Below are 55051 nucleotides of genomic sequence, written 5' to 3'. Positions count from 1 at the left end.
TCAGACCGGCAGTCATTTCCACCACGAACAGAAGTGCATTGATGCCGAGCAACCAGCGCAGGGTCCCGGATTCTTGCTTAGCAGAAGCTGCCGAAAACTCGGCGGCCTTGATGGTCTCCGGATTTGCAGCGACGGTTTCCTGAAGCGAGGCGCCTAGCCCCAAGGTCTTCAGTTTCGAGGTGACGGGCTCGACCTCGCCGTCATGCACGACCTTCAGCCGGCGGTTCGACAAGTCGAAGGACAGCGCCCGAATCTCCTCAAAGCCGTTCAGGGCTAGGCGAATCATTCGTTCTTCTGATGGACAGTCCATCTTCGGCACGGCATAAACACTGACCCATCTCCCTGGCGCCTCGGAGGAGGCCTGTATATCGGTATCCGCTGCGGACGTTGCATCACCGCCACAGGCGCCACCACAGGATTTGCTCATGATACGACTCCACTTGAACAATGTTGTGGTACCATTTAAAACTATAAAGCTACTATAAGGTCAATAGAGTAAAGAATCCGTTGGGGAGGAGGCTGATGCGCATTGGTCAGTTGGCGCAGTTGGTAGGGGTCGAAACACAGACGATCCGCTTCTATGAACAGCAGGGCTTGTTGCCGCCGCCTGATCGGCAGGACAACGGTTACCGTGTCTATACCGAGAAGCATGGTGAGGGGCTGGCCTTCATCCGTCGCTGCAGAATCCTGGGCCTGTCACTGGCTGAGATTCACGAACTACAGAGCTATCAGGACGACCCTCATCAGCCTTGTACCGCCGTCAACGCCTTGCTCGATGATCACATCTCTCATGTGCGGTCGCAGATAACCGCTCTGCAAGCGCTTGAGAAACAACTCGTTTCACTGAGAGCGAGTTGCAACGATGACCGGGAGGTTGAGGCGTGTGGGATTCTTGCTGGAATTAGCGAAGGAAACATGCACCAGCAGTAGGTGAAGCATCAACCAGATAATCCGATGAGATGCCGGTCTGTCTCACTCTCATGCAAAGGTAAGATCAACCATTTAATCCGCTTACCCGATTTTTTATCACTCAGCGAGCCTGGCCCATGATGGAACTCAATCTTATTGATGCGCAGTTTATCCCTTTCGTTGTGGCAATTACGCTGCTATCGATAAGCCCAGGGGTAGACACGCTCTTGGTGATCCGTAATACAGCGCGAGGCGGGATTCGGGATGGGGTGGCCACTAGCGTAGCGATTTGCTGCGGCTTGTTTGTGCATGCCACCGTTTCTGCGTTAGGGATTTCGTTCATTCTGCTGCAGTCGGCTTGGGCGTTTAATATGCTGAAGCTGGCAGGGGCGGCATATCTGATTTGGCTGGGTATCACTAGTCTGCTGGCAGCTCGCCAGGGAACACCGCTGCCGGTGAAAGGTGTTATGAAAGAGTCCACGCCAGTGCCGTTTTGGCAGCCGATCAAAGAGGGGCTTCTTTCGAATGTGCTGAATCCTAAAACCGTGATTTTCTATATGGCGTTTTTGCCGCAATTTATCGCACCCACCGACCCCGCGCTGCTGAAATCACTCTGGCTGGCAGGCGTACATTTTGTCATTGCTAATATCTGGCAGATCAGCGTGGTGCTGATGGTGGGAGGCGCCAGCAAATGGCTGGCCAGCGCGCGCTTTGCACAAACCCTGAATGCGGCCACGGGGGCGGTGCTGGTCATGTTCGGGCTGCGGCTGGCGCTGGAGCAGCGCCCGGTGTGACCGGGCGCGGGAGGGGAGCGGAGACAGGCTTAGCGTTGAACCAGCGCGCGGTCGTAGCGAACGCTCTGCTCGCTGTCGTTCAATAGCGAAACGCCTTCACTGCTACCGCCGTTGGCCAGGCTCTCGAAGATGACCCGATAGCTCAGTACGGCCTGCACGTAATCGCGGGTTTCGCGGAAGGGGATGCTCTCCACGAACAGGTCGAACGACTCCATGCTGTTGCTGCCCAGCCACTGGTCTACGCGACCAGGGCCTGCGTTATAAGCGGCAGTCGCCGCTAAGCGGTTGCCCTGATAGCGTTCTAACTTGTCGCGAAGGTAAGTGCTACCCAGGCGAATATTCAGTTCAGGCTCCAGTACGCCATAAGGCCCGGGGTCGTTAAGCCCCAACTGGCGGCTCACCTGCGCGGCAGTGCCCGGCATTAACTGCATTAAGCCACGTGCACCTGCAGGAGAGAGGGCAACCGGGTTATAGGCGCTTTCTCGGCGAGTGATTGCCATCAGCAGATAAGGGTCAACGCCGGTTTGATGACCCCAAGCCAAAAAGTCATCGCGGTAAGCGGGTGGAAAGCGCCACTCCAACGCATCCCACATCTCGCCAGCAATAGTGGTTTGTACCAGCCGGGCATGCCACTGCTGCTGGGCAGCGTAGTCGGCGAGGGCACGAGCCTGGTAAGGCGATGCTTCGCGCACGGCATGCAGCCACTCGCTGTTGGCCAGGCCCTCTTCGCCAATACGCAGCAGCGCTTGCGTTCGCTGTACGGCGGGCAGTCGCGCGATATCCTCGCGGGTGGCTTCGTCGAAGTGGTGGCGCTCGTGGTTGAGTCGGTACGGTTGGCCGATTTTCTCAGCGGCGGCAAAGCCATAGAAACTACGGTCCTGGGCAGCCTGCTGGTAGCGCGCCTGAGCAGCTTCCTGATTACCCAGCTGTTCGTTGGCACGCCCCAGCCAGTACTGCCAGCGGCTGCTCTCTTGCTGGCTGGAAGGCATTTCAGCAATCCAGTGCATCACCTCTGTCCACTGGCGGTCTGCCAAGGCGCGACGTACGCGCAGCTCCAGCACGCGTTCGCTCTCTAGAGAGGGCAGCACACTATCGACCCAGCCCAGAGTGCCAGGTACATTGCGTACAAGGGCATAGAACGCCAGTTCCTCATCGATCACTTGGCGCTCTAGCGACGTTAAGTTCAAGCGCGGCGAGAGCTGCTGCCAAGCGGCGAAAGCGGTAGGCGTGTCGTCTCGGGTCAGGCGCTGCATGGCGGCTTGGTAGAAAGCCGCCGTGGCTCTGCACTCCGGGCCTAGGCAGGTGGGGGCGCTGGTGATAGCCCTGGTGTTGTTGCTGACCGCGTCCACTGTGTCGAGGGCCGTTTGCCACTCGCTGCTCAGTAGTCCGCCTAGGTAGTTACTCAGGCGCGATTCGCCCGCTTGCCAAGCTAGCATCTTGCGTTCCCAGATGGCGGTCGCATCGATAGTGCCATCGGCCCGTAGGCGGTTGAAAAGGGGGTCACAGGCATCGGGCTGTGAGCTGCCTACTCGCCAAAGCGCCAAGCCCGCGCGGCGCGACTCTTCTGGGGCACGGTCGATGAGCGCCATGTAGTAGTAACACTGACGTGCCGTTCCAGCAGGCTCGCCATCGGCGACGGTGAGTAGATCGCCGTAACGTCCTGCATGACCATATTTGGCAATGGCTTGGCCGCGCATCCATTCCGATAGCGGAGAGTCGGCATGCTGTTCGATGAACTGCAGCACTTGACTGGCGGCCACGTTGGGCAACTGGTTGCGTAAGCGGTGATAGGTGACATAACCGCTGAGTATGTGTCCTTCGATGGCGCGCTCATCGATGTGTTGCCACTGCTGCTGGCGTGCGGCGTTGAGCGCATCACGCATAGCGTCATCAGTGGCTGCCCAACTCCCCGTCGGTAGGCCGATGATGGCTGCTGCGCATAGAGTGCGAAGGGTAGAACGTAATGGCGTAGCCGGCATGGCACTCCCTCTTGCTCGCTGGTAGGGTCAAAGGCGCAATAGTGAACTATACGGACAAGTGAACTATACGCACAGATAAGGTTCTGACAATCGTGACACTAAGAGGATTCGATAACGATGGCACGATTATCCGTTTGGGGATTGTTTCGTCGATTGAAAACACGCGTATGGGCCGTTAAACGTATCGCCCGTGCGCTCAAGCTATTTTTACCCATGACCCGCGATGTGCTGAAAGGAGATTTCAGGCCGATTCCCTGGTCTGCGTTTGGCACCATGGCGCTGGCGTTGGCCTACCTGGTCATGCCATTCGACCTGATCCCCGACTTTTTGGTGCTGCTAGGAGTGGTCGATGACGTATTGATCGTAGGCTGGTTACTAAACCGCGTCGATACGCAGTTGGCCGACTATCGCGCTTGGAAATCGGCTACTGAGGCAGCCACCGCTTCTTCACGCACACCTTCTTGAAATCCCTTCACTTATCCCCATATTGAGTTCACTACCTTTTCCGCCTCTGCCTGTGGGCAGAGGCGTCAAGCAACACGTGATCAATGAGGGCTAAGCGCATGACGACTGCGACCCATGAAGAAACTCTTGGCTTTCAGACGGAAGTCAAACAGCTCCTGAATCTAATGATCCACTCCCTGTACTCGAATCGGGAGATTTTTCTACGCGAGCTGATTTCCAACGCCGCTGATGCCTGTGACAAGTTACGCTATGCCGCACTCGATAACGACGCTCTATACGAAGGCGATAGCGAGCTGCGTATCGAGATCGAGCACGACCGCGACGCCAACACCATCACGCTGCGCGATAATGGTATCGGCATGAACCGCGAAGATGTGATTGCCAACTTGGGCACCATCGCGCGTTCCGGTACGGCAGAGTTTTTGAAGCAGCTCTCCGGCGAGCAGCAAAAAGACGCCAAGCTGATCGGTCAGTTCGGGGTTGGTTTCTATTCGGCCTTCATCGTGGCCGACGAAGTGGTCGTACGTACTCGTAAAGCGGGCACCGCCGCATCTGAAGGCGTCGAGTGGCGCTCCAAAGGCGAAGGCGAGTTTACTGTTGCCGACATCGAGCGTGACGCTCACGGCACGGAAATCACCCTGCATTTAAAAGACGATGCAAAAGAGTTCGCCGACGACTACCGCCTGCAAAGCTTGGTGCGCAAGTACTCTGACCACATCGAAGTGCCGGTGCGTATGCCCAAGGTCGAAACCGCCAAGGATGACGACGGTAACGAGATCGAAGGTAGCGAAGTGACGACGTGGGAAACTGTCAACGAAGCTACCGCGCTGTGGGCGCGCCCGAAGAGCGAGATCAGCGACGACGAGTATAAGGCGTTCTACAAGCACGTTGCCCACGACTTCAGTGACCCGCTTACCTGGAGTCACAACAAAGTCGAGGGTAAGCTCGAGTACACCAGCCTGCTCTACGTGCCGGGCCGCGCACCGTTCGACATGTTCGACCGTGATGGCTCGCGCGGTGTGAAGCTTTACGTGCAACGTGTCTTCATCATGGATGATGCCGAGCAGTTCCTGCCCCTCTACCTGCGTTTCATCAAGGGTGTGCTGGATACGCGCGATCTCTCATTGAACGTCTCCCGTGAGTTGCTGCAGCAAGATCCCAAGGTCGACAAGATCAAAGGGGCGCTCACCAAGCGTGCGCTGGACATGCTCAAGAAACTGTCCAAAGATAGCGAGCAGTATCAAACGTTCTGGAACACCTTTGGCAGTGTGCTGAAAGAGGGCCCAGGTGAAGACTTCGCTAACCGCGAAAAAATCGCCGGTCTGCTGCGCTTTGCTTCCACGCATACCGACACGTCCGCCCAGGAGCATTCTCTGGCCGAATACGTCGAGCGCATGAAGGAAGGTCAGAAGAAGATCTACTACGTGGTGGCGGATAGCTTCAATGCCGCGAAGAACAGCCCGCACCTGGAGATTTTCCGCAAGAAAGGTATCGAGGTGCTGCTCCTCTCCGATCGTATCGATGAGTGGCTGATGAGCCACCTGACCGAGTTCGATGGCAAGCCTTTCGCCGACGTGGCCAAAGGCGAGCTGGACCTGGGCGATGTCGAAGACGAAGCCGAGAAAAAAGCCCAGGAAGAGACGGCCAAGGCGAAGGAAGATCTCGTAAAGCGCGTCAAAGAAGCGCTGAGCGATGGCGTTCAAGAGGTGAAAATCACCCACCGCCTGACCGATTCACCCGCCTGTGTGGTACTGCCCGAGCACGAGATGGGCTACCAAATGCGCCGCATTATGGAAGCCGCAGGCCAGAAGCTGCCGGAGGTGAAGCCCATTCTGGAGCTCAACCCCAACCATGCCCTAGTGGCCCGTTTGGAAAATGCAGAGGGTGATCTATTTGGCCAGTTAGCCCACATCCTTCTGGATCAGGCGATCATTGCCGAGGGCGGCCATCTGGACGACCCGGCTGCCTACGTGAAGCGCCTCAATAGTGTGTTGACGGCTTAATGCCCTAAGCTCGCTAGTCGCGGCCCGCTTGGTTGACCAAGCGGCCCGCTTGTTTTGTTAAGATAGTGCTTATCAAAATGGGGGTTGAGGCCCACCGTTACGTAAAAGAACTCAGGACATGGCTATGGCAGAGCAGCAAAGTAACGTCGCGGTGCTGGGGGGCGGGAGTTTTGGTACCGCGCTGGCCAGTATCGCCGCCGACAATGGCGCTAACGTGCGTCAATGGTTGCGCGACGAGGCGCTGGTCGCGCAGATCAACCGAGAGCACCGCAACGGCCGCTATCTTCCCGACTATGCGATCAACCCTGCCGTCACCGCATCGACCGACTTGAAATCGGTGCTGACGGGTGCCGAACTGGTGCTGATTGCCATCCCGTCGAAAGCGTTTCGCAGCGTGGTGCAAGCGGCCAAGCCCTGGCTCTCGCCCGAACAAATCCTGGTCAGCACCACCAAAGGGATTGAGCAAGATGGCTTTTTACTGATGAGCCAAGTGCTGGAGCAGGAGACCGGCTTCCCCCATATTGGCGTCATTGCAGGGCCTAATTTGGCCTCCGAGATTGCTGACAAGCAGTTGACCGCCACGGTGATCGCCAGTGCGGATGCGCTAACGCGCACTCGAGTACAGCAAGTGCTGGGCTGTCGCTATTTCCGCGTATACGCCAGTAATGATCGTCACGGCGTGGAGCTGGGGGGCGCATTAAAGAATATTTACGCCATTGCAGCGGGCATGGCCGCGGCGCTGGGGATGGGGGAGAACACCCGCAGCATGCTGATGACCCGAGCGCTGGCCGAGATGAGCCGTTTCGCCGTTGCCCAGGGGGCCAACCCCATGACGTTTCTTGGTTTGGCAGGCGTGGGCGACCTGATCGTCACTTGCTCGTCTAACTTGTCGCGCAATTACCGCGTGGGCCATGCACTGGGTACGGGGCTGTCGTTAGAGGAAGCGGTGGCTGCGCTTGGCCAAGTGGCGGAAGGCGTCAATACCGTCAAGCTGGTCTGCGCAAAAGCGCGCGAGATGGGGGTTTATATGCCGTTGGCCGAAGGGTTGAATCGTGTGCTCTTCGATGGGGTGCCCGCACAAGAAATGGCGAGTACGCTCATGATGGGAGAGCAGAGCAGCGATGTGGAATTTATCCTGCCCCGGGAAGCGGTTCAGCAGGCGCATCGCGAGCAGGCCCACCAGGGCCAACACAACAGCGGAGGTTGCGATGAATAGCGGTATGAATAGCGTATTGATTATGCGCCATGGCGAAGCCGCCCCAGGTTTTCCAGACCACGCCCGACTGCTGACGCCCAGAGGGGAGCGCGAGGCCGAGACCATGGCCCGCTGGCTGGCATCGCGCGTTGAGCAGGGCGAGCTGACGCTGCCAATGCTCTACGCAAGCCCCTATGTGCGCGCTCAGCAAACCGCCCAGCGGATTAGCGATGCCTTGGGCGTGCCGCTTAACACGCTGTCATTTATTACCCCGGAAGACCCGCCGAGCGATGTGAGCGAGTGGTTGCTCACTCATCGTGATGACGCGCCGATTATGCTGGTCAGCCACATGCCCTTGGTGGGCGACTTGGCTGGGTTGTTGGTCGAAGGCACGCCAAGCCAGGGCGTTGGCTTCCCCACGGCGGCCATTGTCGAGCTAGAGGCTGACGTCTGGGCGGCGGGCTGCGCGCAGCTTAAGCGCTTTACCCAGCCTAGCCAGCTGTCCTAATCATAAAAATCAGCCATAAAAAAAAGCGGCTGCCGAAGCAGCCGCTTGTGGTCTATCACCGCACCTATGCGCGTTTTCTATAGCAGCGCATCCAGCTTCTCTTTCAGCAAGCCGTTGACCTGCTGCGGGTTAGCCGTGCCGCGTGATGCCTTCATCACCTGACCCACAAAGTAGCCAATCATCTTGCCACGCTTCTCGGGCTCGGAATCACGGTACTGCGCCACCTGCGCCGGACTTTCGGCAATGACTTGATCGATCATCGCTTCAATCGCGCCGGTGTCGGTCACCTGCTTTAAGCCTTTTGCCTCGATGACGGCATCCGCGCTCTCGCCCTGGCCATTCCATAGCGCTTGGAACACTTGCTTAGCGGCTTTACCGTTAATGGTGTCATCCAGCACACGTCTGATGAGTTCGCCAAGCTGTTGGGCTGACACTGGGCTATTTTGGATGCTCAGATTCTCGCGGTTCAGCGCGCCGGAAAGTTCGCCCTGTACCCAGTTGGCCGCCTGCTTGGCGTCGCCACATACCCGGTGTACTTCCTCGAAAAACTCCGCCATTTCACGACTGGCTGATAGCACGTTAGCGTCGTAAGCCGACAGGCCTAGCTCATTCTGGAAGCGGGCACGCTTATCGGCGGGCAGCTCCGGCAGTTGGTTGCGCAGGTGATCCAGGTAGGCTTGATCCAGCACCACCGGCAGCAGGTCGGGGCAGGGGAAGTAGCGGTAGTCGTTCGCCTCTTCCTTGGTGCGCATGCTGCGGGTTTCGTCGCGCTCTGGATCAAACAGGCGGGTCTCTTGCACTACTTTGCCGCCGTCTTCAATCAGTTCAATCTGACGTTCGACTTCAAACGCAATGGCGCGCTCCACAAAGCGGAACGAGTTGACGTTTTTAATTTCTGCACGAGTCCCAAACGCTTCTTGCCCTTTAGGGCGTACCGACACGTTGACGTCGCAACGCATCGAGCCTTCGGCCATGTTGCCGTCGGAAATGCCCAGATAGGTGACGATGGAGTGAATCGCTTTGAGATAGGCGGCCGCTTCTTTCGCACTGCGCATATCTGGCTCTGAAACGATCTCTAACAGCGGCGTGCCTGCCCGGTTCAAGTCGATGCCGGTCATACCGTGGAAGTCTTCGTGCAGCGACTTGCCGGCGTCCTCTTCCAGGTGGGCGTGGTGGATGCGAATCCGTTTGGTGGTGTTGTCATCCAGGGTAATCTCAACGTCGCCAGCACCCACAATGGGATGATACATCTGGCTGGTTTGGTAACCCTTGGGAAGATCCGGGTAGAAGTAGTTTTTGCGGTCAAACACCGAGACTTCAGGAATCTCAGCGTGGACGGCGAGGCCAAACTGCACGGCCATGGCGACGGCCTGCTCATTCAGTACTGGCAGGACGCCCGGCAGGCCCAAATCAACGGCGCAGGCCTGGGTGTTCGGCTCGGCACCAAACGCGGTGGAGGCACCGGAAAAAATCTTAGAGCGCGTTGCGAGCTGAACGTGAACTTCCAGCCCAATCACGGTTTCCCATTGCATTAGGCGTTCTCCTCGGCAAAGGCGGGCAGTTGAAGGTGCCAGTCGGTCGCTTGTTGGAACTGGTGGGCCACGTTGAGCAGCTGCGCTTCGGCAAAGTGGGTGCCCAATATCTGTAAGCCTACCGGGCGACCGCCCGCAAAGCCTGCGGGAACGCTGATGCCAGGAATACCCGCCAGGTTAACGGCGATGGTGTAGATATCTTGCAGGTACATGGAGACCGGGTCTTTCTTCGCGCCCAGGTCGAAGGCAGGCGTGGGGGAGGCTGGGCCCATCAGTACATCGACATCTTCAAAGGCGTCGAGGAAGTCCTGGCGAATCAGGCGGCGAACCTTCTGCGCTTTGGTGTAGTAGGCGTCGAAGAAGCCTTCCGATAGCGTGTGGGTGCCGATCAGAATGCGGCGCTTCACCTCTTCACCGAAGCCTTCCGCCCGCGAGCGGGTATAGAGATCAATCAGGTCCGTAGGAGCATCGCAGCGGTGGCCAAAGCGAACACCATCGTAGCGCGAAAGGTTAGACGACGCCTCGGCGGGAGCAATGACGTAGTAAGCGGGAATTGCGTAGTGGGTATGCGGGAGGCTGACTTCGCGCACTGTGGCACCCAGCGACTCATACACCTTCACCGCTTCACGCACAGCCTTTTCTACTTCTGGGTCTAAACCGTCGCCAAAGTACTCTTTCGGCAGGCCGATCTTAAGCCCGGAGAGCGGGGCGTTGAGCGTCTCGGTGTAGTCCGGCACGCCACGGGCGACGCTGGTGGAGTCGCGTACATCGTGACCGGCAATCACGTTCATCAGGTGCGCACAATCTTCGGCAGTGCGTGCCATGGGGCCTGCCTGGTCGAGGCTGGAGGCGTAGGCGATCATGCCGTAACGGGAAACCCGCCCGTAGGTGGGCTTCAGGCCGGTAATGCCGCAGAACGCCGCTGGCTGGCGAATGGAACCACCGGTATCGGTACCCATGGCTGCAGGCACAAGCCCTGCTGCCACTGCCGCCGCGCTGCCACCGGAGCTACCGCCGGGAACGGCAGCGAGGTCCCAGGGGTTCTTGACCGCGCCGTAGTGGCTGTTTTCGTTGGAGGAGCCCATGGCGAACTCGTCCATATTGGTTTTACCCAGGCTAATGGTGCCCGCAGCGCTGAGTTTCTCTACCACGGTGGCGTCGTAAGGCGCGAGAAAGTTATCGAGCATTTTGGAGCCGCAGCTGGTTTTGACGCCTTGCGTACAAAAAATATCTTTTAGCGCTAGCGGAATGCCAGTGAGTTTGCCTGCTTTGCCGTCAGCACGCGCTTTATCGGCGGCTTCGGCCTGGCTTAGCGCCTGTTCGGCGGTCACGGTAATAAAGCTATTGAGCTGACCGTCGGCTTTCTCAATGCGCTGCAAAAAGTGGGAAGTCAGCTCTCGGCTGGAGAGTTCGCCGCTGGCTAGGGCGGCGGCGAGCTGCGTTACGGTTTTATCATGCATGACCCGGAAGCTCCGTTCAGGGGCGAATAGAATAAGCGGAAACGAGCGGTGGGCGTGGGTTACTCGACCACACGCGGCACCAGATAAAGACCGTTTTCCACTGCCGGGGCACAGCGCTGGAACGTGTCGCGCTGGTTCGTTTCCGTGACTTCATCGGCGCGCAGGCGCTGCGTGGCATCCAGCGGGTGGGCCAGTGGCGCGACGCCTTCGGTATCCAGGCTCTGGAGCTGGTCGACCATGTCCAGAATGCGGCTGAGATCGTCGACAAAGCCACTGGCTTGGTCATCGCTAACGGCGAGTCGGGCCAAGTGTGCAGCCCGGCGCACATGAGATTCTTCAAGCGCCATGATCGAGGTTTCCTCGCAATCGTGATGGAACATATTTCGCTTTAAGCGGTATACATACGGTCATCTTAAATTCGTCTGACGGAGCAGACGTGGAAAATAGCCGCAAAAGGTACCACATAATGGCCCTGACGGGCAGTGTTCGGCACGACTCGTGCTTGCTGCCAAGGGGTTGCGGTGATACCGTTTGCATCCGCACAGGGTTCCCGGTCTGCACTAGGTAACAACATCCATGTTCAAACGTTTGAGGGGGCTGTTTTCCAGCGATCTATCGATCGACTTGGGTACGGCCAACACACTGATTTATGTACGCGGTCGTGGCATCGTGCTCGATGAACCGTCCGTAGTCGCCATCCGCCAGTCTGGCAATATGCGCAGCGTGGCCTCGGTAGGTGCTGACGCTAAACGCATGCTCGGCCGCACGCCTGGCAATATTACGGCTATTCGCCCGATGAAAGACGGCGTTATCGCCGATTTCACCGTTACCGAGCAGATGCTTCAGCACTTTATTCGTAAAGTGCACCAGAGCACTTTCCTCACGCCAAGTCCTAGGGTTCTGGTGTGCGTGCCCTGTATGTCGACTCAGGTCGAGCGTCGGGCAATTCGCGAGTCAGCAGAAGGCGCGGGTGCCCGAGAAGTATTCCTGATCGAAGAGCCGATGGCAGCCGCGATTGGTGCTGGGCTACCGGTAGAAGAAGCGCAGGGCTCGATGGTCGTGGATATCGGTGGTGGTACCACGGAAATCGCGATCATTTCGCTCAATGGCGTGGTGTACTCAGAATCGATCCGCGTAGGCGGTGACCGTTTTGATGAGGCGATCACCGCGTACGTGCGCCGCCACTACGGCAGCTTGATTGGTGAAGCCACTGCCGAGCGCATCAAAGAAGAGATCGGGTGTGCCTACCCCGGTGGCGAGCTGCGCGAGATCGACGTGCGCGGCCGCAACCTCGCAGAAGGCATTCCGCGCAGCTTTACACTGAATTCTCACGAGATTCTCGAAGCGCTGCAAGAGACGCTGGGCTCCATCGTGGCTGCCGTGAAGAGTGCGCTTGAGCAGTCTCCGCCTGAGCTTGCGTCCGATATCGCCGAGCGCGGCCTGGTGCTCACCGGTGGCGGTGCGCTGTTGCGTGACTTGGATAAGCTGATCGCCGAAGAAACTGGCCTGCCGGTTATCGTGGCAGAAGATCCGCTGACCTGTGTTGCGCGTGGCGGCGGCAAGGCGCTGGAAATGATCGACCGGCACACCTTTGAGTTGCTGTCGAGCGATTGATCGCAGCGGTTTAACGCGGGGGATTGCCTATTAAACCGCTGTTCTCACACGGGCCGCTACCCGGTTACCGGCTATTCTTCTGTGTGCTGGCGGCAAGCGCGTTGATGTTTGTCGACCATCGTTTTACTCGCATGGAAGATGTGCGCGCCCAAATGACCACGATTGTCGCTCCCATCCAGTGGGTAGTCAGTGTGCCTAGTGATCTGCTGAATTGGGGCGCGCTAGCACTCGCCGACCAGCAGGCGCTGGTGGATGAAAACCGCCACTTGCGTGAGCAAATCTTGACGCTCTCTCACCGCGGGCAGCGCTTGGCTAACCTGACGGCTGAGAACGCCGAGCTACGCAACTTGCTTGGCGCTGCCGAGCGGCGCGATATTCCCTATATCACGGCGGAGCTACTCTCGCTGGATAATGATCCGTTTAGCCATCAAATGGTGGTGGATCGTGGGCACCGCAACGGTGCCTATGTCGGTCAGCCGGTGATTGATGCATCGGGTTTGGTTGGTCAGGTGGCTGCTGTTTCAGCCTACTCTAGCCGTGTGTTGCTGTTAGCCGATGCAAGCCATGCGTTACCAGTGCAGGTTAACCGCAATGGGCTGCGTTTTATTGTTCAGGGTACTGGCCGTTACGGCAGTGTGAATGTTCTCCATGTGCCGGATACGGCGGATATTCGCGAAGGTGACTTACTGACCACCTCTGGTTTGGCAGGGCGTTTTCCGCCGGGCTACCCCGTTGCGCGAGTGACCGAGGTGTATCACGACCCTGGCCAGCCATTTGCCCGGGTTGTTGCTGAACCTTCGGCTCAGCTTCAGCGTTCACGCCACTTCCTGCTGCTCTTTCCACCACCCCGCGAAGAGTTGGATGCTTCTATTTGGGATGAGTCCATGGATATTTCAGCCGATGCGCTCCATGCCGCCCAGCGGCTTGGGCAGCCAGCTTCCCCGGCCATGCAGGAGGAACGCTAATGGCGCGTGCGCCGGTAGTGCCACTGGTGGTGGTCTGGCTGAGCCTTATTTTTGCGCTCTGCTTGCAGGTAATGCCACTGGCCGATGGTTGGCAGGTTTTTCGCCCGGAGTGGATTGGGCTAATGTTGATTTATTGGTGTATGCAAGCGCCGGATCGAGTTGGGGTTTTTCACGGCTTTGTATTTGGCCTCTTGATGGATCTTATTGAGGGGACAGCGCTTGGACAGCATGCACTGATTTTTTCGATTCTTACGTTTTTAGCCGCGCTAGTGTATCCCCGTTTTCGTGCTTATTCGCTGGTACAACAGTCGGTATTGGTGCTGGTGCTGTTAGGGTTGGCTCAGCTGATAGAGCAGTGGCTAAGAACGCTGACGGGTGTTTTTTCCATACATCTCTCTTTCTTGATCCCATCGCTGGTCAGCGCATTCCTCTGGCCGTGGCTCTCCACAATGTTTAAAGCGATTGAGCGGCGAATGGCCAATGCGTGACGATAACCACACCCCCGTGCTCTGTTTGGCCTCGGCATCACCACGCCGCCAGGCACTGTTGGCCTCTATCGGTGTGCCGGTCAGTGTCTTGCCAAGCGATATTGATGAAACGCCGCTTGAGGCAGAGTCTCCCACGGCCTATGTAGAACGGCTGGCGGTGGCAAAAGCGCAGGCGGCGGTGGGCAAAACCGCGCTGCCCGTGCTGGGGTCGGATACCGCGGTGGTTATTGATAGCACCATTTTAGGTAAGCCTAATAATCAACAGCACGCGGCTGAGATGTTGAGAATGCTCTCTGGGCGCACGCATCAGGTACTCACGGCAGTAGCGGTAAGCGGGCCGCTAGGTATACTCTCCTGTTGTGTGGCCACGGACGTCACCATGCGCGAGTTAACAGCAAAAGAGATCGCCTGCTACTGGCTGACGGGCGAACCCGCCGATAAAGCGGGTGGGTATGCTATTCAAGGCTTAGCCGCCATTTTTATTGAACAAATTCAGGGCAGTCACTCTGCTGTGGTGGGGCTGCCACTATTTGAAACAACGCGCTTGCTACGCCAGCAAGGGGTTCCCGTTTGGGCGGGCCGTTATCCCTCGTAACCACCGACTCATCGCCCGCTGCGCTGGCAAGGAATAGGACATCCAATAAGGAATTTTGCATGAGCGGTGAAGTCCTCATAAATTTAACGCCAATGGAGACCCGCGTTGCGCTGGTGGAAAACGGCGTATTGCAAGAGGCGCTAATAGAGCGCTCTCGCAGGCGCGGTATCGTAGGCAATATCTACAAAGGCAAAGTGGTGCGCGTACTGCCTGGCATGCAGGCTGCCTTTGTTGATATTGGCTTAGAGCGCGCAGCGTTTATTCATGCCCATGAGGTCATGCCACCCGGTACGCCCAATGACGAGCAGCAGACCATCGGGCAGCTTCTACACGAAGGTCAGGCGCTGGTGGTGCAAGTCACCAAAGATCCTATCGGTACCAAAGGGGCGCGGCTGACTACCCATCTTTCGATTCCCTCTCGCTATCTGGTCTATATGCCTGACTCGCCTCATCACGGGGTATCGCAGCGCATTGAAGATGAGCGCGAGCGGGAGCGCTTGAAAGCGCTGCTGGATAAAAGTATCGAAGAGCAAACCATTGAGGTCACGGGTGGCTTTATCGTGCGTACGGCGGCCGAAGGCGTAGGCGATGAAGAGCTGGCCAGCGACATGTACTTCTTGCTACGTATTTGGCGCAAGGTCAGCGAGCGCAAAATCACCGCCGCCCCTCCCAACGTCATCTACGATGACTTGCCGCTGTTTATGCGCACCCTGCGGGATGTGATGCGGGATGATATCGAGAAAGTACGCATTGATTCCCGGGAGAACTTCGTCAAGCTGGTCGAGTTTGCTGAAGAGTTTATGCCCGATGCTGTTGATCGCATCGAGTACTACCCCGGCGAACGCCCCATCTTCGACCTTTATAGTGTCGAAGACGAGATTCAAAAAGCGCTAGGTCGCAAGGTGCAGCTCAAGTCCGGAGGATACTTGGTAATTGACCCCACCGAGGCCATGACTACCATCGATGTGAATACCGGTGGGTATGTGGGGCATCGTAACCTTGAAGAGACTATTTTCAAGACGAATCTGGAAGCCGCCACTGCCATTGCCCGCCAGCTTAGGCTGCGTAATTTAGGTGGCATCATCATTATCGACTTTATCGATATGGTGGATGTAGAGCACCAGCGGCAAGTGCTGCGCGTGCTGGAAAAAGCGCTTGAGCGGGACCATGCTAAAACCAAATGTACCGGGGTCACCGAACTTGGTTTAGTGCAGCTTACCCGTAAACGCACGCGGGAAAGCCTTGAACAAACACTATGCGAAGCGTGTCCCACCTGTGGTGGTCGCGGCACGTTGAAAACCCCTGAAACGGTCTGCTACGAAATCTTCCGTGAGATCCTGCGTGAAGAGCGGGCTTATAGTGCGGAAACGTATATGGTGCTGGCATCCCAGCCAGTAGTGGACAGGCTGCTTGATGAGGAGTCTGCCGCGGTCGCTGACCTGGAAACGTTTATTAATAAAACGATCCGTTTTCAGGTTGAGCAGCACTACTCCCAAGAGCAGTACGACATCGTACTGATGTAATGATGGCACCACGCTCTTTTTTTCGTGGCTGTCTAGTAGGGGTGGCCGTTGTGCTGGGTACGCTGGCGGTACTGCTGTTAGCGCTGCGTCTCTTTGCTAGCCAAGTTGATGCATTGTCCCCCCGCTTGGAGGCGCTTTTAGAGGCACGTATTGGCGTGCCGGTGAGCATCGACCATCTAGCGCTCTCTCTGGAGCGCAACGTCCTGCACCTGGAGCTTGAAGACCTTCATGCGCAAACGCCGGATGGTCAGGCCCTGATAGGGCTTGATCGCTTGTCGCTGCGTTTGGATGCCTGGGCCACGTTGCGCCACTTAGCGCCTATCTTCAGCGATGCGCGTATGTCTGGGCTCGAATTCCATCTCTACCAGCAGCCTGACATCGCCTGGGGCTGGCCTTCACCGGCCAAGCTGCCGCTGGGGGTAGCACCACAACCAGAGGTGGACCTTGAATCCTTGGATGCCTGGGCTGGACTGCTGCTGCGCCAGCGCCTTTGGGTGGATAACAGCCGCATCATGCTGCATGGCCAGCAGCAGACTGTGATGCTTCATGCACCTTCGCTGCTTCTGAATGGCGATCATCGCCGCACACGATTAGAGGGCTCCCTGAATATTGTCGAGGCGCCTGATGTGCTGGCATCAGAGCTGCCCGCCATTACCATGCGTGCCGAAATGCAGCCCGGTCAGCAAGGCTTTAGGGACTTTTCTGCTGCGCTTCAGCTCGATATGCAGTTGGATCATCTGGTGGTGCTGGCGGCACTGTTTCGGCCAGATCGCATGCCTTTTCTCGAACAGGTGGGCGGTCATGTGCAGCTATGGGGGCGTTGGCAAGAAGGCGCGCTAGCTGATGCGCGGCTTGCACTAGATGTGCCCGAGCTGACGCTACGTAAAGATGTGGAGTACGCTGTGCTGCGAAACATTCAGGCCAGTGGGCAGTGGCTGCGCGACAGCGAAGGCGGTGAGGCGTGGCTAAGTGGCAATGCAGAAACCGTAGAGTGGGCCCAGCCTGAAGGCGTTGGTGATGGCCCCGCGCTGCCACACCACTGGTATCTGTCACACCAGCCGGGGCAGTGGGAGTTGCGAACCAGTGCGTTTGAGCTCGCCTCGCTAGCGGCTTGGCGGGAGTATGCGCTGTTGCCTGAGTCACTCACCCGGGTATTGCAAACGCTCTCGCCCCGAGGGCAGGTGCAGGGGCTGAGCCTGGGGCAGCGTGAGGGGCGATGGGGCGTGGATGCTGCACTTACTAATGTGGCTGTACTCCCCTGGCAGCAAGCGCCAGGAGGCGGTCCGCTGGACGCTTGGGTGCAGGCTCGCGACCTGCGTGGCCGCGTGACCTTTAACAGCGCAGGCGATAGTACGCTCTATTTTCCAGAACTCTTCGATGTACCTATGCAGCTAAGTCACGCCGAAGGGGTGGTGGAGTGGGTGTATGATGGTCCTAACACCATGATTAGCGGCCGTGACCTCAATGTGGACTGGGATGGCGCCCAGGTAAGTGGTGGGTTCGGCTTGATCGCGGGGCAGCAAAGCGGTCAATTTGGGTTGGATATTGCATTTGCCGATGTAGATGCGATCTCCCGCCCGCTCTCCCAGTGGCTGCCCATGAAAGCATTTGAGCCGAAGCTGAGGGAGTGGTTGGAGAACGATATTGGTGGCTTAGTGCCGCAAGGTTCGCTGAAGCTTAGTCAGCCCCTGGGACCTGCGGCTTCATCAGATCAACTCTCGGCAACGCTCGCGCTGGAGGTCACTCAAGGCCACTTGCCGATTGCGCCGGAGTGGCCGCGTTTGGAAGATGTCGAGGGGCGCTTGCTGTGGCAAGGAGGAGTGCTTCAAGCCCAGGTAGAGCACGCCCAAAGCCACGGCGTTGAAGTATCCCAAGGCACGATACGTATGGAGAAAGAGCAGCCGCTTCAGCTATCAGGCAGTCTTCAGAGTGATGGTGCATCCTTGCTGAACTTTGTTCAGGCCATGCCGGATATGGACACGCTACCACGTAGCGATATTACCGTTGATGGTATCATCGAAGGGGATATCGCCCTTGTACTGCCGCTGGATAACGAGGAGGCGCTCCAGCTAGAGATTAATGCACGGCCAGCGCTATCGGCTGTGCGCTACGCGTCACTACCAATAACCCTGCGTGATCTGGATGGTGGGCTCAGCTGGCAGCAGGTGGGTGAGGCGCATGCGCTGTTAGGAGAGCTAAGCAGCCAGTGGCAGGGCGGTGATATTCGCGCAGAGCTGATGGCTGATCAGCGTGTTGCCTTGCAGGGCAGCGTGGAGTCGTCTGCGCTGTGGTCGTTGGCAGGGCTGCCTGCCGAGCAGGCTCGCCAAATGATGAGTGGCCGCACCCAGTGGCAGGGTGAGGTCTCTCTTGCGGCTCGTCCAGTGTTAACCTTAGAGAGCCGCCTGCTTGGCATCACCAGCGCGCTACCCGAGCCGTTTGCCAAGACTAGCGATCAACCGTGGCCATGGCAGCTACGCGCGGAGTTTGAAAGCGGGCGAGTATCGACGCAATTGGCCGATAAGGCAGCTGCGAGATTCCAAACGTTGAATAGTGGTGCACTAGCGGCCGAAGTGGTGCTCGGCAATGCAGTGCAGCGACCGAATTGGCCCAGCCAGCCTGGCTGGCGCCTTGAAGCAGGGCTCGATACGTTAGACCCCATGGCATGGCACGCTGTTCTGTCGCCGATATTGTCGGGAGGCGCCTTGGCATCTGCTTCTAGTGGCGAGAGCACGCCGCTTGAAGTACTGCTACGTGCTGGCTGTTTACGCTTTCGTGACAAGTGCTTTGGCGCTTTTAACGCCTCAGGGACACTCACCGGCCAGCGCGCAGCACTTCAGCTTAGCGGCGATATGTTGTCTGGGTGCCTAGATTACCAACCCGCCAGCGAGCGGCCGCTTGATGTTGCAATTAGCATGCTAGTCCTAGATCGTTTACTGGACCTGCCCGCCAAAGAGCATGATGCCACTGTCGCAGCCCCCGACTCTTGGGTTGATGCAATTGAAACACAGCATGTAGCCCCCGTTGCTATTCCCGACTGGCTAGCTGAACTGCCCAACGGCAGGCTACGGCTAGCGGATATTAGCGTTGGTGGCACTCGCTTTGGCCCATTAACCGCCTACTGGCAAACCGATGATCGTCGTTTTTCGCTCTCACCAGTTGGTTTAACCCTCGGACAGCTTTCTGCACGCGGCGAGTTGGTTTGGGAAGGCAATGCGGTGAATAGCCGTACACGAGCGGATATCTCCATACAGGGTGGCGATGTGGGGACGGCGCTGGAGCAGCTTAACCAACCGGTAGCCATGCGTAGCCGCACCACCGACCTTGCTGCTGAGCTTACTTGGTCGGGAGCCCCCTGGCAGCTTGATTTAAGCCGGGCTGGTGGTGAAATGAGTGCTGATATACGCGACGGCCGTTTTGTGACGCTTGAATCGACGCCTGCCCGCTTAGTGGGGTTGCTCAACTTTGATAACATTCTGCGCCGTCTACGGTTCGATTTTTCTGACCTAACCGGTCAGGGAACGGCCTTTGACCGTGTGCATGGCACTGCCGATGTAGCTGAAGGGCAGCTGTTGCTTCGTGGCCCCCTGCAAATTGATGCACCCGCCACCACGCTGACGCTAACAGGAAGTGTTAACCTCTTACAGCGTGAACTTGACCAGCGCCTAGGCGTCACACTGCCGGTTAGCCAAAGTTTACCCATCGCCGCCATTGCTGTCGGAGCGCCCATTGTGGGCGGTGCACTGTTTCTTGCCGACCAAATTTTTGGCGATGCGCTGGATCAAGCAACCACTATTTATTATCGCGTGCGAGGCCCTTGGACCTCGCCGCAAGTGACTTTAGAAGGCCCCCAATGACCGCACATAAAAGCGATATAGAGTCCGCTGTTTCCATTTTGCTAACGCCAGGTGGCCTCGATTTGAACGCTCTGGATGCTGGCCTTGGCTACGCCATGGGAGCGGGGATTGATTACGCCGACCTCTATTTTCAGCGCACCTGGCAAGAGGGTTGGGTGCTGGAAGATGGCGAAGTTAAAGAGGCCAGCTATAACATTGATGGCGGCGTTGGCGTGCGCTCGTTGGCAGGTGAGAAAACCGGGTTTGCGTACTCCAACCAAATTACCGCTGATGCACTAATGGATACAGGCCGTACCGCCTCTGGCATTGTCCGCAGCGGCAAGCAGTTGCCAGGGCAGAAAGTAATGCCAGTCAGCGCGGCGTCGTACTATGCAGGTATCGACCCACTGGCGGGCCTTTCGGCAGAAGACAAAGTGGCCATGCTGAAAGAGGCAGACCGCGTGGCCAGAGCGGCCGACCCGAGCATTAGCCAGGTCAGTGCGTCGCTGTCGGGCACCTATGAGGTGGTTTTAGTACGCGCCAGTGACGGCACCCTAGCGGCGGATATTCGCCCACTGGTGCGTTTTAACGTCAGTGTTATTGCGGCGAAAGATGGCCGCCGTGAGCGCGGCAGCGCTGGCGGCGGTGGTCGTTACTCCATGTCGCGTCTGCGGGATGAGGGCGTTGCCGAACGCTATGCCAAAGAGGCGGTGCGCCAAGCGCTGGTCAATCTTGAAGCCATTGATGCGCCAGCGGGGCAGATGCCAGTGGTGTTAGGTGCCGGTTGGCCGGGCATTCTGCTGCACGAAGCGGTAGGCCATGGCTTGGAAGGTGACTTTAACCGTAAAGGCAGTTCTGCCTTTGCAGGGCGAATGGGGCAGCGGGTTGCCGCCAAGGGAGTCACAGTGGTTGACGATGCCACTGTTGCTGATAGTCGCGGCGCGTTGAGCGTGGATGACGAAGGCACACCCGGCCAATATACGCCGCTGATTGAAGATGGCATTTTAACTGGCTATATGCAGGATAAGTTAAACGCGCGATTGATGAAGATGGCGCCTACCGGCAACGCCCGCCGCGAGTCGTTCGCTCATCTGCCGATGCCTCGTATGACCAATACGGTGATGTTGGCTGGTCAAGATGACCCTGCCGATATCATTAAAAGCGTTAAGCGGGGAATCTACGCCGTGAGTTTTGGCGGAGGGCAGGTGGATATTACCTCGGGAAAATTCGTGTTTTCGGCGAGCGAAGCCTACATGATTGAAGACGGTAAAATTACCGCGCCGGTGAAAGGTGCAACGCTGATTGGTAACGGGCCTGAGGCCATGGGCCGGGTATCGATGATTGGCCACGACATGGCGATGGATACCGGGATTGGCGTTTGCGGTAAAGAGGGCCAGGGTGTGCCGGTGGGGGTTGGCCAACCCACCCTGAAACTGGATGAGCTGACCGTGGGCGGCACGCAGTCTTCTTGAGACTCTGGTTTACAGCGCTAGCGTATCGCGCAGGTGTTTGAAAAGCTTGCGTGAGCTGGTGGGGGGCTTGCCCTGTTCGCGCTCTTTGCGGGCGTTGCGCACTAGCTGGCGCAGCGCCTGACGATCGGCGTTAGGGTAGTCTGCCATAAACAGGTCAACGGCGTCGTCGCCCTCATCCACTAGCCGGTCACGCCATTTTTCCAGGCGATGAAACGCATGATCGCGCTGCTCTTTCTCTTGTTCGATGGCATCGAAAACGCCCTGAATGGCCGTTAGATCCTCTTTGCGGATAAGTTTGCCAACGTATTGCATATGGCGACGGCGGCCTTCATGAGAGCGAATGCGAGAAGTCTCTTCAATCGCTCTCAGCATATCGTCTGATAAAGGAAAGCGCGCCCGCTCGGCAGGCTTCATGGCAATTAATGTTTCGCCAAGCGCTTGCAGAGCATGCATTTCACGCTTTAGCTGAGATTTACTCGGGCGCTCTTCTTGTTCATCGATATCGATAGGCTCGGGGCGTTGCTTCGGCATATAAGAACTCACAGATTAGATTCGTTTGCAGCATTATATCAGGCTGCGACCACAACATTGATTCGCCAATGCGATTCAGGTGAAAAGGAGGCCATATGGCACAGGCATTTGATGCAACGGCGCAGCAGGCGCAGTTGACGGAGCGCGCCACAGAGGCGCTTGCCCTGGCAAAACAGCTAGGGGCGGATGCCGCCGAAGTCGGCGCGAGCGTTGACCAAGGGTTGGGCGTTAGTGTGCGACTTGGTGAAGTGGAGACCGTTGAGCTATCTCGTGATCAGGGTATTGCGGTCACGCTCTATGTGGGAAAACGTAAAGGTAGCGCTTCCTCAACGGATGCAAGTAGTGCCTCCATTCGTGCCACGGTTGAAAAGGCGCTGGCTATTGCACGTTATACCGGGGAGGATCCCGCTGCAGGCCTCGCTGAAGCAGAGCTGATGGCGACCTATTTGCCAGACTTGAAGGTGCACTATCCGTGGGCGCTCTCAACCGATGAAGCGATTGACCTTGCCCTGCGCTGCGAACAGGCTGGCCGCGAGGTGGCAGGTATTCACCAGTCAGAAGGTGCCTCGCTCTCAAGCGGTGAGGGCGTGCGAGTATACGCCAATAGCCACGGCTTTTTGGGGACTCAAAAGGGTAGCAGTCACTCACTCTCCTGCATGCTGATTGCCCAAGATGAGCAAGGCATGCAGCGGGATTATGACTATACGTCGGCGCGTAACCCGCAGCAGCTTCGCCACCCAGAGGAGGTGGGGCGTGAGGCAGCAGCGCGAACGTTGCGGCGTCTAGGAGCACGACGCCCCCCGACGGGAACGTTTCCTGTGCTGTTCGATCCCTCCCTTGCTAGCGGCCTTATCGGCCACCTTATGGGTGCTCTGGCGGGCGGCGCGCTTTATCGAGAAGCCTCGTTTTTATGTGATCGCTTGGGTAGCCCGCTATTCCCCGATTGGTTTGGGTTAGAAGAGCGCCCGATGGAAGTGGGAGCAACGGCTAGTTCACCGTTTGATGCGGAGGGTGTACAAACCCGTAGCAACCGGTTTATTGATCAGGGGAGGGTGGCGAGTTACATGCTCTCTGCCTACAGTGCGCGTCGTTTAGGGATGCAGTCCACGGGCAATGCAGGCGGCGCGCGCAACATGCGCTTGTTAGCGCCGTTAACGCCGCGGGAAGAGCTGTTAACACAGATGGGGCGTGGTATTTGGGTGACCGAGCTCATGGGGCAGGGCGTTAACGGCGTCACTGGCGACTATTCCCGGGGAGCAGCGGGTTTCTGGATTGAGAATGGCGAAGTACAGTACCCCATTGAGGAGTTCACTATTGCTAGTAACCTCAACAAGATGTTCGCGGGGCTAAGCGGTGTGGGAAGTGATACGGATACCCGTGGCAGTATTCACACGGGTAGCTGGCTGATTGATGCGATGACAGTGGCAGGAAGCTAGTCGACAAGTGCTGACTTGGTAAACTAGCTACTGGTCTTCGTCAAACCGTGCGTCGAACAGAGCTTCAATGGCATCTAGCGCCTGTTCGGCGTCGTTTCCTTCAGCGGCGACAGTGAGCTCGGTGCCGCAGGGGGCGGCCAGCATTAGCAGCGACATAATATTGGCGGCATCGGCTTTCTGCTGCTGCTTATAAACCACGATATTCGCGGAAAACTGCTGGCCACATTTCACCAGTTTGGTGGCCGCGCGGGCATGAAGACCACGCTGGTTGGTAAGTGTTAAGGTTCTTTTGGGCACTCTGGTTCCTTTTTGCCGAGTGGGTCTTGAAACTTAGGTCTTGAGAAGCTTAGGCCTTAAAAATTAGGTTCTGAAGCTCAGGGCGTGCTGGCAGCGGCGGGTGTGGTAACGCATGGCACCGCAGGCTCTTCGCTCAGCGTGTATTGTAACCCCAGCTCACGGTGTCTCAACTGTACTTCTCCGGTCTGTTTAACCAGCTTTTTAGCAAGCTGTTCGACCATATAAACAGAGCGGTGTTGCCCGCCGGTGCAGCCAATAGCCACGGTTATATAACTTCGCTGGCTATTTTGGTAAGCCGGAAGCCACTTTTCCAACCAAGCCTGAATATCATTGGTCATTGCCTCGACCATTGGGTAGCTACTTAAAAACGCCACTATATTAGCATCACGCCCTGTAAATTGGCGCAGGGTAGGGTCCCAATAAGGGTTGGGCAGGCAGCGAACATCGAAGACTAAGTCGGCATCCATGGGTACGCCGCGTTTGTAGCCAAACGACTCAAACGTCAGTGTTAGCTGATCTTTTCGCTGGTGGGCGACTTGATCAGTAATGCGGCGTCTCAGGTCATGCACGGATAAGCGCGACGTATCGATCAACAAGTCAGCGAGATCGCGAATTTCAAGCAGCGTCTCTTCTTCTTTATTGATGGCCTCTTCCAACGTCATTTCGCTATCCCGGGTAAGCGGGTGGCGACGGCGGGTGGCTGAGTAACGCTCCAAAAGAATGCGCGCATCCGTGGTCAGATAGATGACCTGAAAACGAATTTCTCGCTGGCGTAGTTCTTCCAGTAAAGCTGGGAGGCGTTCAAGCGCCGTAGGAAGGTTGCGCGCGTCAATGCTCACTGCTAAGTGAGTGCGCTCGCCTTGCTCACGTAGTTCATCAACTAATGAGCCCAGCAGCATGGCGGGTAAATTGTCGATAGCGTAGTAGCCAAGATCCTCTAGCGCTTGTAAGGCGATAGATTTACCGGACCCTGAACGGCCGCTAATGATCACCAGTTGCATAGCGTCTCTCTTGGCTTGCATGGGAGGAAATTATCGCTGCGTGCAGTGGCCACCGCCCATAAAGCCTAGGCGGCTTGTTCGCGAATCTTGGCGGTAATAAGTGCTAAGAGTTCGCGCTGACTATCGGCTTTACGTAACTGCTGACGCGTATGGGCGTCGTTCATAATAGTAGCCACTTGGCCAAGCAGTGCTAGGTGGGTGTCATCTGCCTCTTCTGGTACCAGCAGCACAAACACAAGATCCACCGGGTCGCCATCAATGGCGTCGAAGTCTACTGGCTCAGCAAGCTTTAAAAAGCCAGCAATGGGTGCGCTACAGTGAGGACTGCGAGCGTGGGGGATGGCAACCCCGTTGCCTATCCCCGTACTGCCTAGTCGCTCGCGGCCAATGAGTCGGCTAAACACCTCTTGGCTATCTAGGCTGGGTGTATTTTGGGCGATAAAGGTGCTGAAAAACTCCAGCACCCGTTTTTTGCTGCCCCCGGGAACGTCATAAAGCACGCGCTCCGGGGGGAGGATGGTTTCCAACGTCATTGAGTTAACGCACACCAGCGCCCTGGGCGCGAGCTTGTGCTTTTTCCTTATGTTTAACGAGTTGACGATCGATTTTGTCTGCTAGCGCATCAATAGCGGCATACATGTCGTTATCAAGCGCTTCGGCGTGAAGGTCTGCACCGGCAGCGTGCAGTGTGCAGGCTGCTTGCTGGCGCTCCTTCTCAACAGATAAGGTCACTTGCACCGTGGTAATGTTGTCGTAGTGGCGTTCAACGCGCTCTAGCTTTTCGTTAACGTAGTCGCGCAAGGCGTCAGTCAGTTCAACGTGATGACCAGTGATGTTTACTTGCATTGACGTGCTCCTTATCCATCGGACTGTACTTCGATTGTAACCCTTTTTACGCTATTGCAAAGCCCTTGCGTTGAGTTTGTTCATACGTACCGCTTAACTAGCGTAAACGGCGGCGCTCACTTGACGAGGGAATGCCCATTGACTCCCGATATTTTGCGACAGTACGCCGTGCAACGCTAATGCCCCCCTCTTCAAGCAGAGTCACCAAGCGGCTATCGGAGAGCGGTTTTCCTGAGGGCTCATCCTGAATCAGCTTTTTGATGCGGGCGCGAATGGCTGTGCTGGAGTGGCTGTCGCCGCCGTCTTGGCCGCTTACCTGGCTTGAGAAGAAGTACTTAAGCTCGAAAACGCCCCGTGGCGTGTGAATAAATTTCTGCGTGGTCACACGAGATATGGTGGATTCGTGCATCTCTACCGCTTCAGCAATATCCGCTAAAATCAGCGGTTTCATTGCTTCTTCGCCATGCTCCAGAAAGCCAATTTGGCGTGCAATAATTTCACGCCCAACTCGTAGCAGCGTGTCATTGCGACTCGATAAGCTTTTGATCAGCCAGCGGGCTTCTTGGAGGTGCTCTTTGAGGAACTGGTTGTCTTGGCTTTTGTCTGCGCGTTTGATCAAGCTGGCGTAGTCGGGCTGTATACGCAAGCGTGGTAGTGCTTCTGGATTGAGCTCTAAATGCCAACCTTCATTGTCGTGCCGAACGACTAGGTCGGGGGTGATGTAGCTGTCGTCGGTAACGCCATAGGTGCTCCCAGGGCGTGGGTCAAGGCTGCGAATTAAACGGATGACATCGTCAAGCTGCTCGTCATCAAGGCTTAAACGGCGCTTGAGAAGCCGCATATCGTCTTTGCCTAATGCTTCCAAAAACTGGCGAACCAGCCGTTTGGCGGGCATTAGCAGAGGGGTGTCCTCAGGTAGTGAGGCGAGTTGCAGCATCAGGCATTCACGCAGGTCTCGGGCAAAGACGCCGGTGGGCTCAAATTGCTGCAAGCGCAGCAGGGTATTTTCCACTTCCCGCTGGCTTAAGCTGTCATGGCCTTGGGCTTTTAATCCTTCCCGAATGTCATTAAGCGGCTGGGTGAGATAGCCGTTGGCATCCAGCGCATCAATCAGGCTTTCCGCGATGGCGTATTCTCGCGGGCTAAAGTCTGTCATGGCCAGTTGCCATAGCAGGTGGCCATGTAGGCTTTGTCCAGCGGCTTGGCGCTCGAAGTCGGGGCCTTCACTGCTGCCACCCAGGCTGCCTATGTCTTGATAGGTATCTGACCAGTCACTGTCGACGGAGAGTTCGTTGGGGATGCTCTCGGACCACTCAGCCTCTTGAGGCTCACTGACAGCCTGCTCGCCAAACTCATCTTCTTGCTCAAGCATGGGATTGGCATCTAGCGCTTGCTGAATTTCTTGACGAAGGTCCAGCGTCGATAGCTGAAGCAGGGCGATAGCCTGCTGCAGCTGAGGTGTCATGGTCAGCTGTGTGCCGATACGCAATTGGAGAGAAGCTTTCATGACCATCTGAGAACCACTCGTTAATCAGAAAGCTCCACCCTAGAGCGAGTTATGGCTTGGTGCAAGTGCAATAAGCATGCCACTAAAAGAAATGCTTCTGCAGGTCACTGTTTAAAGGCGGAAATCAGCGCCTAAATAGACATCTCGAACCTTCTGGTTGTTGAGGATTTCCTGGGCGTTTCCACTGGCAATGATGTGACCGTCGCCAACAATGTAGGCAATATCACAAATATCCAGCGTTTCACGAACGTTATGGTCGGTGATCAATACGCCAATGTGGCGTTTCTTTAACGCTCGAATGATAGCTTTAATTTCCCCAACGGAAATCGGGTCAACCCCGGCAAAAGGTTCATCCAGCAGGATAAAGGCCGGTTCGGTGGCCAATGAGCGGGCGATTTCAACACGGCGGCGTTCGCCCCCAGAAAGACTCATGCCTAAGTTGTCGCGTATATGAGTGATGTGAAAATCTTCAAGTAGTAACTCAAGTTGTGCTTCCCGGGCGCTTCGATCAAGCTCTTTGCGTGTCTCTAAAATGGCCATAATGTTGTCAGCCACGGAGAGCTTGCGGAAGATGGAAGCTTCCTGGGGTAGATAACCAATCCCTGCCATGGCGCGTTCATGCATAGGAGCATGAGTGAGGTCAAGGTCGTCAATGCCTACTTTGCCCGCATCCAATTTGACCAACCCCACAATCATATAAAACGAGGTGGTTTTACCTGCACCATTAGGGCCAAGTAGCCCAACCACGCTACCTTGAGTGATTTCCAGATTAATATCTTTAACCACACGGCGGCGCTTATAGCTCTTCGCTAAATGATGGGCGTAGAGCGTTTTTACTGGTGTGGGGACTGGGGATGTTGATGCTGCCACGTGGCCACTTCCTATTGTTCGGGCTGAAGGGTCATACGAATACGCTGATTTTCACTGCCGCTAACGTCAGAGCGTGCTTGTACTACTTCTTGATCGATAAAGTACTCTAAACGTCCACCTTGGAAGTGATCTCCTTGCTGGGTCAGCTCAGCTTGGTCAATCAGCTCAACCCGGCGTTCGGAAACGTGATAAATAATCCGACGCGCCCAGCCTTCTATAGGGGTTTCTTGGTCTTCAATTTGGTTACGCAAGTAAGCACGCTCGCCCGTAGCGATGGCGCGAGACAACTCGCCAGCATTGTTACGCTGAATTTCGACACGCTCTCCGCGTAGCTGCATATTGCCTTGGCGAATGTCAACGTTACCGGTGTACACGGCTGTCCCTGCTCGTTGGTCAAGGTCTAACCGGTCGGCCTCCACATGAATAGGCGCTTGGTTTTGTGCCGCTACAGGCAGTGCAATTGTGACAAGCGGCACGGCTAGGGCAAGAAGTGCAGTGCGGATTAGAGCATTCATCAGATTTTGCGCGAGAAACCCGGTGCTTTAGCGCCGGGAGGGATAGCGCGTCGCCCGCAGGGCGACTGGGTTACGCCACCGCCTGTCCCGCTCCTCCTGTTAGGTGGGTGAAGGGTGTAAAGTGATAGCCGTAGCCATCACCGCGTTGGATGAGGGTGCAGTATTTGTGCGAGATGCCTTGCACGGCCCCCTGTTCGGTCTGGATGTTAAAACTGCCGGTTTTGCGTACCGCGACACGCCCCGTATGGGTACCTGCTTTCTTGCCAGTCGGTACCATCGCACGCACCATGTCGCCGGTTTGAAAGCCGTGCACCTGCTTCTGCCGCATCAGATAGCCACGCGGAAACCCGTGTTTCGTTAAGCGGGTGCGCTGATAGCTACCACGCCCCATCGCCTTGATGGTTAATGTGGGCACCTGCCAAGCATGTAGTGCGTCGAACGCACCGACACAGGCCGCGTCTAGAGCATGGGTTTTAGGAATGCCCAGTCGCTGGCGGTTGTACTTGGTGCGACCGCCGGTGCCGACAGCCACCGGCAAGCTAGTCGCTTTGAGCGCATTAAACAGCGCCCAGCGCGTGGCATTGATCGCGCTGGCATCGCGCAGCGGTTGCTTGAGCTGGCGCTGCACACGCTCAAGCCGAGCGTTAGCGGTGTGGCCGTTGGCTTTCAGGCGCTTTTTCAGGCCTTTGTCAGTGGCGAAAAAATCCACCAGTGACAGCGCATCCTTGCTCTGGTTGCAGGGGTGGCAGCTTAGGGTCAAATTACTGACGCGGTTCGAGCCGCCCCGCGAGCGCGGTATCACATGCTCGATCTCCAGCGGCGTATCGGCGGTGCCGCAATAGGCACATTCACGGCCCCATTTTTCCAGCAGGTACTCGCGTACTTCGTAGCCCAGCAGCGTGCCTTGCTGGTACTCCACGCCGTTGATCTCGGGGTTATCCAGCTTCTGCGTATCAAAGCGCACCAACTCTTGGCTGATGGCGGTTACAGGCGCTAAACGATTCAACCGGTTCACCCAGGCCGTGACGGTATCGACGCGATGCTGCAGCGACGGTGCCAGCCAGCCCTTGGGTTTGGTGCGATTATTGAAGCGCGGGGCGCGGTAACGCAGGTTGGCACTGCGGCGGCGACGCCGAAAGGCGGCGCGTTGTTGTAATGCCTTTTTGATCTGATAACCGCGATGGATTAGTTCAAACAGGCACAGCACATGCCGCTGCTGACTGTCCGGTTCGCGTATCAGCGCCAGCCCGGTCGTTTTGCTGCCAGGGTCGATGCCCAGGCTTAGTGGCTGCGTGCTACCGCCCACTCGATCTTTCAGCCGGATCGTGAACGGATAGCGCTTATGCACCACGGCACGCCCGCGCTGTAGCAGCAACCGAGCCCGTTTTTCACTGCACGGCATCAGCGGCTGCTTCTTTTTGTCCAGTACGAAAATCGCCATGCGATTTCCTCCTAATCAATGCCCTTACGGACCTTGTGTCGCGGGGCTTGCGCCCCGTCTCCCCTCGGGAATGTCGATAACCGGCTCCTGCCTTGTGGCAGCGATCAAGATCTTCGGCGTTTTACCTTGCGCCAGCATGATCTTGACCTTTCAGAGCCACGGACTGAGGAAGCATCCGTGGGTGAGTCTTGGCGACCTGTTATCAACGTAGCGGGTTGGCTACCGCTCTCCCTGGTCAACCGGGCTTGTTGTCACAAGCTCCCGCCTTCAGGCGGGGGTAGTTGACCGCGACTCCTAAGGGGAACGGGTGGCCGGCGGATGAACGCCGCGCACGTTGTTGGTTAAACGGACTTGGCTGTCATCCAGCCATACATCCATTCGGGAGGCTTCCATACGCTGAGGGGGCTGCTGCAACACTACGTGGGTGTCGCTCCAGGCATGCCGGGTGGTCCCGTCGTAGTTTAATAGTTCGCTATCAAGCTGCCACCCCTCTTCAGGCGCTAGTAGCCGCGCGGAGCCTGCCAATGTTAATGCTTGGGTTTCAGTATTGAGGGTGCCAGTGTTCGCCGTGGCGAGCCACTCACGTTGTTCGCTATCAAACAGCGTGGCACGGGGTGACAACACGTCAGTCATTGCCGTTTGCGGAGTATGCACCAGCCGTGGGGTTACCAGAGATTGCTGAATAGTGCCTGTTTCGCCAAATAGGGTAATTTCGGCATTCTCTAATACGTGCCCAGGTTCCTGGGCACGAGCTTCAGAGTCAATCTCAGTCTCCTGGGGGCCGCGAGGGTCTAGCCAAACCAGCACGCCGCCTAGGGCGATGACCATTGCCGTGATCCAGACCCGTTTTCTTACCCTAAAGCGCATTATGGCTGTCCGTGCAGATACGTATCGAGTACGGCATCCCAGTGCCCTTGGGACGTTAGGAGCGTATCGCAAATTTCACGCACAGCCCCGTGTCCGCCAAGGCGTTCAGTGATCCAGTCGGCATGGGGGTGCATGTAGTCCGGAGCATTGGGGACCGTAATACCGACACCGGAGCGCTTGATCGGAGCAAGATCAGGTAGGTCATCTCCACAGTAGGCGACCTGTTCTAAGGTGATATCAAGCCGCTGACAAAGCGCTCTCAGGGTAGTGAGTTTGTCTTCACAGCCCTGGTATACGTGAGTGATTCCTAAGGCAGCAGCGCGCTGGCTCACCATAGGTGAATCACGGCCGGTAATCAGCGCCACATGGATGCCGACACGCTTGAGTAACTTCAGGCCATGACCGTCCTGGGTGTGAAACGCTTTGATTTCGATACCGTCAGCCTGAAAATAGAGACGGCCGTCAGTAAGTACACCGTCTACATCAATCGCAAGCAGTTTTACGCGGCGAAGTCGGTCGAGTAGTGCATCAGGTAGGGCCATAAAGCCTCCATCATCCATTGCCAAAAAAGCAGTATAAAGTCGTTAAATAACGCCGCTGGCAAGCAGGTCATGCATATGCAGCGCGCCGATGGGGCGCTGCTGTTCATCAACAACAGCCAGTGCAGTGATACGGTTATCTTCCATAATGCGCACCGCTTCGGCAGCTAGTATGTCTGGACCAATGCGCTTGCCGGGGCGCGTCATTACGTCATCTACCTGAACATCGCGCAGGTCGTGGTGTTGGTCTAGCGTGCGACGCAAGTCGCCGTCGGTATAGACCCCGGCAAGACGGCCTTCGCTATCCACCACGCAGGTAAAGCCCAGCCCTTGGCGTGTTATCTCAAGTAGTGCATCGCGCAGCGGGCTGCCCAGCGCTACTTGAGGGAGCCGTGAGCCATCGTGCATTAAGTCGCTAACACGCAGTAGTAAGCGCTTACCGAGGCTGCCGCCAGGGTGAGAGAGGGCAAAGTCTTCAGCGGTAAAGCCCCGTGCTTCCAATAGGGCAACAGCAAGGGCGTCGCCTAGGGCAAGGGCGGCGGTGGTGGAGCTGGTGGGTGCTAGGTCAAGCGGGCAGGCTTCTCGTTCTACACCGCTATCCAGGTGGGCGTCTGAGTGCTGTGCAAGAGTGGAGCCTGGGCGGCCAGTCATACTGACCAGCGGTGTGCCAAGACGCTTGAGTAGCGGAAGTAGGGCCGTTACTTCAGCGGTTTCACCGGAGTTAGAGAGTGCCAAAACCACATCGGCGCGGGTAATCATGCCCAAGTCGCCATGGCTGGCTTCACCTGGGTGAACAAAAAAGGCTGGAGTGCCTGTGCTGGCTAGGGTGGCTGCGATTTTGCCGGCGATATGACCTGACTTTCCCATGCCGGTGACTACCACGCGTCCCTGACAGGCAAGCATAAGCTGACAGGCGTGGTCAAAGCTTTCATCTAGCTTGGCTTGCAAGCCGCCAATAGCCGCTTGCTCGATTTGCAAGGTGCGCAGTGCACTTTCACGCAGTTGGCTGGGTGTGGATAGTGGCTGACGCATGGCGTGTCTCGTTTCATCGATGTGAATAGGTGACTAGTAAGAATAACATCTTGAAGCAGTGTTTAGCTAAAGCATGCAGCAAGTACCCGCGGTATTAGTGAGTTCTATTGACGAATGGTTTGTACGGCAATGATTTGCGCGACTGTTACTAAGAGTAGCGTTAGGATACGATGTTCGATAATATTTCGAAAACACTGTTTTCTAAACTGCCCCGCGCCCAGTCGGTTTATACTGACGCGTTCTGGCAACACGATGAAGGTCAATCAGCTTATGACGGATGTTCCCTTCATACAGGTTGAAGATGTTTACTTTTCCCGTGGAGATAACGATATCTTCCGTGGCGTTAATATGACCATTCCGCGTGGCAAAGTCACCGCTATTATGGGGCCAAGCGGCACGGGTAAAACAACGCTATTGAAGCTCATTGGTGGCCAATTAACGCCAGACCGTGGGCGGATTTTAATTGATGGGCAGGATGTTCACCGCCTGTCACGCAAGGCGTTGTTTACGCTACGTAAGCGCATGGGAATGCTGTTTCAGAGCGGCGCGCTGTTTTCGGACTTAGATGTTTTCGAGAATGTGGCCTTCCCGCTGCGGGTGCATACTGACTTGCCCGACACCATGATTCGCGACTTAGTGTTGCTAAAGTTGCAGGCAGTAGGGTTGCGGGGGGCAAGGCATTTAACTCCCGCTGAGCTATCAGGGGGTATGGCGCGGCGGGTGGCATTAGCGCGGGCAGTCGCACTTGACCCTGAGTTAATCCTTTATGATGAGCCATTTGTAGGCCAGGACCCTATCTCTATGGGTGTGCTGGTGCAATTGATTAAGCGGCTCAATCAGGCGCTGTCGCTGACCTCGGTAGTGGTCTCCCATGATATCAAGGAAACGTTGAGTATTGCCGACTACCTCTACCTGATTGCGGATGGGCAGGTGGCGGCGCACGGCACTCCGAGCTCGCTAGAGGTGAATCAAGACCCTCGTGTGAGCCAATTTATGCACGGCGAGCCAGATGGTCCGGTGCCGTTTCACTATCCCGCAGAGACGCTCTACCGGGATATTCTCGGTCACGATTTAGCACTTAAGGCAGGGTAGATGCAGTCTAAATTTTCTCACTACACGGCGCGGGTTACCCGTCTGGGTCGGAAAGGGTGTGATGTGGTCGAGGCCCTGGGGCGCGCCACGGTGTTTCTCGCCCAATCGGCAGTGGGCGTGCCTTCTCGAGAAGGGTGGTCGCTTTGGTTGCGTCAAATGCACTTTGTTGGTGTGCTGTCGTTGGCCATTGTGCTGGTGTCAGGGCTGTTTATTGGCATGGTGCTGGCGCTTCAGGGATATACCATTTTGGTGGATTTCGGCGCCGAGCAGGCGCTGGGCCAAATGGTGGCGCTTTCGCTACTACGTGAGCTGGCTCCTGTAGTGGCAGCACTGCTGTTTGCCGGGCGGGCAGGGTCTGCATTAACGGCTGAAATTGGCCTGATGAAGGCCACCGAGCAGCTCACCAGTATGGAAATGATTGGGGTAGACCCACTGCGACGCGTGGTAGCTCCAAGGCTGTGGGCAGGCTTTGTGGCGCTGCCTATTCTTACTGTGGGCTTTAGCGTGGTAGGCATCTGGGGCGGCTACTTGGTGGGCGTAGAGTGGCTGGGCGTATTTGAAGGCTCTTATTGGAGCAATATGCAGGCCAGCGTGTCGTTCATCGATGATATCGGCAATGGCATGATCAAGAGCGTGGTGTTCGCGCTGGTGGTGACCTGGATTGCTGTGTTTCAGGGTTATGACCTAGTACCAACCTCTGAGGGGATTTCTCGAGCTACCACCCGTACGGTGGTCTACTCCTCGTTAGCGGTGCTAGGGCTGGATTTCGTTTTAACCGCCGTTATGTTCGGCGGCCTTTAAGGGTGGAGTAATGTCATGAAGCGCAGCAAAACCATGGAGTTTGGCGTTGGCCTGTTTATGTTGGCTGGCATCATAGGGCTGGTATTTCTCGGCCTGCGAGTCAGCGGCTTAACGCTCTCAGCGCCCTCTGATACGTTCCGTCTTGAGGCAAACTTTGCCAACATCGGCGGTTTGAAACCGCGTGCACGCGTCACCATGGCGGGTGTCACGGTGGGCCGGGTAGAGGCAATAGAGTTGGATACTGAGTGGTACGACGCACGCGTGGTACTGAGCCTGAACAGTGACCTGGAAGGCCAGCTTTCCCAGGATACCACGGCGGCCATTCTGACGGCGGGGCTGCTGGGCGAGCAGTACATTGGTCTGAGTGTGGGCGGCGCCCCGGAGGTGCTGCAAGACGGTGACACGATTCGCGACACGCAATCGGCCCTGGTGCTGGAAGAACTTATTCAGCAGTTTGTGTCCAATATGGTCAGCAACTAAGCATCCATGGTGATGGTGCGTGATTACAAAGGTGTAACGATGCAAAAGATGACAGCAACTTTTTCCCGCTGGTTTGCCCTGGCCCTGCTGCTGATGGCTTTGCCTGCCTTGGCCAAGGCGCAGTCTCAGTCGCCCGAACAGATGATTCGCGACAACATCGAAGGGTTCATGGCGCAAATCGAAGGGCGTGAAGACTACTATGCCAACAATCTCGATGAGCTGAAGGCGCTGGTCAACGATAGCCTGGATGACATTGCCGATTTCCGTTATATCGGTGCCAGCGTCATGGGCAGCTATTTCCGTAATGCCACGCCAGAGCAGCGCAGCCGTTTTGCGGATGTCTTCCGCCAGACGCTGATCGATACCTACACGCGTGGTCTGGTGACCTTCGACTACGACGAGCTGCGTGTGTTGAGCCAACAGCGTGCCCAGCGTCACGAAGATCAGGCCAGCGTCGATATGGAAGTGGTGGCCAACAATGGTCAGGTCTACCCGGTCAGCTATAGCCTGCGTCTTTCTGACGGCCAATGGCGTGTCGTGAACGTAATTGTCAACGGCATTAACCTGGGCTTGACCTTCCGTAATCAGTTCGACCAAGCCATGCGTGACAATAACCGCGATTATGATGCGGTCATCCGTGGTTGGGCGCCAGAAATAGGTGTGGACGAGCTAGAGCAGGGAGGCGACGCGTGACATCGCTGCTGTCTCGTTCAGAGGTGTCCCTAACGATTCAGGGTGATGCGCTCATGGTTGCTGGCGACCTGACAATGAATGTAGCGACTGAGGTGGCCGCTGCAGGTGTGAAATGGTTACGCAGTGCCAAGTGTTTAGAGGTCTGCTTTGACTTTGAGCAAGTCAGTAAGGCCAGCAGCGTTGCTATTAGTGTCTTATTTGAATGGCTGCGTGCTTGCCAAGCGCTGCAGATCACGGTTCGTTCGATTGTCTTGTCGGCCCCGCTCAAGCGGCTGGCCTCTTTGGCGGAGTTGGATGCGCTTACTTCCTCATCCGTTTCAGCTTGAACTGAGCGATCTTTAGAGCAGCCCACGGGCTGCTCTATTTATTGGTGGCTTGCACGGCATCGCCAAGCGTGTCGCTTTTCTTTATCATGTTCGCCTATTGCTTATTATTTCAACGACCCCAAAGGAGTTTCCTGTCTCATGCAACCCAACGAGGTAAAAGCACTGCTTGAATCCCGCATCGATGGGTGTGAGTTTCACATCCAGGGTGAAGGCTGCAATTTTCAGGTGATTGCAGTTGGTGAAGCCTTTGAAGGTCTTTCTCCAGTGAAGCGTCAACAGCTTGTATACGCAGCGCTTAGCGAGGAAATCGCTTCGGGTGCACTGCACGCTATCAGCATTAAAACGTTTACTCCGACGCAGTGGCAAACTGCGGCGGAAAACGCTCAGTAACGGCCGCTCCATGGATAAACTCATTATTACGGGCAATGGCTCGGTGGATGGCGAAGTATGGGCAAGCGGTGCGAAAAATGCCGCGCTGCCTATTCTATGCGCGAGCCTATTGGCAGATGGCCCAGTGGTTATCGGTAACCTGCCGCATTTGCAGGATATTACCACCACGCTTGAGCTGTTGGGACGAATGGGCGTTGAGCCTGTGATGGGTGAAAAACTGAGCATTCAACTGGATGGCTCTCAGGTCACTCAATGCCATGCGCCTTACGAGCTGGTGAAAAAGATGCGCGCCTCTATTCTGGTGCTGGGGCCGCTGCTGGCGCACTTTGGTAAGGCGGATGTCTCACTGCCTGGTGGTTGCGCCATTGGCTCACGCCCGGTGGATTTGCACCTGCGTGGTCTGGAAGCCATGGGGGCGGAGATCCACGTTGAAGCGGGCTATATTCGTGCCCGTGTCGACGGTCGTTTAAAAGGTGCAACGATCTTTTTTGATACCGTGACGGTGACAGGCACAGAAAATCTGCTCATGGCGGCTACGCTCGCCGACGGCAGAACGGTTCTTGAAAACGCCGCCCGTGAGCCTGAGGTGGTGGATCTGGCCGAGTGCTTGATCAAAATGGGCGCGAAGATTCATGGTCACGGCACGGACACCATCATCATTGATGGCGTTGCCTCGCTGCACGGCTGCGAGCACGATGTCATGCCCGACCGTATCGAGACGGGCACCTTCCTGGTCGCGGCGGCAATGACCGGCGGGCGGGTAAAAGTGAAGCGTACCCGGGCCGATATTCTTGAAGCGGTACTCGCTAAGTTGGAAGAGGCGGGTGCGGAGGTCGACAGCGGTGAAGATTGGATTTCGCTGGATATGCATGGCAAGCGCCCGAAGGCGGTTAATATCCGAACGGCGCCTTATCCCGCATTCCCCACCGATATGCAGGCTCAGTTCGTCGCTATGAATGCCGTTGCAGACGGGCATTCACGGGTAGTAGAGACAATCTTCGAAAACCGCTTTATGCACGTTCAAGAGCTTAACCGGATGGGCGCGAATATCGTACTGGAGGGTAACGCCGCGTTAATTAAGGGCGTTGATAAGCTTTCTGGAGCCCCGGTGATGGCAACGGACCTTCGTGCTTCGGCATCTCTGGTTATTGCGGCCATGATGGCCGAAGGAGAGACCCTGGTCGATCGCATCTACCATATTGATCGTGGCTACGAGTGTATCGAGGAAAAATTACAGCTGCTGGGGGCGAAAATTCGCCGTATTCCCGGCTAAGCCACGCGGACAACACTGGCCTTAGACCATGAGTAAGCAACTGATTTTAGCCCTTTCTAAAGGGCGCATTTTGGATGAAACGCTGCCCCTGCTGGCAGATGCGGGCATTACGCCCGCCGAAGATTTAAGTAAAAGCCGCAAGCTGCTGTTCGATACCAACTTGCCGGACGTCAAACTGGTAATTATCCGCGCCACTGATGTGCCCACCTACGTGCAGCTAGGCGCGGCGGATGTGGGTATCGCCGGTAAAGATGTGCTGCTTGAGCATGGTGCGGAAGGCCTTTATGAGCCGCTAGACCTGGAGATTGCTCGCTGCAAGCTGATGACGGCGGGCGTGACAGGGCAGCCCCCTGCCAAAGCACGCCGCCGCGTGGCGACCAAGTTCGTGAACGTAGCGCGTCGCTACTACGCCGAGCAGGGGGTCCAGGCAGAGGTCATCAAGCTCTACGGGGCGATGGAGCTGGCACCGCTCATGAACTTGGCCGATGAGATCGTCGATATCGTCGACACTGGCAATACGCTTCGCGCTAACGGCATGGAACCCCGCGAGCTCATTGCCCATGTCAGCACGCGTTTGGTGGTCAACAAAGCGGCGATGACCATGAAGCACGACCGTATTAAGCCGCTGCTAGCGCGCCTGGAAAGTGCTGTAAAAAAGCGTCAGACGCAGCCAGCCTATCGAATGACACGAGGTTCATCATGAGCGATACAACCACAGCCACTATTGCCCGCCTCTCGACCAGTGAAGCGGCTTTCCATCAGCGCCTCAATGCGCTGCTGGATTGGGAGGGCGTGTCTGATAAAGCGGTCCAGGCTCGTGTTGAGGAAATCTTGGCAGACGTTAAGCAACGCGGTGATCAGGCGGTCATTGAGGCAACCAGCCGCTTTGACCGTTTATCGGTCGAATCGATGGCGCAATTGCGCCTAATGCCAGAGCAATTAAAGAAGGCGTATGATGGTTTGCCTGCCGAGCAGCGTGATGCCCTGGCAATGGCTGCCGAGCGTATTAAGCGCTACCACGAGCGGCAAAAACCGACCTCTTGGCAGTATGAAGAAGCCGATGGCACGGTGTTAGGCCAAAAAGTGACACCGCTTGATCGTGCAGGCATCTATGTTCCAGGCGGTAAGGCGGCTTATCCGTCGTCCGTACTGATGAATGCCATTCCTGCCCACGTGGCAGGTGTGCGTGAAATCGTCATGGTGGTACCTACCCCTGATGGTGTGTTGAATGATCTGGTATTGGCGGCGGCGCACCTAGCGGGCGTGGACTACGTCTTCACTATTGGTGGCGCCCAGGCCGTTGCCGCGCTTGCCTACGGTACGCAAAGCGTTCCTCGGGTCGATAAAATTGTGGGACCCGGCAACATCTACGTGGCCACTGCCAAGCGGGCCGTGTTCGGCCAGGTCGGCATCGATATGATTGCCGGGCCCTCCGAGATTATGGTGGTGTCGGATGGGCAAACCGACCCGGATTGGATCGCCATGGACCTCTTCTCTCAGGCGGAGCATGACGAAGATGCCCAGGCGATTTTGGTGAGCTGGGATGCCGCGCATTTGGACGCCGTGGCGGCTTCCATCGAGCGGTTGCTGCCAACGCTAGAGCGCGAAAAGATTGCCCGCGCATCCCTGAACCGTCGCGGCGCACTGATTCTGTGTACAGATCAGGCCGAAGCGGTTGAGATGATTAACCGTATCGCTCCTGAGCATCTTGAATTGTCGGTTGCTGAGCCTGAGGCATGGCTAGACGATATCCGCCATGCGGGCGCTATCTTTATGGGGCGCCACACGTCGGAAGCGCTGGGGGATTACTGCGCGGGGCCGAACCATGTGCTGCCGACATCCGGCACGGCGCGATTCTCATCACCGCTCGGGGTGTACGACTTCCAGAAACGCTCTTCCATTATCCACTGTTCCCCTGAAGGGGCGTCTGAGCTGGGTAAAGTCGCTTCGGTGTTGGCCCGTGGGGAGTACCTCACTGCCCATGCTCGCTCTGCCGAGTACCGGGTTCGCGATTAACGGGCAGTGTGTTTAGTGTAGCAGGGCGGCTTTAAGAGCCGCTCTGCCTGTCGGCTGATGTTGCGTTGGTCGGCACCGGGCGCTCGCCTACCTCCAGCGTCATCTCCATGCGCTCGCCGCCGCGGACAATCGTCAGAGGCAGTGACGTGCCGGGAGGAATAGATGCAATGTCACTCATAGTAGCGCGTGCATCTAAAATGACCTGGCCATCAATAGAGAGCAGTACATCCCCCGGTTGTAAGCCTGCCTGTGCGGCAGGTCCGCCGCTTACCACGCCTGCTACGATCACGCCTTGTGGGGTGCGTAGCCCAAACGAGGCTGCGAGCTCTCGCGAAAGCGCCTGAGCCTCAATGCCCAGCCAGCCGCGAATTACGCGACCGCGAGTCACCAGCTCATTGAGTATGCTGTGGGCAAGGTTGGCGGGAATTGCGAAGCCGATACCTTGAGAGCCGCCTGAACGTGAGAAAATTGCCGTATTAATTCCCACTAGAGCGCCATCAGGATTAACGAGTGCGCCGCCTGAGTTGCCGGGGTTAATGGCCGCATCGGTCTGAATAAAATCCTCATATGCATTAAGCCCTAAATGGCTGCGCCCTGTGGCGCTAATAATGCCCATAGTGACGGTTTGGCCAACGCCGAAGGGGTTGCCAATTGCCAGTGCCACATCGCCGACGGCGACCTGTTCTGAGTCGGCAAGCTCAATCACCGGTAGATTTTCAAGATCAATGCGCAGCACTGCTAAGTCGCTTTCTGGGTCTGTACCAATCACTTCGGCCAGCGTTTCACGCCCATCGCGCAGGGCAACCTGGATTTGATCCGCGCCATTAATCACATGATGGTTAGTCAGTACATAGCCATCCTTGCTGACAATGACGCCAGATCCCAAGCTGGAGAGCATCCGTTGATGGGTTGTGGCATCGTCGCCGCTGAAGAACTGCCGGAAGAAGGGGTCTGACATCAGTGGGTGCTGGTCGCGCTCTACAATCCGGGATGAATAGATGTTCACCACCGCAGGCGCTGCTTGGTTAACTGCATCGGAGTAGCTAGCCGGGCCCTGGTTGCGGGCAAGAGGTTCTGCTTGGCGAATGTCGGGCGCAGGTCGGTTAGTGCTCTGCTCGTTGCTGGTAGTGGGTACCAGTGCCGGGGGTGTTTCCACCGCTGCGGGCGGAGTCTGTCGAAACGGGTTTGGCAACTGCTCTGGGAACGCGAGCAGTAGCACGGCAGCTAGCAAGAGCCCCGTGGTAATGGGCCATAAATAGGGCAGCACAGAACGGTGCATGCGAGGATTCCTCAGCGGGTGGCAGTCTAAATAGTCGCGAGGTTCGCGATAATGCGGAGCGAGTTTTACAATGGCGTTATGGTAACACTGAATGCCGCTGTGCCTCACGGTGGCTGTTTAAACTGTTAAGGAGTGAGTGTGAATCATCGCGATCAACTTGTCGCCGCTTGTGACCATCAGCTGCGAGCCGAGCAATTTAAGGACTTTACGGTTAATGGGTTGCAAGTTGAAGGGCGTGATACCGTCAAGCGAGTGATGTCAGGAGTGACGGCGTGCCAGGCGCTGTTAGATGAGGCGGTAGCATGGCAGGCTGACATGGTGTTGGTGCATCACGGTTATTTTTGGAAAAACGAGCCAGTGCCTATTACAGGAATGAAACAGCGCCGCATTAAAACGTTGCTCGCCAATGATATAAGCCTTCTTGCCTATCATTTGCCATTAGATGCCCATGCGGAGATAGGCAACAATGCTCAGTTAGCTAAGCGGCTCGGTTGGAAAGTAGAAGGCTGTTTGGATGGGGAGCTGGGGGAAGGGTTGCTCTGGTCGGGGCGTTTGGTTGCGCCCCAAAGTATTGGTGAGCTTGCTGGGCAAATAAGCACCACGCTTCAGCGGTCTCCTCTTGTTGTGGAAGCGCCGTTTGCTGAGCAGTCTATAGAGCGAATCGCATGGTGTACGGGCGGAGCGCAGGATATGATCACCACTGCCTACGAAGCAGGGGCGCAGGTGTTTGTGTCTGGAGAAATATCTGAGCGTACCACGCATTTGGCGCGTGAAATGGGGATTCACTATATTGCGGCGGGCCACCACGCCACTGAGCGTTATGGGGTCCAAGCGCTTGGTGAGTGGCTAGGCAGTGAGTTCGGTGTGGAGCATCGTTTTGTGGATATTGATAATCCTGCCTAACTCAAGGGCGCAGGGCACCTGTCGCTCATTGATCGGGTGCCCTGCTGGCGATACGCGGCAGTAATGGCGGCGTTTGCCTTAGTAGCGGGGAGGTTGTGCTGCTGTACCTTCAGTAGGTTGGTGGCTCTCTTTTAAGCCAAAATCTTCTGACAGCGTACCGTTTTTGCCCGCTGCGTAGTCTCTAGGCATTGCCACGTTGCTGTCGTTTTCAGTGTCGCTTGTGGTGGTGCTGGATGACGGCTTAACGCTGGATAGTTTCCACTGAGTTGCTTCGTTCTCTACCTGTTGCTCAAGCTGATCAGCTTCGTGGCGAATGTTTTCTAAGCGCTGCTGAATGCTCGTTAAGTGGCTGCTCATGCCCTTCTTTAGTTCAGCGATTTGGTGTTCACGTTCAAGCAGTGTCTGCTTGAGTGAAGCGGCATCCCGCGCACCTTTGCTGAAAAGTCGATAGCACACTAAGCCGATGATAAAGCCGACGATTAATCCAATGATTGCAAAAGTGAATGGCGAGCTTGCTTCCACAGTCTTCTCCCTAAGTAATGCGCGCCACTGAACACAGGGCGTGGCTTTTAAAAACAGCCCCATTATAGGCGCGTCTAAGTCGGTTGGGTCAATCCGCTCATGCGCTTAGCGTTTAAGCGGCGTATAATTAGCCCCATTTTATTGAGCAAGCTTTATCTGGCGGGCGGTGGCGCGTCGAGGATACGGCTTGGACAATGCGTTGCGGGAGCACATTAATGGCATCAGTATCTGCACGTCAGGCGTCTGATCAAACGCGCCGGCCAACGCCGCTTGAGCGTTATCAAGAAGACCTCAAGCGTAGCGATTTCCAATATGACTCTGCCCAAGAACAAGCAGTGAAGCATCTGCAGCGCCTCTATGATGAGTTGGTGTCAGCGCCGACCACGGTGCCCAAAGCGATAGTCGCCAGTAAAGGCATCAAGGCCAAAATGGCAGGCTTGCTGGGTAAGAAAAATGAACCGGCCAAACCCCCAGTGCCGCAGGTGAAAGGGCTCTATTTTTGGGGTGGCGTGGGGCGTGGAAAAACTTACTTAGTCGATACCTTTTATGAAGCACTGCCGTTTCCCGAGAAGATGCGCACGCATTTCCACCGCTTTATGCAGCGGGTGCACAACGAGCTGACTCGCTATAAGGGCGAGAAAAATCCGCTTACGCTCATCGCCGGTAAATTTGCGGCAGAGGCGAGGGTAATCTGCTTTGATGAGTTTTTTGTTAAAGACATTACCGACGCGATGATTCTGGCCAATTTGCTGGAAGCACTGTTTGAGCGTGGTGTTGTGCTGGTGGCGACGTCGAATATTGTACCCAATGACCTCTATAAAGACGGCTTGCAGCGTGCACGATTTGTGCCTGCTATTGAGTTGCTGAACCGTCACTGTGAGGTGGTCAACGTTGATTCAGGGGTCGACTACCGCTTGCGTGCTCTTGAGCGTGCAGAAATTTTCCATGCGCCTTTAGATGATGCTGCCGAGCAGGAATTGGCACGCAGCTTCAGAGAAATTGCCGGACAGCCGGGTGAGGAGGGGGCGCCGCTGGAGGTGAATCACCGAGTGCTGAAAACTCGCCGCTTGCATGATGATGTGGTGTGGTTTGAGTTTGCCGAGCTGTGCGATGGCCCTCGTAGCCAAAATGACTATATCGAGCTTGCTCGGGAGTTTCACACAGTGTTGGTAGCCAACGTCCCGCGAATGGATGGTAAAACGGATGATCAGGCGCGGCGCTTTATCAACATGGTGGATGAGTTTTATGACCGTGGCGTAAAGCTGTTGATGTCCGCTGAAGTGCCGGTGGAGTCGCTGTATAACGACGGTAAGCTCACATTTGAGTTTCAGCGTACTCTGTCGCGGCTCCAGGAGATGCAGTCTCGCGAGTACTTGGCGCTGGCTCATAAACCCTAGTGCCTGCGCATGCATCAAAAAAATAGCTACGGCACTTAACTTGGGCACATGCTTACTGTAGAATGCCGCCTCGCTACACGTTGCTGGCTAAAATCAGCAACCAAAAAAAAATAGGGATGGTGCTTCACCGCTTGGCGGTGTGAGTCACCCAACACACTTAATCTGGTGATTTCATCCATGAAGACGTTCAGTGCTAAGCCGCAGTCCGTCCAGCGCGACTGGTACATTGTCGACGCTACGGACAAAACGCTCGGTCGTCTGGCAACCGAGATTGCTCGCCGCCTGCGTGGTAAGCATAAGCCCGAATTTACCCCTCACGTTGATACCGGCGACTACATCGTCGTGATCAATGCAGAGAAAGTCCAAGTAACCGGTAACAAGGCGAAGGCTAAAACCTACTACCGCCACACAGGTTACCCGGGCGGTCTGCGCTCCATGACATTCGACAAAATGCTCGACCACGCTCCCGAGCGTATCATCGAGTCTGCCGTTAAAGGCATGCTGCCGAAAGGTCCGTTGGGTCGCGCCATGTACTCCAAGTTAAAAGTGTACGCCGGTGCCGAGCATCCGCATGCTGCCCAGCAGCCGCTTGAACTGAACATCTGAGGAAATCTTCGCCATGACACAGCAGTATTACGGTACCGGGCGCCGCAAGACTTCCACCGCTCGTGTGTTCCTGAAGCCGGGTTCCGGCAAAATTACCGTCAACAACCGTGAGCTTGACCAGTACTTCGGTCGTGTTACCGGTCGCATGGTTGTTCGTCAGCCGTTAGAGTTGACTGAAACCCTAAACCAGTTCGACGTCTACGTTACCGTTGAAGGCGGCGGCGGCTCTTCACAGGCTGGCGCTATTCGTCACGGCATCACGCGTGCCCTGATGAATTACAACGAAGACCTGCGTCCTACGCTGCGTGCCGCTGGTTACGTTACCCGCGATGCTCGTCAGGTTGAGCGTAAGAAAGTCGGTCTGCGTAAAGCACGTCGTCGTCCGCAGTTCTCCAAGCGTTAATTTTACGCTATGTGGCAAAAACGCCCAGGTCAAAGACCTGGGCGTTTTTTATTGGAATATCAAAAAATTATAACGCTCGTACCACCATGGTCCGGGGCGGTTGTTCTTGTGCAGAGCGCTTTGTTTTTTTAACATAGACTGTATTTGATATTCGTCGTCGCAAGACGCCTTTGCGACGGAACGGGTAAGCTGATGGGAGAAACCAGAAATGGCAGATAACGGCGTAAACAAAGGCCGGCGCCGTTTCCTCGTAGGCGCCACCTCCGTTGTGGGGGCGGTGGGCGCTGTCGGGGTTGCGGTCCCCTTTGTGGCATCTTGGCAGCCTAGTGCCAAGGCAAGAGCGGCAGGCGCGCCGGTTCAAGCGGATATTTCCAAGCTTGAGCCAGGTCAGCGTATGACCGTCGAGTGGCGTGGTCGCCCGATTTGGATCATTAATCGTACGCCTGAGATGATCGAACGGACCGAAGCGCTAGGGGCTGACAGCTTGGCGGATCCAGAGTCCGAAGTGCCACAGCAGCCTGCCTATATCCAGGGTGCTCTGCGCTCGATCAAGCCTGAGATTGGTGTCTTGATCGGCATCTGTACCCATTTGGGCTGTTCTCCCTTGTATCGGCCCGAGCCGGATGCGGAAGGGGTGGGTGTCGATAACTGGCCGGGTGGTTTCTTCTGCCCATGCCACGGCTCTCGTTTTGACTTGGCCGGTCGCGTCTTTAGCAACGTTCCTGCGCCGACGAACCTTGAAGTGCCGCCCTACCGCTTTGAAAGCGATGACATCATCGTGATCGGCGAAGATGAGGAGAGTGCCTAATGGCTAATCCAAATAAGGCGAAGGCCGAGAGTGGCATCATGCGTTGGGTGGATGATCGTTTCCCTGCCACTCAAATGATGCAGGACCACTTGACCAAGTACTACGCGCCGAAGAACTTTAACTTCTTCTACATTTTTGGTGTGCTGGCACTACTGGTGCTGGTCAACCAAATCCTGACCGGCGTTTGGTTGACCATGAGTTTCAATCCCTCTGCCGAAGGTGCGTTTGCCTCCGTCGAGTACATCATGCGTGATGTCGAGTGGGGCTGGTTGATTCGCTACATGCATACGACGGGGGCATCCGCCTTCTTCGTGGTCATCTATCTGCATATGTTCCGCGGGTTGCTTTATGGTTCCTACAAAGCGCCACGTGAGCTGGTGTGGATTTTTGGTATGGCCATCTATCTTCTGCTGATGGCCGAAGCCTTCATGGGCTATCTGCTTCCATGGGGTCAGATGTCTTACTGGGGGGCGCAGGTCATTATCTCGCTGTTCTCGGCCATCCCGGGTATTGGCCCTGATCTAGCGCAGTGGGTGCGCGGTGATTTCCTAATTTCAGGCATCACGTTGAACCGTTTCTTTGCGCTTCACGTCGTTGCGTTGCCCATCGTGATTTTGGCATTAGTCGTGCTTCACATCATTGCTCTGCATGAAGTGGGTTCTAACAACCCTGATGGTATCGAAATCAAGCAGAAGAAAGACGAGACCGGTAAGCCGCTCGACGGCATCGCTTTCCACCCGTACTACACCGTGAAGGACTTGGTGGGTATTGCGGTGTTCTTGTTTGTCTTCAGTGTCGTGGTGTTCTACTTCCCGGAAGGGGGGGGCTACTTCATCGAGCGGCCGAACTTTGAACCGGCTAACCCGCTGAAAACGCCTGACCACATTGCACCGGTTTGGTACTTCACGCCGTTCTACGCCATTCTGCGTGCGATTACCTTCTCGCTGTTTGGTCTTGACGCTAAGTTCCTGGGTGTTGTCTGCATGGGCGCGGCGATTGCTGTGCTGTTCGTGCTACCGTGGCTTGACCGTAGCCCTGTGCGCTCTATGCGTTACAAAGGCTGGATGTCCAAAGTTATGCTGCTGCTGTTCTGCATCAGCTTTGTAATTCTTGGTATTCTAGGTGTGCTGCCGTCCACAACAGGTCGCACCATCTTGGCGCAAGTGTGTACAGCCATTTACTTCGCCTTCTTCCTGCTGATGCCGCTCTACACCAAGCTGGAGAAGACTAAACCCGTTCCGGAAAGGGTGACTGGCTAATGAAAAAGCAACTATTAGCACTGCTCTTCGCAATCGTGCCGGTAACCGCGATGGCGGCTGGTGGCGCAAGTGTGCCTCACAGCATGGAGCCTGACCTACAGGATCAGGCGTCTCTGCAAAATGGCATGAAGCTCTATGTTAATTACTGCATGGGCTGTCACTCGCTTGAGCACCAGCGCTTTGCGCGCGCGGCTGATGATCTGGGTATCCCCCAGGATCTGGTAGAAGAGAACTTAATCTTCTCCTCAGACTTAGCGTTCAACGACCAGATGCACATTGCGATGGATCGTGGCGATGCAGAGTCTTGGTTTGGCGCTCCGCCGCCCGACCTGACGCTGGAAGCGCGCCTACGTGGCACTGACTGGATCTACTCCTACCTGTTGGGCTTTTACAAAGACCCGAGTCGTCCCACTGGTGTGAATAACACCGTGTTCGATTTGGTGGCGATGCCTAACGTGCTGGAGCCTCTCCAAGGCGTTCAGGAGTTGGTGTGTGCCGAAACCGATCAGCCGGTGGCGGGACAGTCTCCCGACCCGCTATCAGGTAAGTATCAGTCTTGTGATGTGCTGCAAGTGACTCAGCCAGGGGCGATGGAGCCAGCCGAGTTCGAGGAAGCGGTATATGACCTGACCAACTTCCTGGCCTACGTGGGTGAGCCTTCCAAGCTGCAGGCGCAAGCCCTGGCACCTAAAGTACTTATCTTTATCTTTATTTTTGGTGTGATTGCTTACCTACTCAAGCGTGAGTACTGGCGAGACGTCCACTAATCAGTAAAGTAGGATAGGCGGTTCAGGCGCACGGCGAAAGCCGTGCGCCTTTTGTTTGCGGCGTGATTATGTATCGTTGGCTACCTTCCCATAAGAGGGTGCTGGCATGTTATTATCGAGAATTGTTTTGATGCGAGGATGCTTTCATGGGTGTTGTGGCCAAGCGGTCGTCAATGATCTTTTACTCGGGTAGTGATGATCATTTCAGTCATCGAGTGCGCATTGTTCTGGCTGAAAAAGGAGTAGCGGTCGACATCGTCGATGTCGCTGAGGAGCAGCCGCCTGAAGAGTTAGCAGACCTCAATCCGTACAACAGCGTTCCGACGCTGCTGGATCGTGACTTGGTGCTTTATGAATCCAAGGTAATGATGGAATATCTGGATGAGCGTTTTCCTCATCCGCCCTTGCTGCCGGTCTATCCTGTAGCGCGTGCTCAAAGCCGTCTGTGGATGCATCGCATTGAGCGCGAATGGTGCCCGATGTTAGAGCAGATTCGCACCGGTGGTAAGAAAGAGGCCGATAAGGCACGTAAAGAGCTGCGTGAAAGTCTCATTGGCATTTCGCCCATCTTTGAAGATATGCCTTACTTCATGAGTGAAGAGTTTACGCTGGTAGATTGCTGTTTGGCACCGATCCTGTGGCGTTTACCTGAGCTGAATATTGAGTTGCCCGAGAAGCAAGTGAAGCCGCTGTTAGGTTACATGTCGCGGGTATTTGAGCGCGAAGCGTTTAAAGAATCTTTGAATGAGCGTGAAAAAGAGATGCGCGCTTGAGTTCATTCGGCCTCTTAGCTCTGTGGGCAAGAGGCCATATTTGTTAGGAGGAGGGAGTCTTATGAAATCGAGCCGTCCCTATCTCGCCCGAGCCCTCTATGAGTGGCTGTTAGACAATGAATTAACGCCCTACCTCGTGGTTGACGCCACGCAGCCTGGGGTGGAAGTACCAAGGCAATTTGTTCAGAATGGGCAAATTGTGCTCAATGTAGCGCCGACGGCGGTGCGTGACCTGTTTATGGAAAATCAGGCGATTGGTTTTAATGCTCGATTTGGTGGCCAGCCTATGCAGGTGATGATCCCAACGCCTGCGCTTATCGCTATCTACGCCCGTGAGAATGGTGCGGGTATGGTGTTCGGTCACGAGCCTGAGCTTGATGCTGCTGGGTTTGAAGAGCAGGATGATGAAGCTGGAGAAGCAGGCACTGACACAGAATCGGCAAAGCCTGAGCTGACGCTCACTGAGCCAACCTCTGAGCAAGCGTCCAGCCAGTCGTCTGATAAGGCGTCTGGCGATGACAAGCCCAAGAAAAAACCGACGCTGCGCGTTGTGAAGTAATCAGTCAGATAGCAGTCTCGGTAGCCAAATACAAAACAGCCTCGCCAACTATTTGGCGAGGCTGTTTTCTAGCATCTAGGTGTTAGTCAAGGTAGTCAAAAACCTTAACAATGCGTTGCACGCCACCTACGGAGGAGGCTGCATTCACAATGCGGTCTGCCTCTTCCCGAGTCACCATGCCCATTAAATAGACACTGGCGTTTTCCGTGGTGACCTTCAGTTTGGAAGAGTCAATGCGGTCATTCGTTGCCAGGTAGCTTATGACATTGGTGGTCAGCCACGTATCTGTTAGCCGCTGGGTGGCGGGCAGGTTGGCGGCGACGGTAAGCTCATTATGAACTTTGTCCACGCCGCGTAAGTTCGATGCAACGTTACCCGCCATGTTTTTCAGCTCTTCGCTTGGTACCTGTCCAACTAGCAGCAGCGTTCCGTTATAGCTGTGGGCGCGAATGCGTGCATCGCCTAGGCGGGCATCGGCACGAGCTAGCGCGCGCGCTACTTCGCGTTCAATCGTGGCGTCGACAGCTTCTACGTCATTGCTACGCTGGCCGTAGTTAGAGGGGTTTGAGGCGCTATTGTTGGCGCAACCGCTTAGTGCTATCACGCCGCAGAGCGTGGCAGCCAATAGTGTTTTGGATGAAAAGTGCAGGGCCATGAGGATGACTCCTTGATCAGTAATTATTCGCAAGGCGTGCGCTATTACTCAGCGCCACCAAACAGCTGTTCGTCAATTAAATCACAAAGGCAGTGAATAACGAGTAAATGAACTTCTTGGATGCGTGCGGTAGAGGTGGCGGGAACACGGATCTCGCAGTCGTCTTGCCCCAGTAAAGAGGCCATATTACCGCCGTCACGCCCGGTTAGTGCTACTACGGTCATGTCGCGGTCGTGAGCCGCTTGGATCGCTTGTACAACGTTAGCGGAGTTGCCGCTAGTTGAAATAGCCAGCAGTACGTCGCCTGGCTGGCCCAGTGCGCGAATTTGCTTGGAGAACACCTCATTATAGCTATAGTCATTAGCAATAGATGTCAGGGTCGAGGTGTCGGTAGTTAGTGCTAAAGCAGGCAGGCTAGGGCGCTCACGCTCAAAACGGTTCAGTAACTCAGAAGAAAAATGCTGACTGTCACCGGCGCTGCCGCCGTTACCACACGCAAGAATTTTCCCTTCATTAACCAGACACTGCACCATCATTTGGCTGGCGACTTCAATAAAAGGAGGCAGTACTTCGCTGGCATAGGTTTTGGTATCAATGCTGGCATTGAAATGGCTGAGTATACGGGATTGAAAGTCCATCAGGGCTTCCTAGTTAAGAGTATTAATAAGCGTCAAAAGCCGCTTGCTCCCAATGAAACTCGAGAGTGGGCGGTGTGCCTGTAATGGCTAGGATATCAAAGCGGCAGGGGCAAGAGAGGTTATGTCGCGCAATATAGAGCGATGCCGCACGAATTAAACGACGCCGCTTCTGCGCGTTCACCATTTCCAAGGGGTGCCCATGGCGCGTTGTGGCGCGATGTTTGACCTCGACAAAGACCAAAATATCCTGGTCATACATCACAAGATCAAGCTCTCCGCCTTTTACATGGTGATTGTTGGTGACCAGGCGAAGGCCGTGCTGCTGCAGCCATTGAGCGGCTAACCGCTCAATGGCTGCACCTCGATAACGGGCAGTTTGGGGATTATTGCTCATTACCCAGTAGGCCAGGAATTAAAATGGGTGACGGTGTGCCATTTTGAAACTTGGCCCAGGGCAGTTCGCGGTGGATGCGGCCATCATTTGATAGCGATAACGTCCCAGTGCTGCCGTTTAAACCGTTTAGGCTGGACAGGTCCGACATCCGTTTAGCAAGTTCATAAGCATCAACACCCATAGCCATCAAGCGGAACATCGAGGCATCTGCCTCATCGCGCAACTGCTGGTAGGTAGGGTAGAAAGGTAGTACCTCTTCTCCGCCTACTGCAGCATCTGGAATTTGCCAGGGAATGTCCATGAACATCACATCGTTCAGATCCTGATCCAAGCGCGTTTGCAGCCGGCCTTCATGTAGGTGCGAGGTGGCGTAGATGGGCAGGTCAGGAGCGTAGTAATAATCCAGCGTGGGCGGCACCTGGCGTGCGTAATCGGGAAGCGCTAATAGGAAGAGGGCGTCAATGTTGCCAAGGCGGGCGCGCTCGCCGCTAACATTCAGCGCGGTTTGCACAGCGTTGGAAACTGGGCTGCTCGGATTGTAGCGCACTGCATTCGTCACCTCGCCACCCAGGCGCTGAAACTCGTTCCAGAAGGCTTCACCAACTCGGCGGCCCCAGTCATTATCCGGCACCATCACCGACATTTGGCGCTGGCCATCCTGATAAGCACGGCGCGCTGCCTGCCGGGCTTCACCTTCTGCAGATAAGCCGTACTGCAGTAGACGTTGTGCTTGGTTGTTGGCACCGCTGCCATAGTTCAGCGCTAGTGTAGGCAGGGGTACGCTGTCACGCTGCTCAAGCTGAGACACCTGATCCTTATCGAGCGGGCCAATCATTAGCTGGGCATTCATTTGCTGAGCGCGGCTATACAGTTCGTCGAGCGAGTACTGGGCAGCATCGATAAAACTTAACTGAACGCCGTCAGCACTAATCTCGTTATGGCGGCGTATGGCGGTGGCAAGTGTATTGGCAACGCTGCTTAGCGGGCCAGATTCCGGTAGTGCAACCACAATACGGCGAATTTCGGTGCCCTCAAGTTCAGGTAAGGTGACTTGAACTTGCCCCGGCTGCTGATCAAGCGTTTGCTGTGCCCACTGTTGGCGCTCAGCAAGGGTTTGCTGCTGATTTGCCTGCATAGGTAGCTCATCGTCCAAGACTTGTGTTGCGCGCAACACGGCGCGTGGGTCGTTTAACCCGCGAGCAAGCTCTGAAAATAGCATGGCCCAGCGCACGCGATCGGCGTCGTTAAGCAGCGTTTCATCAATGCTGCTGGCGGTATCAAAGGCGTTTTCACGCTGGCCCTGGCGGGCCAAAATATTGGCGGCTTCCAGACGTGTGCGAGCGGCCTGCTCTGGGGCTTGCTGTTCGGCTTGACTGAGCAAGCGGCCGGCATCCTGGTCGGGTACTCGGTCAACCACGCTCGGCGGTTGCATGGCGCACCCGGTGATGAGAAGTGCCATGAAGGCAGTGGCCAACAGGCCACGAAGTGACTGTTTCATGTATCCTTCCTTAGTTTCCATTTGCGCTGTCGCGGTCTATCAGCAGGTTAGCGTGGTTTTCCATAAGCATAGCGCACCGTCAGGGCAAACCATTAACAAATCGGGAGTCACGATGACACACCAACATCCGGGTACATTGTACGTGGTTGCCACGCCAATTGGGAATTTGGACGACTTAACGCCGCGTGCTGCTCGGGTATTAGCCGATGTATCGCGTATTGCGGCGGAAGATACGCGACATAGCGCGCGGCTGCTTGCCCACTTAGGGGTGAATACGCCGATGATATCGCTGCATGAGCACAATGAAGCCCAGCGGGTCGATACGCTCGATGGTTATTTATCAGCTGGTGAAAGTATTGCACTGATCAGTGATGCCGGTACGCCGCTGATTTGCGATCCCGGTTTCGTGCTGGTGCGGGAACTACGCGCCAGAGGGCGCCACATTGTTCCGCTGCCTGGGCCGTGCGCGCTGGTCACCGCGCTTTCTGGAGCGGGGCTGCCCACCGACCGCTTTACGTTTGGGGGCTTTCTGCCTGCCAAGCCCAGCGCTCGCCGCCAAGCGTTGGAGAAGTGGCAGAGCCGTGAAGAAACGTTGGTATTTTACGAGTCGCCCCACCGCATTGTGCATACGCTTGAGGCGCTATGTGAGCAAATGACTGAGCGCACGGTGGTGCTGGCACGAGAGTTGACCAAAACCTTTGAAACATTTCTTCAGGGATCACCGGCAGCGCTTCGTGATCAGCTCGCTGAAGATCCTAACCAGAGCCGGGGTGAGTTTGTAATAATTATTTCTGGTGCCCCTCCGGCGGTGCAGGGGGATGAACAGTCGATAAATGCCAATGAGCTGTTAGCCGCCCTGCTGGCAGAGGGGGTGGGTGTCAAACAGGGGGCTTCGATTGCGGCCAGAATGCTGGGTGGCCGTAAGCAGGAGTGGTACGCCCGGTTGCAGGCAATGAAAGGTCAGCATTGAGGCGAACGCAGGGCGCTGGTATGCTTGCCGCCGGAGTTGGCCAGACAGTCGCCGCTAGTGTGCTCGCAAAGGCCGCTAGGGGAGGAAAGTCCGGGCTCCATAGGGCAGAGTGCCAGGTAACGCCTGGGCGGCGCAAGCCGACGGAAAGTGCAGCAGAGAGTAGACCGCCTAAGTCCCTGAAATAAACCTCAGGGGCCGGTAAGGGTGAAAGGGTGCGGTAAGAGCGCACCGCGCGCCTGGCAACAGTGCGTGGCATGGTAAACCCCACTCGGAGCAAGACCAAATAGGGACCCAACGGCGTGGCCCGCGCTGGGTTCGGGTAGGTTGCTTGAGCGCTGCGGTGACGCAGCGCCTAGAGGAATGACTGTCCACGACAGAACCCGGCTTATCGGCCGACTCCCCATTTCCATGAAAGGCGTGCCAAGCACGCCTTCCCAAATTATGTGTGAGAGTAACATGCCTTCTGCTGACGCTGATCAGGTCACCCGTTTTCGTCATACCAGCGTTTTATTGGAAGGAGCGGTAGATGCACTGGTCCATGATTCTGAAGGTATCTACCTAGATGGTACCTTTGGCCGTGGCGGTCACTCCCGGTTAATTCTTTCGCGCTTAAGCGAGCAGGGTCGCTTGTTGGCCATGGATCGCGACCCTCAGGCCATTGCCGCCGCTGCTGAGATAGAAGACTCCCGTTTCCACATTACTCAGCGTGAATTTGCTCACTTGGCTGAATTTGCCAAAGAGCAGGGGCTCTACGGCAAACTCTCTGGTGTTTTGCTGGATGTGGGCGTCTCATCCCCGCAGCTTGATGATCCTGTGCGCGGTTTTAGCTTTATGCGCAACGGCCCGCTAGATATGCGCATGGATCCCACGCAAGGGGAAAGTGCCGCCGAGTTTTTGGCGCGAGCCAGTGAAGCCGATATTGCCAACGTCTTTAAAACCTACGGTGAGGAGCGCTACGCCAAGCGCCTAGCTAACGCCGTGGTGAAACGACGCGTGGAGAAGCCTTTTACCCACACGGTGGATTTGGCGGAGGTGCTGAAAGCCGCCCACCCAGCATGGGAAAAAGGTCGGCACCCAGCGACCAAAGCGTTTCAGGGGCTGCGTATTTATCTTAATGGGGAACTTGACCAGCTAGATGCCGCCTTAGAGGCAGCGCTTGAAGCGCTAGCGCCGGGCGGTCATCTAGTGGTCATCAGCTTTCACTCCTTGGAAGATCGCCGTGTGAAGCGGTTTATCCGCCATCATGTGCGCGGTGACACCCACTTGCCACGGGGTGTGCCCATTCGTGATGATCAGTTGAATCGTCGCCTTGAAGCATTGGGCAAAGGCAGTCGCCCGAGCGACGAGGAAGTGGATGCTAACCCCCGCGCGCGTAGTGCCGTTATGCGGGCGGCCCGTAAGCGAGGCTAACAATGAGCATTGAGCGGCTAGAGCATTGGGCTTCCACGCTGAGGGCGGAGTGGCCGTTTAAACTGCGCCTTCGCCTGTGGCCCATCACCATGATTGTGCTGTTTTTTGCCTGTTTATTGACTGGCTTAGCAGTAGTGACCACCACCCATATGACGCGGGTACAGTTTGCTGAGCTTCAGCGGTTAGAGCAGGAAGAAAACCAGCTCCAGACCGAGTGGGGCCAACTGCTGTTGGAAGAGGGGGCTTGGGCAACGCCAGCCCGCATTGAACAAATTGCCACGGAACGGCTAGAGATGCGTATTCCTGACGTAAATGATGTCGAGGTGATTCGGCCATGAAGCGTGAAGGTCGGGGAGGGAAGTCCCGCCAATATCCTATTGCGCCGCCGCTTGCTGGTGGGCGCTTTTTCTTTATTTTGTTAGCAGTTGGTCTCGCCTCTGCCATTTTGATTGGGCGAATTACACTGCTACAGGTGATTGATCGCCCATTTTTGCAGAGCCAGGGTGATGCCCGCACGCTGCGCCATGAAGCTATTCCTGCTCACCGCGGAATGATCACTGACCGTAACGGCGAGCCACTGGCAATATCCACGCCGGTCGTGACGCTTTGGGCGAACCCTCAAGAGTTGCCTACAGACGCCATCCAGCGTGTCATGCTGGCGCAGGCGCTGGGGATGTCACTGGATGACTTCGAGTCCCGGGTGGCGCGCTACAGTAGCCGCGAATTCATGTATTTGCGCCGACAGATGACCCCAGACGCTGCGCAGCGCATCCTCGATCTGCGCACGCCGGGTGTCTATCCACAGCGTGAATACAAGCGCTACTACCCGGCTGGAGAGGTGGCGGCCCAAATACTCGGCGTCACCAACGTAGACGACGTCGGTCAGGAGGGCTTAGAGCTCGCTTATCAGCCCTACCTAGCG

General features: G+C 56.2%; 59 protein-coding genes and 1 other RNA gene (2 of these 60 only partly in view). 37 read left to right on the top strand and 23 right to left on the bottom strand.

The window, feature by feature from the left end; translation table 11 throughout:
- Positions 1-427, bottom strand: partial view of a cation efflux transmembrane domain-containing protein gene (locus AC13CY_RS14075; protein WP_483052667.1) — the beginning only. It extends 470 nt beyond the left edge of the window; only the first 427 of its 897 coding nucleotides appear in the window; the start codon lies at positions 425-427; its stop codon lies beyond the left edge, outside the window.
- Between the two features lie 95 nt (positions 428-522).
- Here AC13CY_RS14075 and cadR point away from each other — a divergent pair, with 95 nt between their 5' ends.
- Positions 523-930, top strand: coding sequence for a Cd(II)/Pb(II)-responsive transcriptional regulator (cadR, locus tag AC13CY_RS14070; protein ID WP_074210454.1), 408 nt, complete (start codon positions 523-525; stop codon positions 928-930).
- A 116-nt stretch (positions 931-1046) separates the two neighbouring features.
- Entirely contained in the window at positions 1047-1703 is a 657-nt protein-coding gene (locus tag AC13CY_RS14065; protein WP_289109742.1) for a LysE family translocator, read from the top strand.
- 29 nt (positions 1704-1732) lie between these two features.
- Here AC13CY_RS14065 and AC13CY_RS14060 read toward each other — a convergent pair whose 3' ends face one another.
- Positions 1733-3682, bottom strand: a complete 1950-nt coding sequence (locus tag AC13CY_RS14060; protein WP_044629930.1) for a transglycosylase SLT domain-containing protein — start codon at positions 3680-3682, stop codon at positions 1733-1735.
- Between the two features lie 117 nt (positions 3683-3799).
- Here AC13CY_RS14060 and AC13CY_RS14055 point away from each other — a divergent pair, with 117 nt between their 5' ends.
- The 4 genes from AC13CY_RS14055 to sixA all read left to right on the top strand — a co-directional run bounded on the left by AC13CY_RS14055 (position 3800) and on the right by sixA (position 7853).
- Complete coding sequence (locus AC13CY_RS14055; protein ID WP_044629931.1) at positions 3800-4147, top strand: YkvA family protein; 348 nt, start codon at positions 3800-3802, stop codon at positions 4145-4147.
- 98 nt (positions 4148-4245) lie between these two features.
- Positions 4246-6150, top strand: coding sequence for a molecular chaperone HtpG (gene htpG, locus AC13CY_RS14050; RefSeq protein WP_058577867.1), 1905 nt, complete (start codon positions 4246-4248; stop codon positions 6148-6150).
- A 124-nt stretch (positions 6151-6274) separates the two neighbouring features.
- On the top strand, positions 6275-7366 hold the full coding sequence (locus AC13CY_RS14045) for an NAD(P)H-dependent glycerol-3-phosphate dehydrogenase (RefSeq protein ID WP_062360079.1): 1092 nt from the start codon (positions 6275-6277) through the stop codon (positions 7364-7366).
- Complete coding sequence (gene sixA / locus AC13CY_RS14040; protein WP_240312644.1) at positions 7359-7853, top strand: phosphohistidine phosphatase SixA; 495 nt, start codon at positions 7359-7361, stop codon at positions 7851-7853. The genes AC13CY_RS14045 and sixA overlap by 8 nt, the downstream gene beginning before the upstream one ends.
- A gap of 77 nt (positions 7854-7930) precedes the next feature.
- Here the strand turns inward: sixA and gatB are convergent, their stop codons facing one another.
- Genes gatB through gatC form a run of 3 tightly spaced genes read right to left on the bottom strand, consistent with a single transcriptional unit; the run spans position 7931 to position 11192 of the window.
- Positions 7931-9385 (bottom strand): Asp-tRNA(Asn)/Glu-tRNA(Gln) amidotransferase subunit GatB, encoded by a 1455-nt coding sequence (gene gatB, locus AC13CY_RS14035; RefSeq protein ID WP_089675513.1) that lies wholly within the window; start codon positions 9383-9385, stop codon positions 7931-7933.
- The gene (gene gatA, locus AC13CY_RS14030; RefSeq protein ID WP_089675512.1) at positions 9385-10845 is read right to left on the bottom strand and encodes an Asp-tRNA(Asn)/Glu-tRNA(Gln) amidotransferase subunit GatA; all 1461 of its coding nucleotides are present in this window, start codon (positions 10843-10845) and stop codon (positions 9385-9387) included. The genes gatB and gatA overlap by 1 nt, the downstream gene beginning before the upstream one ends.
- 59 nt (positions 10846-10904) lie before the next feature.
- Entirely contained in the window at positions 10905-11192 is a 288-nt protein-coding gene (gatC, locus tag AC13CY_RS14025) for an Asp-tRNA(Asn)/Glu-tRNA(Gln) amidotransferase subunit GatC (RefSeq protein WP_044629972.1), read from the bottom strand.
- Positions 11193-11421: 229 nt separating this feature from the next.
- On the opposite strand from gatC, the gene AC13CY_RS14020 reads away from it, so the two are divergent.
- Genes AC13CY_RS14020 through tldD form a run of 7 tightly spaced genes read left to right on the top strand, consistent with a single transcriptional unit; the run spans position 11422 to position 21335 of the window.
- Positions 11422-12459 (top strand): rod shape-determining protein, encoded by a 1038-nt coding sequence (locus tag AC13CY_RS14020; protein ID WP_062360020.1) that lies wholly within the window; start codon positions 11422-11424, stop codon positions 12457-12459.
- Between the two features lie 23 nt (positions 12460-12482).
- Positions 12483-13424, top strand: coding sequence for a rod shape-determining protein MreC (mreC, locus tag AC13CY_RS14015; protein WP_044629935.1), 942 nt, complete (start codon positions 12483-12485; stop codon positions 13422-13424).
- A complete protein-coding gene (gene mreD, locus AC13CY_RS14010; protein WP_044629936.1) occupies positions 13424-13912 on the top strand; it encodes a rod shape-determining protein MreD in 489 nt (162 codons plus the stop codon). Before mreC ends, mreD begins: the two co-directional genes overlap by 1 nt.
- Positions 13905-14507, top strand: a complete 603-nt coding sequence (locus AC13CY_RS14005) for a Maf family protein (protein WP_044629937.1) — start codon at positions 13905-13907, stop codon at positions 14505-14507. Before mreD ends, AC13CY_RS14005 begins: the two co-directional genes overlap by 8 nt.
- Before the next feature lie 59 nt (positions 14508-14566).
- Entirely contained in the window at positions 14567-16030 is a 1464-nt protein-coding gene (gene rng / locus AC13CY_RS14000) for a ribonuclease G (protein WP_044629938.1), read from the top strand.
- A gap of 2 nt (positions 16031-16032) precedes the next feature.
- Positions 16033-19884 carry a YhdP family phospholipid transporter gene (locus AC13CY_RS13995; protein ID WP_483052666.1) on the top strand — a complete coding sequence of 1284 codons (3852 nt, stop codon included), beginning with the start codon at positions 16033-16035 and terminating at the stop codon, positions 19882-19884.
- Positions 19881-21335 (top strand): metalloprotease TldD, encoded by a 1455-nt coding sequence (gene tldD, locus AC13CY_RS13990; RefSeq protein WP_062373372.1) that lies wholly within the window; start codon positions 19881-19883, stop codon positions 21333-21335. Before AC13CY_RS13995 ends, tldD begins: the two co-directional genes overlap by 4 nt.
- Positions 21336-21344: 9 nt before the next feature.
- On the opposite strand, the gene yjgA is transcribed toward tldD, so the two are convergent.
- Positions 21345-21866 (bottom strand): ribosome biogenesis factor YjgA, encoded by a 522-nt coding sequence (gene yjgA, locus AC13CY_RS13985; RefSeq protein ID WP_044629941.1) that lies wholly within the window; start codon positions 21864-21866, stop codon positions 21345-21347.
- A gap of 95 nt (positions 21867-21961) precedes the next feature.
- Here yjgA and pmbA point away from each other — a divergent pair, with 95 nt between their 5' ends.
- A complete protein-coding gene (pmbA, locus tag AC13CY_RS13980; RefSeq protein ID WP_058577873.1) occupies positions 21962-23302 on the top strand; it encodes a metalloprotease PmbA in 1341 nt (446 codons plus the stop codon).
- A gap of 27 nt (positions 23303-23329) precedes the next feature.
- Here the strand turns inward: pmbA and AC13CY_RS13975 are convergent, their stop codons facing one another.
- From AC13CY_RS13975 to AC13CY_RS13925, 11 genes are all read right to left on the bottom strand, one after another.
- Positions 23330-23599, bottom strand: a complete 270-nt coding sequence (locus AC13CY_RS13975; protein WP_054641294.1) for an HPr family phosphocarrier protein — start codon at positions 23597-23599, stop codon at positions 23330-23332.
- Positions 23600-23676: 77 nt separating this feature from the next.
- A complete protein-coding gene (rapZ, locus tag AC13CY_RS13970; RefSeq protein WP_228219222.1) occupies positions 23677-24600 on the bottom strand; it encodes an RNase adapter RapZ in 924 nt (307 codons plus the stop codon).
- 65 nt (positions 24601-24665) lie between these two features.
- Positions 24666-25133, bottom strand: coding sequence for a PTS IIA-like nitrogen regulatory protein PtsN (ptsN, locus tag AC13CY_RS13965; RefSeq protein ID WP_044629945.1), 468 nt, complete (start codon positions 25131-25133; stop codon positions 24666-24668).
- A gap of 4 nt (positions 25134-25137) precedes the next feature.
- Positions 25138-25446 (bottom strand): ribosome hibernation-promoting factor, HPF/YfiA family, encoded by a 309-nt coding sequence (gene hpf / locus AC13CY_RS13960; protein WP_027335376.1) that lies wholly within the window; start codon positions 25444-25446, stop codon positions 25138-25140.
- 97 nt (positions 25447-25543) lie between these two features.
- On the bottom strand, positions 25544-26959 hold the full coding sequence (locus AC13CY_RS13955) for an RNA polymerase factor sigma-54 (protein ID WP_044629947.1): 1416 nt from the start codon (positions 26957-26959) through the stop codon (positions 25544-25546).
- 105 nt (positions 26960-27064) lie between these two features.
- Positions 27065-27823, bottom strand: a complete 759-nt coding sequence (gene lptB, locus AC13CY_RS13950) for an LPS export ABC transporter ATP-binding protein (protein ID WP_054641295.1) — start codon at positions 27821-27823, stop codon at positions 27065-27067.
- A gap of 11 nt (positions 27824-27834) precedes the next feature.
- Complete coding sequence (gene lptA / locus AC13CY_RS13945) at positions 27835-28338, bottom strand: lipopolysaccharide transport periplasmic protein LptA (protein ID WP_044629949.1); 504 nt, start codon at positions 28336-28338, stop codon at positions 27835-27837.
- Positions 28339-28408: 70 nt separating this feature from the next.
- Positions 28409-29779 (bottom strand): RNA-guided endonuclease IscB, encoded by a 1371-nt coding sequence (iscB, locus tag AC13CY_RS13940; protein ID WP_089675510.1) that lies wholly within the window; start codon positions 29777-29779, stop codon positions 28409-28411.
- Between the two features lie 294 nt (positions 29780-30073).
- Positions 30074-30646, bottom strand: a complete 573-nt coding sequence (gene lptC / locus AC13CY_RS13935; protein WP_044629950.1) for an LPS export ABC transporter periplasmic protein LptC — start codon at positions 30644-30646, stop codon at positions 30074-30076.
- The gene (locus tag AC13CY_RS13930; protein ID WP_044629951.1) at positions 30646-31188 is read right to left on the bottom strand and encodes a KdsC family phosphatase; all 543 of its coding nucleotides are present in this window, start codon (positions 31186-31188) and stop codon (positions 30646-30648) included. Before AC13CY_RS13930 ends, lptC begins: the two co-directional genes overlap by 1 nt.
- Positions 31189-31230: 42 nt before the next feature.
- Positions 31231-32217 carry a KpsF/GutQ family sugar-phosphate isomerase gene (locus AC13CY_RS13925; RefSeq protein ID WP_044629952.1) on the bottom strand — a complete coding sequence of 329 codons (987 nt, stop codon included), beginning with the start codon at positions 32215-32217 and terminating at the stop codon, positions 31231-31233.
- Between the two features lie 270 nt (positions 32218-32487).
- Here AC13CY_RS13925 and AC13CY_RS13920 point away from each other — a divergent pair, with 270 nt between their 5' ends.
- The 9 genes from AC13CY_RS13920 (at position 32488) to hisD (ending at position 39288) form a co-directional block, all read left to right on the top strand.
- Positions 32488-33309: an ATP-binding cassette domain-containing protein gene (locus AC13CY_RS13920; RefSeq protein WP_044629973.1), complete on the top strand. Its 822-nt coding sequence runs from the start codon at positions 32488-32490 to the stop codon at positions 33307-33309.
- On the top strand, positions 33310-34110 hold the full coding sequence (gene mlaE, locus AC13CY_RS13915) for a lipid asymmetry maintenance ABC transporter permease subunit MlaE (protein ID WP_044629953.1): 801 nt from the start codon (positions 33310-33312) through the stop codon (positions 34108-34110).
- A gap of 15 nt (positions 34111-34125) precedes the next feature.
- A complete protein-coding gene (gene mlaD, locus AC13CY_RS13910) occupies positions 34126-34590 on the top strand; it encodes an outer membrane lipid asymmetry maintenance protein MlaD (protein ID WP_044629954.1) in 465 nt (154 codons plus the stop codon).
- Positions 34591-34629: 39 nt separating this feature from the next.
- Positions 34630-35283: an MlaC/ttg2D family ABC transporter substrate-binding protein gene (locus AC13CY_RS13905; protein ID WP_288102066.1), complete on the top strand. Its 654-nt coding sequence runs from the start codon at positions 34630-34632 to the stop codon at positions 35281-35283.
- Entirely contained in the window at positions 35280-35609 is a 330-nt protein-coding gene (locus AC13CY_RS13900) for an STAS domain-containing protein (protein ID WP_044629956.1), read from the top strand. Before AC13CY_RS13905 ends, AC13CY_RS13900 begins: the two co-directional genes overlap by 4 nt.
- A 138-nt stretch (positions 35610-35747) precedes the next feature.
- On the top strand, positions 35748-35999 hold the full coding sequence (locus AC13CY_RS13895; protein WP_044629957.1) for a BolA family protein: 252 nt from the start codon (positions 35748-35750) through the stop codon (positions 35997-35999).
- 10 nt (positions 36000-36009) lie between these two features.
- Positions 36010-37272: a UDP-N-acetylglucosamine 1-carboxyvinyltransferase gene (gene murA, locus AC13CY_RS13890; protein ID WP_062373387.1), complete on the top strand. Its 1263-nt coding sequence runs from the start codon at positions 36010-36012 to the stop codon at positions 37270-37272.
- A gap of 28 nt (positions 37273-37300) precedes the next feature.
- Complete coding sequence (gene hisG, locus AC13CY_RS13885) at positions 37301-37975, top strand: ATP phosphoribosyltransferase (protein WP_230834607.1); 675 nt, start codon at positions 37301-37303, stop codon at positions 37973-37975.
- Entirely contained in the window at positions 37972-39288 is a 1317-nt protein-coding gene (gene hisD / locus AC13CY_RS13880) for a histidinol dehydrogenase (protein WP_230834608.1), read from the top strand. Before hisG ends, hisD begins: the two co-directional genes overlap by 4 nt.
- Before the next feature lie 31 nt (positions 39289-39319).
- Here the strand turns inward: hisD and AC13CY_RS13875 are convergent, their stop codons facing one another.
- A complete protein-coding gene (locus AC13CY_RS13875; RefSeq protein WP_044629961.1) occupies positions 39320-40567 on the bottom strand; it encodes a Do family serine endopeptidase in 1248 nt (415 codons plus the stop codon).
- Between the two features lie 138 nt (positions 40568-40705).
- Between AC13CY_RS13875 and AC13CY_RS13870 the strand changes: the two genes are divergently transcribed.
- Positions 40706-41470 carry a Nif3-like dinuclear metal center hexameric protein gene (locus AC13CY_RS13870; RefSeq protein ID WP_089675508.1) on the top strand — a complete coding sequence of 255 codons (765 nt, stop codon included), beginning with the start codon at positions 40706-40708 and terminating at the stop codon, positions 41468-41470.
- Between the two features lie 78 nt (positions 41471-41548).
- Here the strand turns inward: AC13CY_RS13870 and AC13CY_RS13865 are convergent, their stop codons facing one another.
- Positions 41549-41992 (bottom strand): ZapG family protein, encoded by a 444-nt coding sequence (locus AC13CY_RS13865; RefSeq protein WP_054641297.1) that lies wholly within the window; start codon positions 41990-41992, stop codon positions 41549-41551.
- Positions 41993-42207: 215 nt separating this feature from the next.
- Between AC13CY_RS13865 and zapE the strand changes: the two genes are divergently transcribed.
- From zapE to AC13CY_RS13825, 8 genes are all read left to right on the top strand, one after another.
- On the top strand, positions 42208-43389 hold the full coding sequence (gene zapE / locus AC13CY_RS13860) for a cell division protein ZapE (protein ID WP_044629964.1): 1182 nt from the start codon (positions 42208-42210) through the stop codon (positions 43387-43389).
- Positions 43390-43566: 177 nt separating this feature from the next.
- Positions 43567-43995 (top strand): 50S ribosomal protein L13, encoded by a 429-nt coding sequence (gene rplM / locus AC13CY_RS13855; protein ID WP_044629965.1) that lies wholly within the window; start codon positions 43567-43569, stop codon positions 43993-43995.
- A 13-nt stretch (positions 43996-44008) separates the two neighbouring features.
- A complete protein-coding gene (gene rpsI, locus AC13CY_RS13850; RefSeq protein ID WP_044629966.1) occupies positions 44009-44398 on the top strand; it encodes a 30S ribosomal protein S9 in 390 nt (129 codons plus the stop codon).
- Positions 44399-44606: 208 nt separating this feature from the next.
- Positions 44607-45206, top strand: coding sequence for a ubiquinol-cytochrome c reductase iron-sulfur subunit (gene petA, locus AC13CY_RS13845; protein ID WP_228219224.1), 600 nt, complete (start codon positions 44607-44609; stop codon positions 45204-45206).
- Complete coding sequence (locus AC13CY_RS13840; protein WP_044629968.1) at positions 45206-46465, top strand: cytochrome b; 1260 nt, start codon at positions 45206-45208, stop codon at positions 46463-46465. Before petA ends, AC13CY_RS13840 begins: the two co-directional genes overlap by 1 nt.
- On the top strand, positions 46465-47232 hold the full coding sequence (locus AC13CY_RS13835; RefSeq protein ID WP_044629969.1) for a cytochrome c1: 768 nt from the start codon (positions 46465-46467) through the stop codon (positions 47230-47232). Before AC13CY_RS13840 ends, AC13CY_RS13835 begins: the two co-directional genes overlap by 1 nt.
- Positions 47233-47378: 146 nt before the next feature.
- Positions 47379-48005 carry a stringent starvation protein SspA gene (gene sspA, locus AC13CY_RS13830; protein WP_044629174.1) on the top strand — a complete coding sequence of 209 codons (627 nt, stop codon included), beginning with the start codon at positions 47379-47381 and terminating at the stop codon, positions 48003-48005.
- Between the two features lie 61 nt (positions 48006-48066).
- Positions 48067-48564 carry a ClpXP protease specificity-enhancing factor gene (locus tag AC13CY_RS13825; protein ID WP_054641049.1) on the top strand — a complete coding sequence of 166 codons (498 nt, stop codon included), beginning with the start codon at positions 48067-48069 and terminating at the stop codon, positions 48562-48564.
- 82 nt (positions 48565-48646) lie between these two features.
- Here the strand turns inward: AC13CY_RS13825 and AC13CY_RS13820 are convergent, their stop codons facing one another.
- From AC13CY_RS13820 to AC13CY_RS13805, 4 genes are read right to left on the bottom strand one after another with little or no spacing between them, the layout of a single operon-like run.
- The gene (locus AC13CY_RS13820; protein WP_054641050.1) at positions 48647-49219 is read right to left on the bottom strand and encodes a BON domain-containing protein; all 573 of its coding nucleotides are present in this window, start codon (positions 49217-49219) and stop codon (positions 48647-48649) included.
- A gap of 44 nt (positions 49220-49263) precedes the next feature.
- Positions 49264-49857: a phosphoheptose isomerase gene (locus AC13CY_RS13815; protein WP_054641051.1), complete on the bottom strand. Its 594-nt coding sequence runs from the start codon at positions 49855-49857 to the stop codon at positions 49264-49266.
- 22 nt (positions 49858-49879) lie between these two features.
- Positions 49880-50251, bottom strand: coding sequence for a YraN family protein (locus AC13CY_RS13810; RefSeq protein WP_044629178.1), 372 nt, complete (start codon positions 50249-50251; stop codon positions 49880-49882).
- A complete protein-coding gene (locus tag AC13CY_RS13805) occupies positions 50241-51749 on the bottom strand; it encodes a penicillin-binding protein activator (protein WP_044629179.1) in 1509 nt (502 codons plus the stop codon). The genes AC13CY_RS13810 and AC13CY_RS13805 overlap by 11 nt, the downstream gene beginning before the upstream one ends.
- A 112-nt stretch (positions 51750-51861) precedes the next feature.
- Here AC13CY_RS13805 and rsmI point away from each other — a divergent pair, with 112 nt between their 5' ends.
- The 5 genes from rsmI to AC13CY_RS13780 form a co-directional block, all read left to right on the top strand.
- Complete coding sequence (gene rsmI, locus AC13CY_RS13800; RefSeq protein WP_044629180.1) at positions 51862-52719, top strand: 16S rRNA (cytidine(1402)-2'-O)-methyltransferase; 858 nt, start codon at positions 51862-51864, stop codon at positions 52717-52719.
- Between the two features lie 32 nt (positions 52720-52751).
- Positions 52752-53123, top strand: an RNA gene (rnpB, locus tag AC13CY_RS13795) — RNase P RNA component class A.
- A gap of 52 nt (positions 53124-53175) precedes the next feature.
- Positions 53176-54129: a 16S rRNA (cytosine(1402)-N(4))-methyltransferase RsmH gene (gene rsmH / locus AC13CY_RS13790; protein WP_062373403.1), complete on the top strand. Its 954-nt coding sequence runs from the start codon at positions 53176-53178 to the stop codon at positions 54127-54129.
- Positions 54130-54131: 2 nt separating this feature from the next.
- Positions 54132-54467, top strand: coding sequence for a cell division protein FtsL (gene ftsL, locus AC13CY_RS13785; RefSeq protein ID WP_044629182.1), 336 nt, complete (start codon positions 54132-54134; stop codon positions 54465-54467).
- Positions 54464-55051 carry the 5' end (the start) of a peptidoglycan D,D-transpeptidase FtsI family protein gene (locus AC13CY_RS13780; RefSeq protein ID WP_172514590.1) on the top strand. It continues 1119 nt past the right edge of the window, so the window shows 588 of its 1707 coding nt (coding positions 1-588); it begins with the start codon at positions 54464-54466; the stop codon falls past the right edge of the window. Before ftsL ends, AC13CY_RS13780 begins: the two co-directional genes overlap by 4 nt.

The organism is Vreelandella sp. L-15, assembly GCF_056857635.1.
This window is presented reverse-complemented; position numbering and strand designations above follow the sequence as displayed.

Excerpts from the sequence above, each read along its gene's own strand:
- cadR (WP_074210454.1), top strand. The coding sequence starts at position 523 with ATGCGCATTGGTCAGTTGGCGCAGTTGGTAGGGGTCGAAACACAGACG.
- AC13CY_RS14045 (WP_062360079.1), top strand. The coding sequence starts at position 6,275 with ATGGCAGAGCAGCAAAGTAACGTCGCGGTGCTGGGGGGCGGGAGTTTT.
- ptsN (WP_044629945.1), bottom strand. The coding sequence starts at position 25,133 with ATGACGTTGGAAACCATCCTCCCCCCGGAGCGCGTGCTTTATGACGTT.
- hisD (WP_230834608.1), top strand. The coding sequence starts at position 37,972 with ATGAGCGATACAACCACAGCCACTATTGCCCGCCTCTCGACCAGTGAA.
- tldD (WP_062373372.1), top strand. The coding sequence starts at position 19,881 with ATGACCGCACATAAAAGCGATATAGAGTCCGCTGTTTCCATTTTGCTA.
- rng (WP_044629938.1), top strand. The coding sequence starts at position 14,567 with ATGAGCGGTGAAGTCCTCATAAATTTAACGCCAATGGAGACCCGCGTT.
- AC13CY_RS13820 (WP_054641050.1), bottom strand. The coding sequence starts at position 49,219 with ATGGCCCTGCACTTTTCATCCAAAACACTATTGGCTGCCACGCTCTGC.
- rsmI (WP_044629180.1), top strand. The coding sequence starts at position 51,862 with ATGACACACCAACATCCGGGTACATTGTACGTGGTTGCCACGCCAATT.
- AC13CY_RS13930 (WP_044629951.1), bottom strand. The coding sequence starts at position 31,188 with ATGGCCCTACCTGATGCACTACTCGACCGACTTCGCCGCGTAAAACTG.
- rapZ (WP_228219222.1), bottom strand. The coding sequence starts at position 24,600 with ATGCAACTGGTGATCATTAGCGGCCGTTCAGGGTCCGGTAAATCTATC.
- AC13CY_RS14005 (WP_044629937.1), top strand. The coding sequence starts at position 13,905 with ATGCGTGACGATAACCACACCCCCGTGCTCTGTTTGGCCTCGGCATCA.
- AC13CY_RS13835 (WP_044629969.1), top strand. The coding sequence starts at position 46,465 with ATGAAAAAGCAACTATTAGCACTGCTCTTCGCAATCGTGCCGGTAACC.
- AC13CY_RS13905 (WP_288102066.1), top strand. The coding sequence starts at position 34,630 with ATGCAAAAGATGACAGCAACTTTTTCCCGCTGGTTTGCCCTGGCCCTG.
- gatA (WP_089675512.1), bottom strand. The coding sequence starts at position 10,845 with ATGCATGATAAAACCGTAACGCAGCTCGCCGCCGCCCTAGCCAGCGGC.
- hpf (WP_027335376.1), bottom strand. The coding sequence starts at position 25,446 with ATGCAAGTAAACATCACTGGTCATCACGTTGAACTGACTGACGCCTTG.
- AC13CY_RS13895 (WP_044629957.1), top strand. The coding sequence starts at position 35,748 with ATGCAACCCAACGAGGTAAAAGCACTGCTTGAATCCCGCATCGATGGG.
- AC13CY_RS14060 (WP_044629930.1), bottom strand. The coding sequence starts at position 3,682 with ATGCCGGCTACGCCATTACGTTCTACCCTTCGCACTCTATGCGCAGCA.
- AC13CY_RS13995 (WP_483052666.1), top strand. The coding sequence starts at position 16,033 with ATGGCACCACGCTCTTTTTTTCGTGGCTGTCTAGTAGGGGTGGCCGTT.
- sspA (WP_044629174.1), top strand. The coding sequence starts at position 47,379 with ATGGGTGTTGTGGCCAAGCGGTCGTCAATGATCTTTTACTCGGGTAGT.
- rplM (WP_044629965.1), top strand. The coding sequence starts at position 43,567 with ATGAAGACGTTCAGTGCTAAGCCGCAGTCCGTCCAGCGCGACTGGTAC.
- lptC (WP_044629950.1), bottom strand. The coding sequence starts at position 30,646 with ATGCGCTTTAGGGTAAGAAAACGGGTCTGGATCACGGCAATGGTCATC.
- AC13CY_RS13805 (WP_044629179.1), bottom strand. The coding sequence starts at position 51,749 with ATGAAACAGTCACTTCGTGGCCTGTTGGCCACTGCCTTCATGGCACTT.
- AC13CY_RS13815 (WP_054641051.1), bottom strand. The coding sequence starts at position 49,857 with ATGGACTTTCAATCCCGTATACTCAGCCATTTCAATGCCAGCATTGAT.
- AC13CY_RS13955 (WP_044629947.1), bottom strand. The coding sequence starts at position 26,959 with ATGGTCATGAAAGCTTCTCTCCAATTGCGTATCGGCACACAGCTGACC.
- lptA (WP_044629949.1), bottom strand. The coding sequence starts at position 28,338 with ATGAATGCTCTAATCCGCACTGCACTTCTTGCCCTAGCCGTGCCGCTT.
- AC13CY_RS13920 (WP_044629973.1), top strand. The coding sequence starts at position 32,488 with ATGACGGATGTTCCCTTCATACAGGTTGAAGATGTTTACTTTTCCCGT.
- pmbA (WP_058577873.1), top strand. The coding sequence starts at position 21,962 with ATGGCACAGGCATTTGATGCAACGGCGCAGCAGGCGCAGTTGACGGAG.
- AC13CY_RS13875 (WP_044629961.1), bottom strand. The coding sequence starts at position 40,567 with ATGCACCGTTCTGTGCTGCCCTATTTATGGCCCATTACCACGGGGCTC.
- AC13CY_RS13925 (WP_044629952.1), bottom strand. The coding sequence starts at position 32,217 with ATGCGTCAGCCACTATCCACACCCAGCCAACTGCGTGAAAGTGCACTG.
- htpG (WP_058577867.1), top strand. The coding sequence starts at position 4,246 with ATGACGACTGCGACCCATGAAGAAACTCTTGGCTTTCAGACGGAAGTC.
- AC13CY_RS13825 (WP_054641049.1), top strand. The coding sequence starts at position 48,067 with ATGAAATCGAGCCGTCCCTATCTCGCCCGAGCCCTCTATGAGTGGCTG.
- iscB (WP_089675510.1), bottom strand. The coding sequence starts at position 29,779 with ATGGCGATTTTCGTACTGGACAAAAAGAAGCAGCCGCTGATGCCGTGC.
- zapE (WP_044629964.1), top strand. The coding sequence starts at position 42,208 with ATGGCATCAGTATCTGCACGTCAGGCGTCTGATCAAACGCGCCGGCCA.
- hisG (WP_230834607.1), top strand. The coding sequence starts at position 37,301 with ATGAGTAAGCAACTGATTTTAGCCCTTTCTAAAGGGCGCATTTTGGAT.
- AC13CY_RS14065 (WP_289109742.1), top strand. The coding sequence starts at position 1,047 with ATGATGGAACTCAATCTTATTGATGCGCAGTTTATCCCTTTCGTTGTG.
- AC13CY_RS13810 (WP_044629178.1), bottom strand. The coding sequence starts at position 50,251 with ATGAGCAATAATCCCCAAACTGCCCGTTATCGAGGTGCAGCCATTGAG.
- mreD (WP_044629936.1), top strand. The coding sequence starts at position 13,424 with ATGGCGCGTGCGCCGGTAGTGCCACTGGTGGTGGTCTGGCTGAGCCTT.
- mlaE (WP_044629953.1), top strand. The coding sequence starts at position 33,310 with ATGCAGTCTAAATTTTCTCACTACACGGCGCGGGTTACCCGTCTGGGT.
- gatC (WP_044629972.1), bottom strand. The coding sequence starts at position 11,192 with ATGGCGCTTGAAGAATCTCATGTGCGCCGGGCTGCACACTTGGCCCGA.
- ftsL (WP_044629182.1), top strand. The coding sequence starts at position 54,132 with ATGAGCATTGAGCGGCTAGAGCATTGGGCTTCCACGCTGAGGGCGGAG.
- yjgA (WP_044629941.1), bottom strand. The coding sequence starts at position 21,866 with ATGCCGAAGCAACGCCCCGAGCCTATCGATATCGATGAACAAGAAGAG.
- murA (WP_062373387.1), top strand. The coding sequence starts at position 36,010 with ATGGATAAACTCATTATTACGGGCAATGGCTCGGTGGATGGCGAAGTA.
- AC13CY_RS14055 (WP_044629931.1), top strand. The coding sequence starts at position 3,800 with ATGGCACGATTATCCGTTTGGGGATTGTTTCGTCGATTGAAAACACGC.
- rpsI (WP_044629966.1), top strand. The coding sequence starts at position 44,009 with ATGACACAGCAGTATTACGGTACCGGGCGCCGCAAGACTTCCACCGCT.
- petA (WP_228219224.1), top strand. The coding sequence starts at position 44,607 with ATGGCAGATAACGGCGTAAACAAAGGCCGGCGCCGTTTCCTCGTAGGC.
- sixA (WP_240312644.1), top strand. The coding sequence starts at position 7,359 with ATGAATAGCGGTATGAATAGCGTATTGATTATGCGCCATGGCGAAGCC.
- gatB (WP_089675513.1), bottom strand. The coding sequence starts at position 9,385 with ATGCAATGGGAAACCGTGATTGGGCTGGAAGTTCACGTTCAGCTCGCA.
- AC13CY_RS14020 (WP_062360020.1), top strand. The coding sequence starts at position 11,422 with ATGTTCAAACGTTTGAGGGGGCTGTTTTCCAGCGATCTATCGATCGAC.
- AC13CY_RS13840 (WP_044629968.1), top strand. The coding sequence starts at position 45,206 with ATGGCTAATCCAAATAAGGCGAAGGCCGAGAGTGGCATCATGCGTTGG.
- rsmH (WP_062373403.1), top strand. The coding sequence starts at position 53,176 with ATGCCTTCTGCTGACGCTGATCAGGTCACCCGTTTTCGTCATACCAGC.
- mlaD (WP_044629954.1), top strand. The coding sequence starts at position 34,126 with ATGAAGCGCAGCAAAACCATGGAGTTTGGCGTTGGCCTGTTTATGTTG.